We start from the raw sequence: 57,671 nt of genomic DNA on the forward strand, positions 1-57,671 counted from the left end.
GGACGGAAACGCCATTGCGGACCTGTGCCAGCACCGTGGACCGCTCCGAATCCGCTGCGGCGGAGGAGATTTCCAGGCCGCGGTTCATCGGCCCCGGGTGCATAATCACCGTGGCGGCGCCAGGCTGTTCGCCGAGAGCCCGCAGCCTCCCGTCGTCGAATCCCCATTTGCGCGAATACTCCCGGGTGGAGGGGAAGAAAGCGTCGTTCATCCGTTCGGCCTGCAGGCGCAGCATCATGACCGCGTCGACTCCCTGTCCGAGCGTCTCGTCCAGGTCGTAGCTGATATCGCACGGCCAGCTGGCCGCGCCAACTGGCAGCAGGGTGGGCGGGGCCACCAGAGTGACCTTGGCGCCAAGAGTCTGCAGCAGCCAAAGATTGGAACGGGCAACCCGCGAATGCAGGACGTCCCCGACGATAGCCACCCGCATGCCGGACAGATCCGTACCAGGCGACCGGTGGCCTGCCTGGCGGGACCAGTGATGGCGCAGGGTAAAGGCGTCAAGCAGGGCCTGTGTGGGGTGTTCATGCGTGCCATCGCCGGCATTGATGACGGCGGCGTCGATCCATCCGGAAGTGGCCAGCCGCTGCGGTGCTCCCGATGCCCAGTGCCGGATGACGACTGCGTCGGCGCTCATCGCCTCCAGCGTCTGCGCGGTGTCCTTGAGCGACTCGCCCTTCGAGACCGACGAGCCCTTGGCGGCGAAGTTGATTACGTCCGCGGAGAGCCGTTTCGCCGCGGCCTCAAAGGAGATGCGGGTCCTGGTCGAATCCTCGAAAAAGAGATTGACGACGGTGCGGCCGCGCAGGGCCGGAAGCTTCTTGACTTCGCGTTCCCCAACGGCGGCCATCTCTTCGGCCACATCGAGGATTCCGACGGCGTCCGTGTAGCTGAGATCCTGGGTGGACAGCAGGTGCCTCATAGCCCACCCTCAATCACTACTTCATCCACGCCGGCTCCGTTGGCGGTATCGGTCTCCCGCAGGTGCACCCGCACCTTTTCGGCCGTGGAGGTGGGTAGATTCTTGCCGACATGGTCCGCGCGGATCGGAAGTTCCCGGTGGCCGCGGTCGACGAGCACGGCCAGCCGGACGATGCGCGGGCGTCCCAGATCCACCAGTGCGTCCAGGGCCGAGCGGATAGTCCTGCCGGAGTAGAGCACATCGTCGACCAGAACGACGACCTTGTCGTCGATTCCGCTGGCGGGGAGCTGTGTCGGCATGGGCGAACGCGTCGGATGGCGCTGCAGATCGTCGCGGAACATCGTGACATCGAGCTGGCCGGTGATGGCTGCGGCATCGACACCGGGGTCTGTGACGGCGATCTTAGCGGCCAGACGTTGGGCCAATGGGAAGCCCCTGCGGGGGATGCCGAGTAGAACGAGATCCTTGGATCCCTTGTTGGCTTCGAGGATTTCATGGGCTATACGGGTCAGTGCGCGGTCGATATCCGCGTCAGCAAGAACCACCCGTGCAGACCCGGACCCGGTCCTGGGCATGCTCATTATCCTGCTGCCTCCTTTCCCGCCTCACTGGACGGCCATTAAAGGTTGCTTGCGTTCTAAAAACTACCACAGCGCGCCGATGCTCGGTCACCACCGGCCTCAGGCCAGCAGGCCGGGCTTCAGCTGCTGCAGGCGTCCCAGAAGTCCATTGATGAACGACGGCGACTCATCAGTCGAGAGCATCTTCGACAGCGCGACGGCCTCGCTGACGGCGACACCGTCGGGGATTTCGTCGTTGTACAGCAACTCCCACGTGCCGACGCGGAGGATAACCCGGTCCACAGATGGCATCCGCTGCAGCGACCACCCCTGCGAGTAGGTCTGCAGGAACTCGTCGATCGTTTCCTGCAGCGAGATGACGCCTTCAACCAGGTCGACGGTGTACGGGTTGATTGTCTGGTCGGTCTTCTCCCGCCGGTACCGCAGCACCTCCACCGGTGAAGTCCCGCGCTGCTCAGCCTCAAACAGAATGTCTACGGCCCGGCGCCGGGCCTTGGAACGGGCGCTCACTCGTTGACGCGCCCGAGGTATTCGCCGGTGCGGGTGTCGACCTTGACCTTGGTGCCATTGTCGACGAACAACGGAACACCGATCTGGTAGCCGGTTTCCAGCGTGGCGGGCTTGGTGCCGCCACTGGAGCGGTCCCCCTGCAGGCCGGGCTCGGTGTAGGTGATTTCCAAGGTGACCGACGGTGGCAACTCAATGTAGAGCGGGGCGCCTTCGTGCATGGCAATGTTCACGTTCTGGTTTTCCAGCATGAAGTTGGTGGCATCTCCGACCACGGCCCCGGGCACGAGAACCTGGTCGTAGTCCTGGTTGTCCATGAAGATGAAGTCTTCACCGTCCTGGTACAGGTACTGGTAGTCACGGCGGTCCACGGTGGCCATGTCGATCTTGGTTCCCGCATTGAAGGTCTTGTCCACGACCTTGCCTGAAAGCACGTTCCGCAGCTTCGTCCGAACGAAAGCGCCACCCTTCCCGGGCTTGACGTGCTGGAATTCAATGACGTTCCAGAGCTGACCGTCAAGGTTCAGTACGCTGCCGTTTTTGATGTCGTTGGTTGAAGCCACAGGATCTCTTTCGTCGGGTTCTTTGGATAAAGCGTCAATGGTGGTGAAAAGTCCGCCAGACCATTCTACCGGTACGGCGTGCTCAGCTGGCGATCTCCTGGTACGCGGCAAAAAGCAGCGACGTATCAGGCACCTCAAGCATCCCCGGTTTCGCCAGTCCATCGAGCACCACGAAGCGGAGCAGGTCACCGCGGGCCTTCTTATCCCGCCGCATGCCATCCAGCAGAGTTGCCCAACGGTCACGCCGGTAGGTGACGGGCAATCCGAGCGACTCAAGAATGCTCTTGTGCCGGTCGGCGGTCGCGTCATCGAGCCGCCCCACCATCCGGGACAGCTCGGCGGCGAAGACCAACCCAACTGAGACTGCCGCCCCGTGCCGCCACTGATAGCGTTCGGCCAGTTCGATGGCGTGCGCCAGCGTGTGGCCGTAGTTCAGCATCTCCCTCAGGCCCGATTCCTTCAGGTCCTCGGAGACGACGCCGGCCTTGACGGCGATGGCCCGCTCCACGAGTTCCCGCACCACCGTCGACTCCGGATCAGCCACGGCCTCAGGATCGGCCTCAATGAGGTCCAGGATGGCCGGATCGGCGATAAACCCGCACTTGACGACCTCAGCCATACCGGTCAGCAGTTCGTTCTTCGGCAGGGTCTGCAGCGCGTCGAGATCAGCGAACACCGCAGCCGGTGGATGGAAGGAGCCCACAAGGTTCTTACCTTCGGAGGTATTGATGCCGGTCTTGCCGCCCACCGCCGCATCCACCATGCCGAGCAGAGTGGTAGGCAAATGGATCACTTTGATGCCCCGCAGCCAGGTCGCGGCGACAAACCCGGCAAGGTCCGTCACGGCACCTCCACCGACTGCGACGATGGCATCCGAGCGGGTGAAATCGTTCTGCCCGAGTACCTGCCAGCAGAACGAAGCCACCTGGATGTGCTTGCCCTCCTCGGCGTCGGGGATTTCCGCGGTAACGGCGGTCAGACCGGCAGCGGCAAGGTCTTCACGTACGGCGTCACCGGTGCTCCTGAGCGCCCGGGGATGGATCACCAGGACCCGGCGGACCCGCTCCCCCAGCGCCGGCGGCAGCCGCGGCAACAGGCCATGGCCGATGACGACGTCGTAATTATTCTCAGCGCTGGCACCTGAAACCTTGATGGTGGTTGCGTTCAAGCTCAATGTAGATAATCTCCTTCCAGCAGCTGGCCTTTCAGCCTTTCCGCCAATTCGCGGATGTTCCCGCGTCGTGTATCCAGTGTCACGTCGGCCAACCGTTCATAAACCGGCCGGCGCAGGTCGAAGAGCCGCACCCAGGCCGCCACCGGGTCGTGCGCCAACAATGGCCGGTGGCCCTTGCCGGAAAGCCGCGGCAGCACAGTTGCCAGATCAGTCAACAAATAAACTACGACGGCGGAGGTCTCCAGCAGCTGCGCGGTTCCAGCGTCGAAGACGGCCCCGCCACCGACGGATATCACCGGTCCCGGCCCGTCCGACGGTTCCAGGAGGGTGGCAACGGCAGCAGCTTCCTTTTCCCGGAAGAACCGTTCGCCGTAACGCGAGAACATTTCGGGGATCGGCCCGTAGGCTTTTGTGACTATCCTGTCCGTGTCGGCGAATTCGACCCCCAGCAACGCCGCCAGCTCATGGCCGACGGCGGACTTTCCCGATGCCATGGGGCCGATCAGTACAATCGGCGGATTGTTCATTTACTGCCCGACGAGCCCAGCGCATCGGGGATGTTGTCCAGATAGCTGCGCATATTCCGCTTGGTTTCGGCAATGGAGTCACCGCCGAATTTTTCCACGACTGCCTCCGCCAGCACCAGGGCAACCATGGCTTCAGCGACGACGCCGGCAGCGGGCACGGCGCAAACATCGGAGCGCTGGTGGTGGGCCTTGGCTTCCTCGCCGGTGCTTACATCGATGGTCTTCAACGCCCGGGGCACAGTGGCGATTGGCTTCATCGCGGCACGCACGCGCAAGACCTCGCCGATGCTCATGCCGCCCTCAATGCCACCGGCGCGGTTGCTGGAACGGGCAATCTTGCCCTCGTCGTCCCGGACTATTTCGTCGTGCGCGGCGGACCCGCGACGTGAAGCGGTCAGGAAGCCGTCGCCGACCTCGACGCCCTTTATCGCCTGAATGCCCATGAGGGCTCCGGCGAGCCTCGAGTCAAGCCTGCGGTCCCAGTGAACATAACTTCCCAGTCCGGGAGGGAGGCCATAGGCGAGGACCTCGACGATGCCGCCCAGGGTCTCGCCCTCTTTGTGCGCGGCGTCGACTTCATCGACCATCGCGTTGGAAGTATCCCGGTCGAAACACCGCAGCGGGTCCTCGTCCAGTGCGAGCACATCCGAGGGGTGCGGCAACCGGCTGTTCTCCGGCACTTCGACGGAGGCAAGCGCCACGGTGTGGCTCACCAGTTCTATGTCGAGATATTTCAGCAGTTGTGCGGCAACCGTACCCATGGCCACCCTGGCGGCCGTTTCGCGGGCACTCGCACGTTCCAGCACCGGCCGGGCCTCATCGAAACCGTACTTCTGCATCCCCGTGAAGTCGGCATGGCCGGGCCGGGGGCGGGTCAGCGGCGCATTGCGGGCCATTGATGCCAGTTCTTCCGGATCCACTGGATCGGAGGCCATGATTTTTTCCCACTTGGGCCATTCGGTGTTGCCCACCTCAATGGCCACCGGTCCGCCCTGGGTCAGCCCATGCCGTACGCCGCCAATAATGCGGACCTGGTCCTGCTCGAATTTCATCCTGGCGCCGCGTCCGTAGCCGAGGCGACGCCGCGCCAGAGCGTCCTGGATCCGGGCGGTGGTCAGTTCCACCCCGGCGGGTACACCTTCAAGAATTCCTACCAGCGCAGGACCATGGGATTCGCCTGCCGTCAACCATCGCAACATAGAAACTATCCTGCCATGTCCGGTAACTGTCGACCGCGTCGGGGCAATCCCACTGCGTCACACATGGCGTTTATGACACCGGGTTCGTCGCGGAATTGTGCGCCGGTGAACAGGCGGACCTGCTCGAGACCCTGGTACAGCAGCATTTCGAGTCCGGGAACGATCTTCCCCCCGCGGCGCTCCCACGCCGCTGCAAGGGCACTCGGCCACGGATCGTAAGCGACATCCAACAGCACGCCGGCGTCCCCGTCTCCGTCTTTATCCGTCGCTCCGGCCATGGCGGGATCGGCCAAGGCGGGATCGGCCATGGCGGGACCGGCCAGCGCAGGATCGGCCAAGGCGGGACCGGCCAGCACCGGATCGGCTGCGAGTTCATCGCCGGCCCGCGGAGGAAGTGTGGATACCACCAAGCGGCTTTGCCGCACTACTGCGGCGCTGTCCCGCAGCGGCACGACGGTGACGGACAGACCGAACCGTTCAGCCAGCGCAACGGTCTCCGTGGCCCGCGACGGCGTACGGACACACAGGGTCAGGTCGGTGACCCCGATGTCGGCAAGAGCGGCCGCCGCTGCCAGCGACGTTCCTCCGGCGCCTAGGATGACCGCACTCGTCTCGCCTGTTCCACCGGCATGGGCAATAGCCCGGACTATTCCGACGACATCGGTGTTATGACCGGTCAGATGCGTTGTTCCCGGCATTGATCCCACGTTCGCCTGCGTACGCCCGTCTGACCCGTCGTCGGGCCCGTCGGCATCCGCGGTGAGTCGACCGCCGTCGAACGTGACGGTATTGAGCACCTGCAGCACCGCTGCGGCGCCGGCAAGTTCGTCCACCTGTGCCACCATCGCCGCCTTGAGCGGCATCGTGACGGACAATCCAGCCCAGCCGGTTTCCGACCGGACACCGGCCATGAATGCAGGCAGCCGGTCCTCGGTGACATCGATGGCGTCATAGCGGATGTCGAGCCCAAGGTGCTGGTACGCGGCATTGTGCAGTGCGGGTGACTTGGAATGGCCAATCGGTGATCCAAGTACAGCCGCCCGTGCCGGCAGACCCACCGGTTACTGACACCTGCCCGGGTTGTCGCTGCACCACTGCTGGTACTGGTTCACATTTGCCACATGTTCGGCATGGCGCTCTGCATAGAGCGTCTCCCCCGTATCGAGGTTCACCGTGACCCAGTAGTAGTAGGGGTTGTCCTGGGGATCGGCAGCGGCCTTGATGGCGGGCAGCAGCGGTGATCCGATTGGCCCGATCGGGAGGCCGGGATTCGCATACGTGTTGTACGGATTCGAGGTGTCGTTCTTCTCCTCGGCTGTCAGTTCGTAACTCTTCCGGCCGAGTCCGTACGTGACGGTGGCATCGGACTGGATGAACCGGCCGATTTCACTGATTGGCTCGTTCAGCCGATTGGCGATGGCACCGGCAATTTCGGGATAGTCTTCCGGACTGCCCTCGGCCTCGATAATGCTGGCGATGGTGAGGATGCGGTACTGTTTGTCGGCACCTTCGACGCCTGCCTTTTCCAGATTGGAGAAGGTCTTATCCACCAGCATTTGGACAATCTCGGTGGCATTGGCATCCAGCGGGAAACGGTACTGTCCTGGAGAGAGGTATCCCTCAAGGTTGGGTGCCTGCTTCGGGATACCGAACTGTGTCGGATCCTCCGCGAGCTCCTCGAAGTCCTCCAGCGGAACTCCGGAGGACTTGGAGAGAATCTCGAACACTTCAGACTGCCGGAGTCCTTGATTCACCGCGGCGTAATGGACGGCAGTCTCGTCGGTATTCAACAAGGCCGCGACGGCGTCCTCGGAGGTCATCTTCTCTTTCATTTCATACGTGCCGGGCTGGATCAGGTTTCCGCTGTCGTCGGCCTGCAATGCGGACATGAACGCTCCAGTGCTTGCAACGACGCCGCTATTGACAAGGTTCTGCGCGATGGTGATCGTTGCCGCGCCCTGCTCGACGTCGACAGTCACGGAACCAGTCCCCGGACCCGGGTAATCCGCAAGTGGATCCTCACCGCCTGCGAAGAACGGGCTGACAAAAGAGACGGCAAAGACGACGACGGCGGCGAACAGCGCCAGTGCCAGCGCCATGACGATAGTCTTCCGGCGTCGTCGATTACGCCGCTGTTGACGTTGGGGACGCTGTGCCCGGCGGGAGCTCAGCGGAACGTGTTCCTCGTTGTACTCATAGTGGTACTCGTAGGGCTCCGGAAAATCATTCCGATGCTCAGTCGAGGAACGATCCGGATATACAGAACTCACTGATCGTCTCCTTCCCGCCTCACAGGGTGCATAGGACTCTTTGGCTGCTCTGCCATCGGGTCAGTTGGACCGGCGGAATCGCTTGCCTCACCGGTGCTCACCACGACCCCCACGTCCATGCTGAGTGACCGCTGCATATCGATGGCATGTTGAAGTATGCCAACCGCAGCTGCCTGATCTACTACTTTACGGTGTTTTCGCCCCGATACACCAGCCTCATACAGTGACCTGTGTGCACTGACGGTACTCAACCGTTCATCAATCAGTCGTACTTCAATCTGCGCTGACGCCCGTTCCAAGTGTTGGACCAGGAGCAGCGCATAGTCCCGGGCCATCCGGGCGGATGCGGTCTCGCCGCCCTTCAACGTCTGCGGAAGACCAACGAAAATCTGCACCGCCCCACGTTCCTCGGCTTCGCGCACGATCACCCGTACGTCCGAGTTTTTCTTCGCGTCGCGTTTGAGGGTCTTCACCGGGGTGGCAAGCACCCCGTGCGCATCGCAACTGGCAAGGCCCACGCGCACGAGGCCAACATCGACCCCGAGCTTGACGCCCTGACGGTAACCGCTCCCGCTGTTCACGGGACGCCTAACTTCGCTTTGCGACAGCATCGTTGATTGCGGACAGTGCCTCGTCAATGCGCTGCACATCAGAACCACCGCCCTGGGCAATATCGTCCTTGCCGCCGCCGCCGCCGCCAAGAACCCCGGCGGAGAGTTTAACCAGCGCACCGGCTTTGACACCCGTCTCCCGGGCCGCTTCGTTGGTGGCGACCAGAATCAACGGACGGGAGTTGGCCACACCTGCCACGGCCACCATGGAGGCGTCCGATCCCAACCTGTTGCGCAGGTCCAGTGCCAACGACCTCAGATCGTCGGCACCGCCCACCTCGCCGGCGTTATGTGACAGCACGCGCACGCCGCCAATGTCCTTCGCCGCCGAGAGCAGCGACGCGGCGGAAGCAGCGAGCTGTTCCTTGCGCAGCCGTTCCAGTTCCTTTTCCGCCGTCTTGAGCTTGGTCAAAGTCGCGGAAATCCGTTCGGGCAGCTGCACCGAAGGGACTTTGAGCATGTCCGACAACTCTGTCACCAGAGCACGTTCAGCGGCCAGATGACGGAAGGCCTCCATGCCGACGAATGCCTCGACCCGGCGGTTGCCCGATCCGACAGACTGCTCACCCAGCAAGGTAAGACTACCGATCTGTGAGGTGGATCCAACGTGGGTTCCACCACATAGTTCGCGTGACCAGGCACCGTCGATTTCGACGACGCGCACCTTGTCGCCGTACGCTTCGCCAAACAGCGCGGTGGCACCGAGCTCCTTGGCCTTGTCCAGCGGCATGACTTTTGTCTCGACTTGGAAGTCGTTCCGGATGGCGAGGTTGGACACTTCTTCGATCTCGCTGCGCGCCGCCGGGCTCAATCCCTCGCCCCAGGCGAAGTCGAAGCGGAGATAACCGGCCTTGTTGAAGGAGCCGCGCTGCAGCGCTTCAGGCCCGAGGATCTGGTGCAGCGCAGCGTGCACAATATGCGTTCCGGAATGGGCCTGTTCGGCAGATTGCCGGCGCTGGGCGTCGACCGTGGCAAGCGCACGCGCTCCGACGGCCACTTCCCCTTCACGTACGACGCCCTTGTGCACGATCAAGCCCTTGACGGGGCTCTGGACGTCAAGAACCTCGACGGCGAAGCCGTTGCCGGTGATCATGCCGACGTCGGCAGCCTGACCGCCCGCCTCGGCGTAGAACGGCGTGGCATCCAGGACCAGTTCGACTTCCTGGCCCTCCTTGGCCGCCGGGATATTGGCACCAGCGGTGATAATGCCGCGCACTGTGGATTCCGTGACCAGTTCGTCATAGCCGGTGAAGGCCGTGTCCCCGGCAGCAAGCAGTTCGCTGAAAACAGATAGATCCGCATGCCCGAGCTTTTTCTGGCGCGAGTCAGCCTGGGCACGTTCGCGCTGTTCGGTCATCAGCGCCCGGAAGCCGGCCTCGTCCACCTGGACGCCTGCTTCCGCAGCCATTTCCAGTGTCAGGTCGATCGGGAAGCCATAGGTGTCATGCAGAGCGAAAGCGTCGGCGCCGGACAGCGGAGTTCCGTCGGACTTCGAACCGGTGACCGCCTCTTCAAGCCGTGCAGTTCCCGAAGCAATAGTGCGCAGGAATGCCTTTTCTTCGGCGTAGGCGATCCGGCTGATCCGTTCGAAGTCGGCTTCCACCTCCGGGTAGGTCTTCTTCATGGCGTCGCGTGAAACCGGCAACAGGTCCGGCAGGCAGGCTTTTTCGACGCCGAGCAACCGCATGGCGCGGACGGCCCGCCGGATCAGACGGCGCAGCACATAGCCGCGGCCTTCGTTCGAGGGCGTCACGCCGTCGGATATCAGCATCAGGGAGGACCGGATGTGGTCGGCGACTACACGCATCCGCACATCGTCGACATGGTGCGGATCGTCGTCGGACTCGGCGCTGGTGTATTCCTTGCCTGAGAGTGCGGCAGCCGCATCGAGAACCGGCCGGACCTGGTCAGTCTCGTACATGTTCTCGACGCCCTGCAGAATCATCGCCAGGCGTTCCATGCCGAGTCCGGTGTCAATGTTCTTGCTCGGCAGTTCGCCGAGAATTTCGAAGTTGTCCTTGCCTGTGCCCTCGCCGCGCTTGTACTGCATGAAGACGAGGTTCCAAATCTCAATGTAACGGTCGTCATCGGCAGCAGGACCGCCTTCGATCCCGTATGCGGGACCCCGGTCATAGAAAATCTCTGAACAGGGCCCTGCCGGCCCGGGCTGGCCGGTGGACCAGTAATTGTCAGCCTGTCCCATTTTCTGAATGCGTTCGGCCGGAACACCGACCTCGTCGCGCCAGATCCGCAGTGCCTCGTCGTCGTCCTGATACACGGTGATCCACAACCGCTCGGCAGGAAGGCCGAAGCCGCCGTCGTCGATGTTTTTGGTCAACAGCTCCCAGGCCATTGCGACGGCTTCTTCCTTGAAATAGTCGCCGAAGGAGAAATTCCCGCACATCTGGAAGAAAGTACCGTGCCTGGCAGTCTTGCCGACTTCTTCGATGTCGCCGGTGCGGATGCACTTTTGCACGCTCACTGCCCGGTCATACGGAGGTGTTTCCCTCGCTGTCAGGTAGGGAATGAACGGCACCATGCCCGCCACGGTGAACAACAACGACGGGTCATTGGAAACGAGCGAGGCTGAGGGCACCACGGTGTGTCCCCGCTCGCTGAAGTAGTTATTCCAGCGCCGTGCAATCTCGTGGGACTTCATGAATCAATAAACCTTCCGGTTATACCGAGGCGCCCGCGATCGGGGCACCGAAAATCTACTGGCGGACGCCGGCCCTTGTGTCCGTATCGATGCCGAGGGCGATGCGCAGGTCCGCTTCGCGCTGGGTCATGCCTTCGCGGAGAGCCTCGGCGAAACCGGCAATGCTGTCGGACAGTGAACCGACCTTGCGGTTAAGTCCTTCCGGCCCGAAATTCTCTTTGGCCTCGGAAACCTTACGCACGGCGAGAACGCCAATGGTGACGCCGATACCAACCCAGATCAACCGCTTGGTCATGATGACCCTCCTATACTCGAGCTTCCAGCCACTAGGGGCCCTGGCGACGTGCTGCGCCGGTTATTTGCTGCGCCGGGGCGCGTGCTTACCGCGTCCGCCGAACGCCGAACGAACGCCGTAGGAAAATGCTGCAACCTTGATCAGCGGCGCCCCGAGAGTCGCGGCCACTAATGAGGACAGGGCGGAGATGTTGGCGGAGGCGTCGGAGACGTTGTTGGTGATTCCGTCCACTTTCCGCAGTTGCGAATTCGTGGTGGAAACGGTGGTGGTGACTTCGTCGATAAGCGGAGTGGTCCCCTCGCTGACCGAGCGGATAGTCACCCGCAATTCGTCAAAGACCTTGCCGAGTTTTAGTACCGGAATTGCCAGCAGGGCAACGAGGATGGCAAAAACTCCGGCAGCGATGAGGCCGGCAATATCTCCACCAGACATAGTGGGCTGCTCCTTGAATTGTGTGACGGTTCGCCAGCCAGGAAGGGGTCAGTATTACTGACCCAAGCTGGTCCGCTTTGTACCTTACCTACTCAACAGCCCGCGGCGCTTGCCGCGGGCTGTTGAACAGTGGTCCCGGTGCGGCGGGCAACCGTCCCGAAAGGGTCGCTGCCTCCGCCGCACCGTTCACTGAGCGCTGAACTGCTTAGCGTGCGTAGTACTCCACCACGAGCTGCTCTTCACAGGTGACGGGAACCTCGCTGCGCTTGGGGCGGCGGACCAAACGGGCCTGCAGCTTCTCAAGCTGAACGTCGAGGTAACCCGGTACAGCCGGCAGAACGTCGCGGTGTGCACCGGCGGCGGCAACCTGCAGCGGAGTCATCTTCTCGCTGCGTGGATGTACGTGGATGAGCTGGCCTTCGGTGACGCGGTAGGACGGGCGGTCCACGCGTGCACCGTCAACCATGATGTGGCGGTGTACCACGAGCTGGCGTGCCTGGGCGCTGGTGCGGGCAAAGCCAGCACGCAGTACCAGGGCATCGAGACGCATCTCGAGCAGCTCAACCAGATTTTCACCGGTCAATCCATGTGTCCGGCGGGCTTCCTCGAAGACACGAGTCATCTGTGCTTCGCGGATACCGTACTGGGCACGCAGGCGCTGCTTTTCACGCAGACGAACTGCGTAGTCGCTGTCCTGCTTGCGGCGCGCGCGGCCATGCTCACCCGGCGGGTAAGGACGGCGCTCGAAGTACTTGGCGGCCTTAGGAGTCAGAGCCAGGCCGAGGGCCCGGGAGGCCCGCGCTTGGCGGCGGGCACGTGCTTGTGCAGTCACGTTGTCCTTCCATATATACTGTTAGTAGAGGTTAGGCTAGCCTCACCAACTAAACCTGTTTGGAAAGCCACGGCGCGGACGCCGCGGTTTACCTTTCAGGCCAGTCAGTTCCCTTTATGGCTCTACACCGCAGGGGAACGGTTCGAGGAGCAGATGCCCGTCGGAAGCCCCGCAAAGGAGGACAGCCAAATGGAACACCGGCAACCGAGTGCCGCTGAGGTAGCGCGTACATTATTGACCGGAGTTGGCACCGCCACGCTCAAGTCAGCCGCTACCCGAGGTGCCGTGCCAGTGCTTCATGCCGAAACCGCGGCAGGAGCGTTCATCTTGGTTGGGGATGGACACACCCTCGCCGCACTTGGTCTGGACTCACCAGTCAACGACCTATTGTATCGTGAAATCGCTCAGCCCTGCGACACGGCTGCCGAGTTCGGCCCCCATTCCGTTGTCCGTTACCCCGTCTCCTTGACCGTTTCCTCGATGGCGCCCGTAGCCGACTTGAACGTCGAACGTGGTTCGGCCGCTCTCGAGGGAACATTGACACCGTTGCCTGCCAACGCCGTTCCAGCTGCCCTGCAGGCGATGTGCTCCGGAATCCCGCTCGCTGAAGTGCTGGGATACCGTCCTGATGTACGGCTGTTCAGCTTCGCTCCGGAAAATGCAGTCGTCTCGAACGGCACGGGACGTCATGACGTGGCGCTGGCCGATCTGCAGAACTGCACTTCGGATCCCCTTGCTGGTTGCGAAGGACCTCTGTTGTCTGCGGTGGAACATGAAACCGCACCATATTTGCTGGGGCTGGTGCGCGGGTTCGATTCTGTCATCGACTCTGAGTCTCTGGGCTTTGGATCACTGAGCACTGTGGAATCCGTGCGCGTGATCGGTATTGACCAATACGGTCTCGACTTGCACTGCACCTGGGATGCCACGAACTGCATCTGGCGCGCATTACAGCCCGATAGCGGCACTTCGGGAGGTTGCCCGGGCCGCAGGACCGGTCACAACGACGGCGCCGCCGCCTGCCACAGTGCTTCGGCCAGAATACGCATTTCGTTTGCGCAGACAGCACGTACACCGGAAGCGGCAATGCAGGAGATCCGCGCATTGGCCGGTGCTGAGGCAGCAGTTTTATAGCGGCGTGAAGCTCCGGTAATGAGCCTCAACCGCCGCGGATAATCCGGCGCAGCTTCTCCAGCCGAGCCGCAACTTCGCGTTCGGCACCGAATTCGGTCGGCTGGTAATAGTCCCGGCCGACCAAGTCGTCCGGCGCATATTGCTGATTGGCAACACCGTGCGGCTCGTCATGGGCATATTTGTACCCTTTTCCATGTCCGAGTTGCTTCGAACCGGGATAGTGCGCGTCACGAAGATGCGCGGGAATCATCGTCCCCTTTCCAGCCCGGATGTCAGCAATGGCGGCATTGAGCCCCATGTATGCGGCATTGGATTTTGGCGCCGTCGCCAGATGGACCACAGCCTCCGCCAGCACGATCCTTGCCTCGGGCATCCCGATCAACTGCACGGCCTGTGCTGCCGCAACCGCGGTCTGCAGCGCCGTCGGATCTGCCATGCCAATGTCTTCCGAGGCCGAAATCACGACCCTTCTGGCGATGAACCGCGGGTCCTCCCCCGCTTCCAGCATGCGGGCCAAGTAGTGCAGCGAAGCGTCTACATCCGAGCCTCGAATGGATTTGATGAAAGCACTGGCCACGTCGTAATGCTGATCGCCTGCCCGATCGTAGCGGACGGCCGCGGCATCCAGAGCCTGTTCCGCATGTACCAGTTCGACTGGAACCGGCTCCGGTGCAGCATCGTCGCCCACAGGCTCGCTCAGTGCGATCCCGGCAGCTGCTTCCAATGCCGTCAGCCCGCGCCGCGCATCGCCGGCTGCAAGCCGCACCAGATGATCCATGGCGGTCGCGGTAACACTGACCCGCCCGGCAAGACCACGCTCGTCCTCGACAGCCTTGATGAGCAGCGCCTCGATATCCGTGGAGGTCAATGGCTGCAAGGTCAGCATCAGGGAACGCGACAACAGCGGAGCCACCACAGAAAAGGAAGGATTCTCCGTAGTGGCCGCGACGAGAACCACCCAGCCGTTCTCCACTCCGGGCAGCAACGCGTCTTGCTGGGCCTTGTTGAACCGGTGAATTTCATCAAGGAACAGGACCGTAGTCATCCGGTGCAGATCACGCGCAGTCAACGCATCGTCCATGACCCGCCTGACGTCTTTGACGCCGGAGGTGATTGCCGACAATTCCACGAACTTGCGCCCGGGGCCGCGGGCGATCACGTGGGCAAGAGTCGTCTTGCCGGTACCAGGCGGCCCCCAGAGAATTACCGACGTCGGACCCGCCGGACCACTTTGCCCGGCGCCGGCTGCCAGCGCACGCAGCGGTGAACCCGAGCCGAGGAGATGTTGCTGGCCAACGACGTCGTCGAGGTTCCTGGGCCGCATCCGTACCGCTAGTGGACTGCGCGGCCTGTCGGAACCACCAGTGCCACTATGGGCATTCCCGGCGTCATCTGATAGTTCATCCGGATCATCACTCCGCTGGTCAAAAAGATCGCTCACGTTCACAGGCTACTGCCTGAAAGTCGGTCAGGAAGACCGTTGAGAAATGACCGCTGGCAGGATTCGGGCGGGACTACAGTGAGGACGTGGACGGCCGTCAGTAAAACCAGGAGGAAAGTCAGTGGGCAGCAGAAGCACTTCAGTTCCACCGGAACGTTTGGTGGGTTGGCTGCAGCGCTTTGAAGCAAGTCACGGCAAGGTGGCGGCGAGACGCATTGACGAAGGGGTGGCGCTGATGGCGGGAGATGGAGCATCAGCGTGGGTCGATCTCTCGGAAGTCCAGCCAGCGGAGTTCATCCATAATCTGCTTCCGCAGGACGGTGACGAACCCATCAATGCCGCTGACGCCATAGCGGAATTGGCCCGTGCAGCGGCAGTGGATGGCAAGACTGGAGTAATACTGCTGCGCCGGGGTGGTTATGCAGAAGGTGTGGTGGAGGCCGGCCGGTTGATCGCATCGAAGACTGGCACCAGGTACGTCCAGTCGCGCACCGCTGCCGGTGGCTGGTCCCAGCAACGCTTCGCCCGACGGAGGGCCAACCAAGCCAGCGGCCTCGTGGAGGTCGCGGCGGAGCAGGCAGCGAGAGTGATTTCCAGAGCGGAGGTGCGTCAATTGGCTTACGGCGGCGATAGGGCGCTTTGCGCCGAGCTGATGCAGCACCGGCTGATGGCGCCGCTTGCTTCGCTGCCGCGTCTGCCGTTCCTGGATGTTCCCGATCCCCGTCTCCAGATCCTGCAGCGTGTTGCGTTGAATCTGAATTCCTTTCCGATCACCGTTACGGATGCTTAGTCCGGGCATGCAGGTTCCGCCCGCCGGGTCTTTCCACGTTGCGGACTCGCGTGTGTGGCAGGAATGACTGCGGCTGAGTCTGGTTTCGTTTGTTCTGTTGTGGTGCCTGGTGGCGGTGGGGCGGTTGATTGATAGGCGTGCCCGGTTGGTGTGGTGAGCCGGACGGTGTGCCTTGGTCCGGGAATCGTCTCGGTCCTGAAACCGGGTGTTTCCTTCGCAAGATTGCACCGTTCGCACAAGCCCTGCGCGTTGTCTGCACTGGTTGGTCCGCCATGGCGATAGGCGGTGATGTGGTCGATGTGCCGAATCGGTGCGTCGCACCAAGGGGTGCGGCAGGTCTGGTCCCTGTTGATCAGCAGCCGCCTCAGCCCGGCGGGGAAGAGCCTGGCAGCCGAATCCATTCCGACGATCCGGCCGGTGCCGGGGGCGGTATAGAGCCGGCGGACCCATACCCTGCCGCCGTCTGCCGGATCGGGCTCAGGGTCAGGCTCAAATTCCTGGGCGGGGCCGGCGCATCGATTATGTCTGTTGGCGTGATCGCCGTTCAGTTCATTGCCGCCATTGCCGCCATTGCCGCCATTGCCGCCGCGGTCGCCGCGGGTGTTGGTGTCCGGACCGCGAATGAGGTTCCTGGCCCAGCCGGCCGGTACGGTTCCGTAGCCGTGCAGGTACGCCGGCTCGTTGTCGCCGGCGAACAGGGTCCGGTCGGTGATGATCAGCTGCACCTCAATATCCGGCTCCCGCACCGCCTTCCCTGCGCTGTCAGAGCCTCCTCCCGGCGGTCCGGGCTGTTCCTGCTTTCGGTGCGAGTGGGGCCCGTCCTGGCCATGCCGGCACTGTCCATCCGGGCTGGTGGCGGTGGTGGGGCTGGGGTTGAGGATGCGGTCCACGAGGGTGTCGGCCATGATCTGGCCCTTTCCCCGCGGGTCGCCGCCGGCGCGGGCCGTATCCGCGGCGCGGGTCAGCGCGGCCTGGACTGCAACGCCGTGAGCGACCGGCAGGAGGCCGGTCACGTAGGTCATCGTGTCCGGGGCCGGCCGGCAGGTCACGGTCCGTTCCGTATGGGCCTTCGCGGCACGGCGCACCACCGACGCCGGATCCAGCGCACAGGCATGTTTCTTCGCCTCGGCGGTCAGTCTTTTATCTCCGAGCCCCTCGAGCTTCTCCGGATCCGCGGCCATGATCTCATCGACCCGGGCACGGTCGGCCACCTCGAGGCAAGCGGTTTCCTTCACCAGGATCGTCGCCCGCCACTCACTGAGGACACCGGCGGTCAGGGCCTTGAGGGTATGGGGCATCTCCGCCACCAGGGCCTTCGCCAGGCCCAGGTGCCGGTTCCCGCTGGCCGGACTGTCCCGCCGGGCCAACCCAATCTGCGCGGCGACCCCCTCACCGGGCCTATCGGCCTTGGCGCGCGTCTGCTGCTGCGTCTTCCGGGAGGCATCGAAGGCGGCCGTAGCGCGGGCCTGCGCCGCTGCCGCCGCGGCCTTCACATCCTCCAACGCCCGGATCCGGTCAATCAACTCCCCGTCAGCAACATCCAGGTCCAGGCCCTCCAGCGAGGAAAGGAAATCCGCCGTAAACGGCCCCGCCGCCGACGACAACGAGGCAGAGACCAGTGCCACGGAACCGGACACAGTGCGCTTCCCGACAGCCTCATCCGTGGGCTGCTTCCGCTCCTGCTGAACTAATGAATCGAACATGTATTCGACAATATCGGCAGCACGCCCGCCACTCCACCGGCACAACCACCAATGTGGACAACCAACCCCATACCAGCCCCTGTGGAGGACAAGACACCACCTAGAGGAAGACAGGTTCCGGGATAAGAAGGACGGGACAGCGAGCCCGGAATAGAAAGGATCAGAGCCATCGCATGGAGTACGCGCGGGCAAGAACTCCACGAACGGGAGGAGTCAGCAGGGCTTGAAGCAGCAGGTCACGGGCTCGAAGGCCAAAACCGCTCACGGGACGCCCCATTGCCATGTTGATCCTGGCCATATTGGCCGCAACCGTGGCGGAACGCATCCGTCGCTGTTCAAAACGCGCCAATGCTAACTCATCGGGATTTCCCGTCCGGGCAGCCTCGATCAGGATGGGCGCCAGAGCGGCCGCATCGAGCCAGCCAAGGTTCATCCCCTGCCCGCCGATGGGACTGACTTGGTGCGCTGCGTCTCCCACGAGGATTGTTCGTGCTGCAACCATCCGGTCCGCTGGCTGGGTCCGTACACCGAAACCACTGATCATAGTATTGCCGGCCGGATCCACTGCAATTCCAGTCCGCTCCTCGATCAGGTCCGAAAGTTCCTTCGCCGTGGGTGTCTCGTACGGACGGTCCGAGTGGACAACCCAGCGGCGCAGGCCGCCTGGCAGAGGAAAAGATTCGACGACTCCGCCTGGCTCCAGCCAAATTACCGCAGCGGTGCCATCTTCGGTCGTATCGGTGAAATCCCCCATCAAATAGGTGTCCCGGTGCAGGCGCCTGCGCACTCCAATACCCGCCGCGCCACGGACGAAACTGCTGCCGCCGTCTGCCCCAACAACCACCCGGGCCCTGACCTCGTCAGTTCCGGAAGCGGTCCGCGCGCGAAGACGAACGAAGTCGCCTTCATCTTTGAGTCCTTCTACGTCGACTCCCCTGCGCAGGGCGCCGGGACGTATTTCGTCCAACCGCCCGGCCAACAAGGCTTCGGTACGGTGTTGCGGCAGTGAAACGATATAGGGATGCCGGTCAGAAACGGCGTTGAAGGCCAAGCCGCCGAAGGTACGGCCCTCGCTTCTAAGGAACCCGCGATCGATCCTGACACCTTCGGCGAGGATGGATGGGGTGACACCGATGCGGTCGAACGACTCCAGTGCCGGCGGATGGATGCCGATCGCCCGGGAATGCTCCACCAGAGCCGCCCGCCGTTCCAGGATCTGGACATCAAGCCCGCCGTGGGCCAACAAGGCCCCCAAATAGACGCCGACCGGTCCACCGCCGACCACCACCGCATCAAGAAGCTTCGATGCCACCTCCCCCTCACCCCTCTCGGGATGGACTGACGGTGCGCTGCCCGACGTCGAAAATCAGCAGATTCCGGTACGGGACTTGATGCTCGACACGCCAACCTTGTGGTGCCTCCGCAATCAGTTCAGCCTGCGTGTAGCTGCGGCGAATCGACGTCAGGCCATCTTCCCGGATGAATGAGTTGTGGAAGAACGGCCGCGTTCCGGCCGAGAATAAGGCGTAGGCCAAACGGCTCCGCTCGATGTCGGCATGGATGGACCTTGCCCGGCAAAGTTGTTCGCTATCGGCCAGCAGGCCTTGCAGTTCGGCGCTGGTCAGGTGGTGCAGCATAAAGTTGGAAACCACGACGTCGAACGCCGCACCTTCACGCACCAAGTCATGGCTATAAGCGGTGCGGAAGGAAACGCCGTCGACGGCGGGTTGTGCCATGGCGTAGGCGTGCGCCCGCTCGTCCGGATCGGCACCGAGTACGGTGATCTGGAAGCCGTCCCGCTGTGCCCAGCGGGCCAGTGCACGGGTGATGTCTCCGCCGCCGGATCCGATGTCGGCGATGGAGTTAGTCCGGTCCCTGTGCAGCAACGGGCGGATCCGGGAACGGTAAATCCGGTACCATCCGGCGATCGCGGCATTGACGTATTTGAACTGGTGATACGTCCGGGTGAGCATTACGGGGTCTGCAGCAGGGTCGTCCATGCGCTCCTGCCCGTTGGTCAGCCGCTGGTCCAGCCGCGGAGGCCACGGAGCAGGCGCGATCAATGGACGTCCGGGGAGAGTTTGGTCATCAGTGATGTTTCCACCGTCAGACCTGGACCAAAAGCCATGGCGCAGACCCGTTCTTCCGATTCGGTGGAAGGATTTTCGAGGACGTGCTTAAGCACGAACAGGATGGTCGCGCTGCTCATGTTCCCGTATTGGCGCAATGTTTCCCGCGATGGCGTCAGCTGGTCAGGTCGAAGCTCGAGTTTGGATTCCACCTTGTCCAGAATGCTGCGGCCGCCAGGATGAATGGCCCACCGTTGGATTTCTTTGTACGGGCGTTCTGCGAGTTCAGGCTCACGGGCCAACAGCGGCTCCAGCGCCCCGCGGATGTGCTCGTCAATGATCTTGGGAACGTAGCTGCTCAGCACCATTTCGAAGCCCTCGTCGCCGATCTTCCAGGCCATGTCATCTTCGCCGACGGGTGTCAGGGACGTGTCGAAATGGTCAAGCCGCAAGGCCGTCGCCTCCGGACCTGGTTCCTGTGCCGTGACGATGGCCGCCGCCGCGCCGTCACCGAATACGGAGGAGGCAATAATCTGGTCCGGGTCGTTCGACGAGCGGACATGCAGCGAACAGAGCTCGGCGCTGACCACGAGGACGACGGCATCGGGTTCGGCCTCGCAGAATGCCTTCGCTGCCCGCAAGGCGGGGAAAGATGCGTAGCATCCCATAAAGCCCAGATGATAACGCTGCACGTGCGGATTCAGGTCGAGTGCCCGGACAATCTTGTAATCCGGACCGGGTTGGTAGAAACCGGTGCAGGAGACGGTGACAACGTGCGTAATGTCTTTCGGTCCGATTCCCTCTGACGCCGACAGCACCTTGGCAGCGGCATCGACATAGAGTTTGGTCGCCGCTTCGATATAAAGCTCGTTGCGCACCCGCGTGCCGGGCATCAGGAGCCGCCCCTCAGCCCGCTCGTAGAAGTCCGAGGTGCCGCCGTCGTCGACAGTGTCCAATCCCTCTATTACCGTGTAGCGGCGGTCGATCCCTGACTGGTCGAAGGCCGCGTGCAGCAACCGCCCTCCCAACCGGGTTATACCCGGCTGGGAGGCGAAGCGGTCCCGTGTTACCCACTGCTCCAACACCGTGGGCGGCAAGGAAGTTTCTATGGCTCGCAGGAAAACCGACATGTGTTCATCTAAGCATGCTGACTATACCGCGCGGAACAAATTGACCATTCCGCACGGCCTTTGGCGCGCGTATGCTGATGCCATGAACGACACCCGGATACGGCTTGCCCCGGCCACTTCCGTACCACTGGATGATCTGACCCGTCTCTACGCGGCTGTGGGCTGGACTGCGTACACCAAAGCACCTGAGTCGCTGGCTGCCGCCATCGGAGGATCCTCATTCGTCATCACGGCACGCCTGGATGGACAGTTGATCGGGTTGGCACGCGCCGTCTCGGACAACGCCACGATCTGCTACATCCAGGACATCCTCGTTGACCCGGAGCACCAGCGGTCGGGCCTGGGGCGGCAAATGCTGGAAATGATCCTGGGCCACTATGGAGATGTCCGGCAGAAGGTGTTGATTACTGACTCCGACGACGGCCAGCGTGCCTTTTACGAGTCCCTGGGATTCAGCGAAGGCAGCGACATGGATCCGCCGATCAGGGCTTTTACCAAGTTCGATGGGTAACTAGTCCCGCTCCGGCTTAGCATCGACGCCGGCTTCCTTGCGCTGCTGCACGGTAATCGGGGCAGGTGCGCCCGTGAGCGGATCGTAGCCACCGCCGGACTTAGGGAAGGCAATCACGTCGCGGATCGAATCCACTCCGGCGAGCAGCGCAACCACGCGGTCCCAGCCGAAGGCAATGCCGCCATGTGGCGGTGCTCCGTACTTGAACCCCTCAAGCAGGAAGCCGAACTTCTCCTCGGCTTCCTCCTCGCCGAGGCCCATCACCTTGAAGACGCGCTCCTGCACGTCCCGCTGGTGGATACGGATGGATCCACCGCCAATCTCGTTGCCGTTGCAGACAATGTCGTAGGCGTAGGCCAGGGCCGATTCCGGGTCCTTATCGAAGGTGTCCAGGAATTCCGGCTTGGGTGAGGTGAAGGCATGGTGCACGGCGGTCCACTGCCCACCGGCAATGGCGACGTCGCCGGAAGCTTCCGCTGTTTCCGCGGACTCGAACATGGGGGCGTCAACGATCCAGACGAAGGCCCAGTCCTCCGGGTCAATCAGCCCGGTGCGGTGGCCGATTTCCACCCGGGCCGCACCCAGCAGTGCACGTGAAGAGGCGATGTCTCCGGCGGCAAAGAAGATGCAGTCGCCACCCTTGGCGCCGACGGCATCAGCCAGTCCTGCGCGCTCGGTGTCCGTGAGGTTCTTGGCCACTGGACCGGAGAGAGTACCGTCTTCGCCGACCAGGACGTATGCCAGTCCCTTTGCCCCGCGCTGCTTCGCCCACTCCTGCCAGGCGTCAAGCTGGCGGCGCGGCTGCGAACCGCCGCCGGGCATGACGACGGCTCCCACATACGGAGCTTGGAAGACCCGGAAAGTGGTGTCCTTGAAGAATTCCGTGAGCTCGGTCAGTTCGAGGCCGAAGCGCAGATCGGGCTTGTCCGACCCAAACCGTGCCATGGCATCCCAGTACGTCATCCGCCGGATCGGAGTCTTAATTTCGACGCCGATAAGCGCCCAGAGTGCCTTGATCAGTTGTTCGCCTAGTCCGATGATGTCGTCCTGTTCGACGAAGCTGGCCTCGATGTCCAGCTGGGTGAACTCAGGCTGGCGGTCCGCCCGGAAGTCTTCATCCCGGTAGCAGCGGGCAATCTGGTAATACTTCTCGAACCCACCGACCTGCAGCAACTGTTTAAAGAGCTGGGGCGACTGTGGAAGCGCGTACCACGAGCCGGGTGCGAGCCGTGCGGGAACGACGAAGTCCCTGGCGCCCTCCGGCGTCGAACGGGTCAGTGTCGGAGTTTCGATCTCGACATAGTCCTCTCCGTGGAGGAGCTCGCGGGCCACGCGGTTGGCTTCGCTGCGCAGCCGGATATTCGCTGCGGGGCCGGGCCGGCGCAGATCCAGATAGCGGTGCTTCAGTCTGGCTTCTTCGCCCACCTCGACATGTTCATCGATCTGGAACGGGAGCGGCTCGGAGGTGCTGAGGACCTTCACGGTTTCAGCAATTACTTCGATATCACCCGTGCCGAGCGCGGGGTTTTCATTGCCTGCGGGACGCTTTTCCACGCTGCCGGTCACCTGCAGGACATACTCGTTGCGCAGCGAGTGGAAGACTTCCTCCTCGCGGACCACGACCTGCGCCACGCCGGACGCATCGCGGAGGTCCAGGAACGCAACCCCGCCGTGATCGCGGCGCCGTGCGACCCAGCCGGTCAGCGTCACGGTCTGTCCAATGTGTTCGGACCGTAATGATCCAAGCTCGTGTGTGCGCAGCACAAGAATCCCTTCGCGTAAGGTTAATCAGGCAATCGTGTTCGAGTTTACCGTTGATGGCAGCCGGCCGGATGCCACCGACGGTATAGGTCGGAGGTTCCCATGAGCGGCTCTGCAGGACTGCAACGGCAATTGGGCGGATTCGACGCCACAACCGTCGGGATTGGCTCGATGATCGGTGCTGGTGTCTTCGTCGTCTTCGCACCGGCCGCTGCGTCCGCCGGCGCCTGGTTGCCGCTCGCCGTGGCCATTGCCGGTTTCGTCGCCTACTGTAACGCCTCCGCTTCGGCCCAGCTGGCGAGAATCTATCCCACCAGTGGCGGAACCTATGTCTACGGACGGAAACGCCTGGGTCCCTGGGCCGGTTTCATCGCCGGCTGGTCCTTCGTCACGGGCAAGACCGCATCCTGCGCCGCGATGGCGTTCACGTTCGGCCTCTACGCCTTTCCGGGCTACGAAACCGCTGCCGGCATTGCCGCCGTCGTGCTGCTGACGACCGTGAACCTGCTCGGGGTCACACGTACTGCGATGGCCAGCCGGATCATAGTATCGCTGGTCGTGGCCATCCTCGCCTTCCTCGTGGTGGTCGCCTTCAGCACTACCCCCGCCCCCGCACCTGTGGGCCCGGACCTGGCCTCGCCGCTGGGGGTACTGCAGGCAGCCGCACTGCTGTTTTTCGCCTTCGCCGGCTACGCCCGGATCGCCACCATGGGCGAAGAGGTCCGTGAGCCGGAGCGGAACATTCCGCGGGCGATTCTGGCCTCGCTCGCCGTCGTGCTGGTCCTGTATATGCTGTTGGCGCTGGGTCTGCTGGAGGCCCTGGGGGTGGAAACTCTTGCAGCTACGGAAGCACCGCTCCTGACTCTCGCACAGGACATCGGTGATTCCGTGGGCACAGTGGCAGTCACAGCGGCCGCCGCGCTGGCGAGTCTGGGTGCATTGCTGGCGTTGATCGCGGGCGTTGGCCGCACCAGCCTGGCGATGGCACGCGGCGGAGACCTTCCCCGTCCGTTGGCCCGCATCGGTTCACGGTTTCAGGTTCCCTTCATCGCCGATCTCACCGTTGCCGCCGTCGTCATCCTGCTGTTGCTGACAACGGACGTGCTCACCGTCGTCGGGTTTTCCAGCTTCGGTGTGCTGATCTATTACGCCATCGCCAACATATCTGCTTTCACGCTGGAGAAGCGGCCCTGGTACTGGCCTAAAGTGCTGAACGCGGTCGGCTTCATCGGTTGCCTGCTGCTCGCCTTTACTCTGCCGCTGCTGTCGGTACTGATCATGCTTGCGGTCCTGTTGGCCGGTCTGGCGGGCAGGGCCGCGGTGCAATACTCCGGTGACCGCGACAGTCCCTGACTACGGCGCCGCGGTGACTGTCGGGGTCAAATCAGCAGCCGGTGGCGTCCATAGTTCCGGGTCAGCCTCGACTTGTTCGCCGCTGCGGATGTCCTTGACCGCGTGCGTGCCGTCGCCGCTGGTGAACCAGACAAAGGGAATGCCGCGCCGGTCCGCGTACTTGATTTGCTTGCCAAATTTGCTGGCAGCTGCGGCGACCTCGGCTGCAATCCCCCGCTGGCGGAGCTGATTGGCCACGTCCTGCGCGGCGGACCAGCTCTCCTCGTCGACCAATGTCACCAGGACCACCGTCGGAACCGGCCGGGATGCGGTGGCCAGCTGCTGGCTCAGAATGCGGGCCACCATCCGGGTAACACCAATGGACAGCCCGACGCCGGGATACTTCTTATTGCCCTTGCTCGCCAGCGAATCGTACCGCCCGCCTGAGCAGATGGACCCGAGGCCCTCGTGCCCGAGCAGAACTGTCTCGTAAACGGTGCCGGTGTAGTAGTCCAGGCCGCGGGCGATACTCAGGTCCGCGAGCACCCGCCCTGGCGCACGGCGGGTCGCCTCGGCAATGACCTGCTCCAGTTCGGCCAGGCCCTCCTCCAGCAACGGGTGGGTCACACCCAGTGCCCGCACCTGTTCGACGAACGAGGTGTCTTCGGTACGGATCGAGGCCAGTTTCAATGCGGCCGCCGCCTGTTTCTGGTCCGCGCCGAGCTCCGTCTGCAGCAGCTCCGAAACCCTTTCCGGTCCAATCTTGTCCAGCTTGTCGATACTGCGCAGTACGCCGGCGGTGTCCTCGAGGCCTATCCCCCGGTAAAATCCTTCGGCCAGCTTGCGGTTATTGATCCGCAGTTGAAAGTCGGGGATCGGCAATGCGCTGAGGGCATCGACGACGACGAGGGCCAGTTCGACGTCGTACCGGAACGGAAGCTCTCCCTCACCCACGACGTCGATATCCGCCTGTGTGAATTCACGCGCCCGGCCCTCCTGCGGCCGCTCTCCGCGCCAAGCCTTCTGGATCTGGTAGCGCCGGAACGGAAAGGCAAGGTGGCCGGCGTTTTCCACCACGTAGCGGGCGAACGGAACTGTCAGGTCGAAGTGCAGTGCCAGCTGGTCTGGGTCGGATGCCGCCGTGCCCTCGCCGTCGTCGTCGCCCTGGAGCCTGGAGACCGCGTAGACCTCTTTGTCGATTTCGCCCTTGCGCAGCAACTGACCCATGGTTTCCACCGCGCGGGTTTCGATCGATGAGAACCCATGCAGTTCGAAGATACGGCGCAGCGTGTCGAGCACATGCAGCTCCACCATCCGTTCCTGCGGAAGCAACTCCGGGAAACCTGACAGGGAAGCGGTACGTGCCATTGAAGACTGACTCCTTTTACTGCGGTGAATGAACTCCCGGCCAAAACCAACGGGAGAATTACTAGACTGGGTCCGGCGGGTTCATTTTATGTGCTCGACACTCCCGAACGTTAAATGCAACAGGCCGAAGGTGTGCATCCAGACATGGAAGCCATGTAACGGCCGTCGCACCAGCAGGCCAAAGGAGCGGATTTGTCCCCGAAGTCGCGCCAGCAGCAAATGCGGCTGCGTCTGGAACGGATGGAAGCCAAGCAGAGCCTGCGCAGCGAACAGATCCGGCGGCGACGGAGGGACAACCTGGTTGCCGCGATCGCCGTCGCACTGGTTGGTGCTCTTGCCCTGGTGCTGCAGTTGACCACTTTCCGGACCAATCCGACAGCCGCCCAGATGGCAGCAATTGAACAATCGATGCAGGTGCCCTCCGATGGGTCAAGCGAAGATCCGTCAGACACTCCCGCAGGTTCACCATCCGCGGCCTCAGCGCCGCCGTCGGATAATGCGTCTTCTCCCCCGTCGACAGCCGGGAGCAACGGGACTAATATTCCGGATCCATCACTGGCCGCGGGCAAAACCTTCACCGGGACCATCGAAACCAATTTTGGTCCCATTGAGGTATGGCTCGACGGCGGAAAGGCACCGCAGGCGGTATCAGTCTTCAAATCCCTCACTGAGCAGGGCTACTTCGAAGGCAGCACCTGTCATCGGTTGACCGACAGTCCATCGCTGAACGTGCTGCAATGCGGTTCCGAAAATGGCGACGGTGCCTCAGACCCCGACTTTGCCTGGGGGCCTGTCGAAAACGCCCCTGAGGACGGGAAATATCCGGCCGGAACCATCGCAGTCGCCCGCGGATCAGGGGAATACTCGCATGGGAAGCAGTTCTTTATTGTCTATGAAGACAGCACCATTCCGCCCAGCTCCGGAGGCTACACCATCATGGGGCTGGTTACGGATGGCCTTGACGTGGTAAAGGAAATCGCCGCCAATGGGTTAAAGTCATCCGGAACCAGTCCCACCGACGGAGCGCCGAAAGATCCTGTGACGATAGACTCGTTCACGTTGAATTAAATGCCCTGCGCGGCAAGCGCCGGGCGACCCCCAAGCGAAAGACTTTTAGCGGTGACAGATAGTCAGAAACCCGACGAAACAGGCCAGGTCCAACAGCATGACGAACCGGTCGAAACCGGAAGCGGCGACCGTGCGGCGAAGGACCCTTCGACGACCGAACTGCAGCAGACGAACGGAACGGGCGACGCAGGTTCGGAACAGGGCAACGAAACGGGCTCTAACGAATCTGAGCAGGCTCAGAATGCGCCGTCAGACGGGCCTGAATCGGCGGGTGATGAAGCTGCATCCGGGACCACGGTCTCTGACGAGGCTGCTGCCGCCGCGCCGAAAACGCCGGCCGGCCCAAAACCGCCGGCCGGCCCGAAACCGTCCCCGCGTCCCGGGCCGCGGCCCACCCCGGCCGCCATAGCTCCCAAAGTGCGCCAAGGAAAGCCGCAATCCGCGGTGGCCGCTCCCCCAGTGCACAGCACCTCCATCGCCGAGGCGTCCAAATGGGCACGCGTTGACGATGAGGGGCATGTCTTCCTGATGGTTGACGGCAATGAGCACAGCGTCGGCCAATACCCTGACGCATCCTCGGAGGATGCTCTGGCCTATTTCGCACGCAAATATGACGACGTCGCCGGCCAGGTCGGGCTGCTGGAGCAGCGGGTGGCCGTAAAGGCACCGACCACCGACATGATCAAAACCGTCGAGCACCTTGAGGCTCAGGTTTCCGAGCGTTCCATGGTGGGAGACGTTCTCGCCCTCGAGTCCCGGCTTGGGAAGCTCCGCACGGATATTGCGGCTTTGAAGGAGACTGAGCGGGCAGAGCACGAGGCGGCCAAGTCCGCGGAAACCGCCGCGCGCGAGGCCATCGTGGCTGAAGCTGAACAAATTGCCGGCGCGGATCCTGCCACCATTCAGTGGAAGCACAGCAGCGCCCGCATGAATGAACTGTTTGAGTCGTGGAAATCGGCGCAGAAGAACGGAATGCGGCTTGGCCGCGGAACCGAGGATGCACTGTGGAAGCGCTTCCGGTCGGCCCGCACGCTCTTCGACCGTCACCGCCGTGCTTATTTCTCGCGGTTGGACAGCGAGAATGCTGCCGCGAAGGCGGCCAAAGAAGAGCTGATCAAACAGGCGGAAGAGCTTTCCGATTCAACGGAATGGGGCCGGACTGCCGGCGAATACCGGAAGCTGATGGACCAGTGGAAGGCCTCCAAACGTGCCAGCAGGAAGGACGACGACGCCCTTTGGGCCCGCTTTCGTGCCGCGCAGGACAAATTCTTCTCCGCCCGCCAGGCAGCGAATGAAGAGATCGACCAGGAGTTTTCGGCCAATCTGGTCGTCAAGGAGGAACTCCTCGTCGAGGCGCGGGCGCTGCTCCCGGTCAAGAACCTGTCCAGCGCAAAGAAGTCCCTGCAGTCCATCCGTGAACGTTGGGAACAGGCCGGTAAGGTTCCCCGTTCCGACATGGCCCGTGTTGAAGCACGTCTCCGCGAAGTCGAGGAAGCAGTTCGCAAGGCCGATGAGGAACACTGGCGCAAGAGTGACCCGGAAACGAAGGCGCGGACCAACAGCGCCTTGAGCCAACTGGAATCCACCATTGCCGGGCTCCAGGACGACTTGGAGACTGCCCGGAAAGCCGGCGACCAGAAGAAGATTGCTGCCGCCGAGGAGGCTTTGGCCGCCCGTCAGCAGTGGCTGGACCAAATCCAGAAGTCGGCCAAGGACCTTCACTAGGATATGCATCTTGAGACCCGCGGCATCTTGGCTTATCCACAGCCGGGACCGTGGGTCTTTTGCAGATGGGCTGACACACGGCAGGCTTGGACCATGCCCTCCGCCCCGCAAACAGCACCGACCGCGCGCAGTGCCACTGTTCCGGGGATGGTTCCGACCTCATCAGCGAGGGTGTTCCGGGCAGGCAATCCGTTTACGGCGGCCGAGCTGCAATCAATGGCGTTGGATGGTCTCCTGACCCATGTCTTCGGATCGACGTACGTCCGGCCAGGAACACGGGCTGTTCCGGCCCTGCGGGCTGGCGCCATGGCCGATGCGGTGTCGGCAGGACTGCTCAAAAAGGGCGTAATCGGCCGCCAAAGTGCAGCCTGGATTTACGGCTGCGCTCCCGCTCCGGCCAGGATAAATCTGCTGATCGACCGTAACCGGCGCACGACTTCCGTCGGTCCATTCAGCGGCAACTTGATCCATGAAGTTCATTTGCCGGCTTCCGATACGCTGACATTGTCCAATACCATCGTGACCACGCCGATACGAACTGCCAGAGATCTCGCATTGTATTCTCCGGAAGCCCAAGCCGCTCCTTGGATCAAGGCGTTGACCGCGAACTCCGCGCTGGTCTGCACGCTGGACGATGTGAAACAGGCGCTGGAAGTCTTGGTCCGGGTTCCCCGGAAACGGGCTGCACTCACCCTGGTGCATGAATTGATGGAGGAGGCAGGGAAGGCTAGCTGCGGCGTTGGGAATCCGTAGTCCGGTAGACATCGAAAACGCCATCGATGCGCCGGACCGCGCTCAGCACGTGACTGAGATATTTCGGGTCCGCCATCTCGAATGCGAACTTCGATAGAGCGACCCGGTTCCTGGAAATGCTGACACTCGCCGCGAGGATGTTGACGTGGCTTTCCGACAGGACACGCGTGACGTCGGAGAGCAGGCTCTTCCGGTCCAGTGCCTCGACCTGGATCTCCACCAAAAAGACGCTGGACTGGGTAGGCGCCCATTCGACTTCCACGATCCGGTCCGGTTGGTCCAGCAATTGCTGGGCATTCCGGCAATCGCTGCGGTGGACCGAAATACCGGAACCGCGGGTGACGAAACCAAGGATGGCGTCCGGGGGCACAGGGGTGCAACAGCGGGCCAGCTTCACCCAAACGTCTTCGACACCCCTGACCATCACGCCCGAATCAGTGGATTTCGAGCGGCCGTGGCCGGGAGGTACTGCGACTTCGGGGAATTCCTCTTCAGCCGGTTCGTGGCCGCCGAGGGACTCCACCAGCTTATCTATCACACTGGCAGCCGAAACGTGGCTGTCCCCGACCGCGGCATAAAGCCCTGAAATGTCGACGTATCGCATCTCCTGAGCCACGGCAGTCAGCGCGTCGTGTGTCATCATTCGCTGCAGCGGCAGGTTCTGCTTCCGCATGGCCCGTGTGAGCTGGTCCTTGCCCTTCTCGATCGCTTCTTCGCGGCGCTCTTTGGTGAACCACTGGCGGATCTTGTTGCGGGCCCGTGGGCTCTTGACGAAGCCCTGCCAATCCTGGCTCGGCCCGGCGCCCTCCGCCTTGGAAGTGAAGACCTCCACCCAGTCACCATGGTTAAGGACACTGTTCAGGGGCACGAGTTTGCCGTTGACTCTGGCGCCAATCGTGCGGTGCCCCACTTCGGTGTGGACGGCGTAGGCGAAGTCCACTGGAGTGGATCCGGAGGGCAGGGCCATCACTTCGCCCTTAGGCGTGAAGACGAAGACTTCCTGGGCATTAATTTCGAACCGCAGCGAGTCGAGGAATTCGTCCGGGTCAGCGGTCTCCTGCTGCCAGTCGGCCAGCGACCGAAGCCAGTCCATGTCGCCGTCTTTGTGTTCCGTGCCGGTATGGCCCTGGTTTTTGTACTTCCAGTGCGCTGCCACACCGTATTCTGCGCGGCGGTGCATGTCATGAGTGCGGATTTGGATCTCCACGGGCTTGCCGCCGGGACCAATAACCGTCGTGTGCAGCGACTGGTACATGTTGAACTTCGGCATCGCGATGTAGTCTTTGAAACGCCCCGGCAGCGGGTTCCACCGGGAATGCAGTGACCCCAAAGTCGCGTAGCAGTCACGTACCGAATCCACGAGGACACGAACACCCATCAGGTCATGGATGTCATCGAAGTCCTTACCACGCACAATCATCTTCTGGTAGATGGAATAGTAGTGCTTGGGGCGGCCGGTGATGGTGGCTTTGATCTTGACTGCCTTCAGATCCTCCGAGATCTGGTTGCGGACGGTCGAGAGGTACTTCTCGCGTTCGGGCGTCCTCTCCCCCACCATTCGTACGATCTCTTCGTACACCTTCGCGTGCAGGGCGGCAAACGATAAGTCCTCCAGCTCCCACTTGATCGCATTCATACCCAATCGGTGTGCCAGCGGGGCGAAAATCTCCAGCGTCTCGTGGGCTTTGCGCGCCGAGGACTCTGCCGAAACGAAGCGCCATGTCCGGGCGTTGTGCAGTCTATCTGCGAGCTTGATAACCAGCACACGAATGTCCTTGGCCATCGCAACGACCATTTTGCGCACCGTCTCGGCTTGGGCCGCTTCGCCGAAGGTCACCTTGTCCAGCTTCGTGACGCCGTCGACCAGCATGGCTACCTCAGCCCCAAACTCCTCACGGAGCTGGCCCAATGTGTAGTCCGTGTCTTCGACGGTGTCGTGCAGCAGAGCCGCAGCCAACGTTGTGCCGGTCATGCCCAGTTCGGCAAGAATGGTCGCTACTGCAACCGGGTGCGTGATGTAGGGATCGCCGCTCTTCCGCTTTTGCCCTTCATGGCTGCGTTCGGCAACAACGAATGCCCGCTGAATAAGGTCGAAGTCCTCTTTGGGATTGTTCGCCCGGACAGTGCGAAGCAGCGGCTCGAGAATGGGCGAGTATCCACTGGGCCCCCGGCCGGTCAGGCGGGCAATCCTGGCGCGCGTACGTTCCCGCCTCCCGGGGAACGTAGGACGGGATTCCGGGGCGGCTCCGGCCGCGCCGTCGGTACGCTCTACCGCTCCGGTTTCCGCAGTGTCGCTCGGGGCAGGCCGGGCAGGAGTCGTTGGGGCGCGCGACTCAATACGCACGTCTTGAAGTGCGCCGGTGCCGACGTCGGCCTGTTGGCTTGAGTGGCCGCTGGCCGGACTGCGATCCTCCACTCTTCTCCCTCCGCCGACGGGCGGAAGCCGTCGTGCATTGCCCCGTTTACAACCTCTTGGCTCACGGTCCTTTCCTAGTCTAAGCCCGCAATGGCATGGACTTAAACAGGGCCGGCCGGCGTACCCGCTCAGGGTAGCCGACCGGTCCTGATGTCAACTGGCTAGGCCGTAGCAGTTTCCCGCGATGCTTCGGCTTCCTCCTGGGCACGCCGTTGACGGACGCGTTTTGCCTGCCGCTGGAGTTCGGGTTCCCCTTCCCGGAGCATGGAATACATCGGAGCCGCGACGAAAATAGTCGTTGCCGCACCGATGATAATGCCGACAAAGAGGGCGAGGGCCAGATCGCGGAGCGTACCGGCGCCAAGCAGGTAGACGCCAATAAACAGGATTGAGGCGACCGGCAATACAGCCACCACCGACGTGTTAATTGAGCGCACCAGTGTCTGGTTGGTGGCCAGATTCACCTGTTCGGCGAAGGTCCTCTTAGTCGACTTGTCGATATCCAGCGTGTTCTCCCGGATCTTGTCGAAAACGACCACGGTGTCATAAAGCGAGTAACCGAGGATCGTCAGGAACCCAATCACAGCCGAAGGCGTGATTTCGAAATCACTCAGCGAATACAATCCGGCTGACGTGACCAGCACGGTGACCATACCGCTGACCGCAGCCAGCGACATTTTCCAAGTGCGGAAGTAGATCGCCATCATCACGGCGGCCAGGGCCACGAAGATGATCAGTCCCTGTATCGCCTGCCGGGTGACATCCTGTCCCCACGCCGGTCCGATATAGGTGGACGTTACTTCCTGCTGCGAGACGCCGTAAGCATCCCGCAGCGCATCCCGCACGTCGAGCGTCTGTTCGTCGCTCAACTGGTCAGTCTGCACCCGCATGGTGTTGTTGGAAATATTCGTTACCCGGGGTTCGGCTTCCGGAACTACGGAGGTTACTGCTTCCTCGCCGGGGGTAATTTCCTCGTCGACTACGTTGGACACCGTAAATTGGGAGCCACCGCGGAAATCGATTCCGAGGTTGAACCCGCCTTTGACTATAGGAATGATGATCGAAACAACGATCAGCACCAGTGTGATGGAGAACCAAAGCTTGCGCTTGCCCACAAAATCGTAGGATCGCTTGCCGGTATAGAGCTCATTGCCGAACGTTGCAAAACTAGGCATTACTTGGTCTCCTCGTCCTGGCTCTTGGAAGAGCCGGCCATGGACTCCTGTTTCTCCGCCAGCCGTCGCTCGGCGATGGTCTGCCGTCGACCCGCTTCGCCTGCAGCGACCGCGTTTTTCCCGGTCTTGGGCGGAGTGCGGTCGATGGTCTGACGCAGGCGGCCGCCACCACGGTATAGCGGAAGCACCCCCAGTCCGGCCGGGTCAAGGCCCGAGAGTTTGTGGCCCCCGCCGAAGAATTTGGTGCGTGCGAGCAACTGCAGCGTGGGATGGGTGAACATGAATACCACGATCAGGTCCGCAATGGCCGTCAATCCCAAAGTGAAAGCGAATCCCCGAACGTTCCCCACCGCGACAAAGTAGAGCACGACGGCGGCCAGGAGGTTAACGGCCTTCGAAGCGAGAACCGTACGTTTGGCCCGGCGCCAGCCGTTCTCCACAGCTGAAACGAGACCGCGCCCATCGCGGAGCTCATCCCTGATGCGTTCAAAGTAGACAATGAACGAGTCCGCAGTCTGGCCAATAGCCACAATCAGGCCCGCGACGCCGGCCAGGGACAGGCGGTAGTTCTCGGTCCAGCCCAAAATACAGATTGCCAAATACGTTAGAACGCCCGCCACCACCAATGATGCGACGGTAACGAATCCCAGAGCGCGGTACTGGAACAACGAGTAAACGACGACCAGGAGCAGCCCTATAACACCGGCCAGTACTCCCGAACGCAGCTGATCCTCTCCGAGTGTGGCGGAAATCTGGTTCTCGCTCTGGATTTCAAAACTAATAGGCAGGGCACCGTATTTAAGCTGCTCGGAGAGGGCCCGGGCAGACTCCTCCGTGAAGTTGCCGGTGATCTGTGGCCGTCCGTCGGAGATCACGGCATTGGTGGTGGGAGCGGAAATGACTTTGCCGTCGAGGACAATAGCAAACTGATTCCGCGCTCCGTCAAGGCTGAAGAGACGCGTTGTCACGTCTTCAAACTCTTGTGTTCCCTCGTCGTTGAACTCGATATTGACGGCCCATTGGTTCAGCGTGGAACCAGTGGAGCTCTGCACCTGCCCAAAACTGGCGTCGGTGATCTGGTCGCCCTGTACTTCAACCGGACCCAGAATGTACTTCGCGCCGGTATCCGGGTCACAGGCAACTACGGCCTGGTCCAATGGCTTGTCCTCAACAGGGGCGTTCGCAGCCTTGCCCGTGCAGTTCAGGGCCTCGAATTCCTTCTGGAGATCGGCGTCGATCCAGTTTGGATCACTGGCGCCGGTCGGCTCAGCCGAAGGTGTCGGCAGCTGGTCCTCGGGAGTCCGCTGATCCTTGGGAACAGCTGCGCCATTTGCCACCTCCAGGACCGGACGGAACTGGAGTTCGGCGGAGGTCTGAATCAGCTGACGGGTCTCTGCCGAGGGGATGCCGGGGAGGCTGACAACGACGTTGTCGCCCGACTGGGTGGTGATCTCAGCTTCGGAGACTCCGGACCCGTCAACACGCTGCCGGATAATTTGGACAGCCTGCTGCAACTGCTCGTCAGTTATTTCAGCATCACCGGTAACCTCCGGAGTCAGAATCATCTGCGTGCCGCCCTCAAGGTCGAGAGCAAGTTTGGGGACCCAACTGGCATTACCCCAGTTGGTGCCCCCTGCCAGCAAAGCGGTGAGCAGCGCAGTTAGTACACCGAGCCAGACGAGGACCCGTCTGGCTACGGCGGTTGTACCGGTACGTGGCATAGCGACTAGCGGTCCTTGTCGTTTTCATCCTTGCCGGGGCGGTTTACAGTTTCCTCCGGGGAATCAACGGTGCCATCGGCATGTGACCCCGCAGCACCGGTGGGTCCGGAGGTCTCAGTGCCGGTCAGCGACGAGGCATCATCGGGAACGACGGCGTCGTCGTCCTCTTCGACGGGGGTCACAATTTTGGTGACCGACTGACGGTGAACCGTGGCCTGGTTTCCCGGAGACAGTTCGAGGACTACCTTGTTCTCAGCCTCATCAAGGGCGACGACGGTGCCAAAGAGACCGTAGCTGGTCATCACCTCCACGCCGGGCGCCATCTGTGACTGCTGCTGCTGCATCTGCTTCTGGGCCTTCTTGTTCTTGCGGAACATCATGAAGATGAAGACGCCGAAGATGGCAAGCATGATCAGCAGGAAAGGGTCAAACGCTGGTGCGTCTCCTGAGCCTTGGGTGTTTTCGGCCAAAACATTTACGAACAAAGTTATGTTCCGTTCCTCTTCATCTGCGGTCTATGGGATGCGCCAACGTGCCGTTGGACACACAAATCCGGCAGTTTGCACAACAGTGGTTGGGCACGATCGTGCCGGATGTCATACCAGTCTAGTCGGAGAAGCCGCTAAATGCTGTTTTATCGAGAGTTCTGTAGCCATTCCGGAACATTTTCGGTTCCGGTTCCGAACAATTCGTCCTGTCCGGCCGCCGACATGTGGGCGGGCAATGGCAGATCGAGGTGTTCCCATGCCGACGGCATGGCAATCCGTCCGCGCGGAGTACGACCGAGCAGTCCCTCGCGGACCAGATAGGGCTCAGCAACTGTCTCCACAGTCTCCGGCTCCTCCCCCACAGCGATGGCCAGGGTGGAGAGACCAACCGGTCCGCCGCGGAATTTGTTGATCAACGCCAGCAGGACAGCCCTGTCCAAACGATCCAGGCCCTTTTCATCAACTTCATACATGTCCAGCGCAGCCGAGGCGGCCCGCGAGTCGATTTGTTCGATCCCATGGACCAGTGCCCAGTCGCGGACACGGCGAAGAAGGCGGTTGGCAATACGTGGTGTACCCCGGGAACGGCCCGCTACCTCACTGAAGCCAGCGGAGTTGACCTTGAGATCCATCAGCATCGCCGAACGCCTGAGCACGAGTTCGAGCTCTTCCACCGAGTAAAATTCCAGGTGTCCGGTGAATCCGAATCTGTCGCGCAACGGACCCGGCAGCAGCCCGGCGCGGGTAGTGGCGCCCACCAGCGTGAACGGCGGGAGATCCAACGGAATGGCTGTTGCCCCGGGGCCTTTTCCGACAACGATGTCGACGCGGAAGTCTTCCATCGCCATGTAGAGCATTTCCTCAGCGGGACGGGACATCCTGTGGATTTCGTCGAGGAACAGTACTTCTCCCTCAGCCAGCGACGACAGTATGGCCGCAAGATCACCGGCATGCTGAATGGCCGGACCGGAGCTGATCCGCAGTGGCGCGTTCATCTCTGAAGCAATGATCATTGCCAACGTGGTCTTACCCAGACCGGGTGGACCGGAAAGCAGCACATGGTCGGCGCTCCGGTCCCGCAGCCGGGAGGCTTCCAACAACAGCGAGAGTTGTTGCCGGACCCGTTGCTGGCCCACAAAGTCGTCAAGGTTCCTGGGACGGAGCGCAGCCTCCATGGCCCGCTCCTCCGGTTCGCTGTTGGAGGAGATCAGCGAATTTGCCTGTTCTGATTCCGGCTCCATCAGGAACCTGCAGTCACTTTGTCCGAAGATGCCCGGGAACTCCGTGCACCATCCTGGCCGAGGCGCCGGAGGGTCAGGCGCAGGATTTCGGCGACATTGGCCCGTGCCTTGAGTTCAGGAGCGTCCTCCACGGCTGCGTCTATGGCGGCAGAAGCATCCTTTTCCGACCAGCCGAGTCCGGTCATGGCCTCGAGTACCTGTGGCTTCCAGGCCGAGCCCGCGGCGGGGGCTGCCTTTTCTTCGAGCGGAACGAGCTTACCTGCCAGTTCAAGCACGATCCGGCGTGCACCCTTGGGACCAATACCGGATACCTTGCTGAAGGCTTTGTCATCACCGGCTGACGCAGCCACCCGGATTGCTTCCGGATCATGAACCGCGAGTACCGCCAGGGCCAGCCTCGGACCTACACCACTGACACCGATCAGGGTCTCGAAAACCTCCCTCTGCTGAGCGTCTTCAAAGCCGTAGAGAGTCATTGAATCTTCGCGGACGACCATCGCGGTGCAGACACTTGCCTCCCGGCCGGCCTGCAGGCTGCTCAATGTCTGTGGCGTTGCCTGAACCAGCATGCCGAAGCCGTTGACGTCGATGATTGCCGAGTTCAAGCCGACGTGGGCAACTGTTCCGCGCAGTGAACTGATCATGGCAGTGGCCTCCTCATTAGCGTCCAGCCTGTATACCGAACATATTTACTAACCCTAACGTGGGGCTCCGACATTTCCGTGCCGCCACACCGCCTCTCCTTAACGGTTGCGTCCGGTTCCTGACTTTGCCTTCGATTCGGCATCGGCCCACGCTTTCTGCGCAGCCGTCATCGAAGCTCCCCGCTCAGCGCCGGCAGCATTCGGTCCGGAACGCCACGCATGGGTGATGGCCAACGCAAGCGCGTCGGCGGCGTCGGCAGGTTTGGGTGGGTCGGTGAGCCGGAGAATTTTGGTCACCATCTTCGTCACCGAAGCTTTATCAGCAGAACCGTGGCCTGTAACTGCGGCTTTCACTTCGGTTGGAGTGTGCAAAGCAACGGGGATCCCCCGGCGCGCCGCGGCCGCGATAACGACACCTGACGCTTGGGCCGTTCCCATGACGGTGCTGACATTGAGCTGGCTAAAGACCCGTTCGACGGCGACAATCTGCGGTTTGTGCGTATCCAGCCACTCATCCGCCGCCCGGGCAATTGCCAACAGCCGCAGGTCTAAACGTTCGGCAGGCTCAGTCCCGGCTACCCCCACGGCTACGAGTGTGGCCCGCCGGTTGGCCTCAACATCGACCACTCCAAATCCGCATCGGGTCAGGCCGGGATCGACGCCGAGAACACGGAGCGTCACAGGAGGCAGCCTGATCGCAAACACCGATTGTCAGGCAGCCGCGCCCTTGAGGGCGCCGCCGGCGCGCCCGGTCCGCGCTGCAGCACGGAAATCTAGTCTTCTTCGTTCAGCTGGTCACGTACGTCATCGCTGATGTCCGCATTGGAGTACACGTTCTGTACGTCGTCCAGCTCCTCCAAGGCGTCCACGAGCCGCATGAACTTGCGTGCATCGGCCAGTTCGAGTTCAACCTTAACCGAGGGGACGAAGGCGGCTTCATCTGTCTCGTACTCGATTCCGGCTTCCTCCAGCGCGGTGCGTACCTCCAGCAGGTCCGTAGCCTCGGAGATCACCTCAAAGGAATCACCCTCGTCGTTGACCTGTTCTGCGCCGGCCTCCAGAACGGCCAGCAGGACATCGTCTTCTGAGAGGTCATTCTTGGGCAGGGAGATGACGCCCTTGCGGGTGAACATGTAGGAGACGGAACCCGGATCGCCCATGTTTCCGGCATTGCGGGTAACCGCCAACCGCACTTCGGATGCGGCGCGGTTCTTGTTGTCGGTAAGACATTCAATCAGCAACGCTGCGCCGCTGGGGCCATAGCCTTCATAGATGATCGTCTGATACTCGACTGCCTCGCCCAACAGGCCTGCGCCACGCTTGACGGCGCGGTCAATGTTGTCGTTGGGCACGGACGTCTTTTTCGCTTTTGCGATTGCTTCCACCAAAGCGGGGTTTCCGGCCGTGTCGGCTCCTCCGGCCCTGGCCGCGACTTCGATGTTTTTGATCAGTTTGGCGAACGACTTTGCGCGGCGGGCATCAATGACCGCCTTCTTGTGCTTGGTGGTTGCCCATTTGGAGTGGCCCGACATACTTTTACGCTTCTCCTCTGATCATGCGAATGAAAAGTTCGTGAATGCGGCGCTCCCCCGTAACCTCAGGATGGAACGAGGTCGCCAACTTACTGCCTGAACGTACTGCCACAATTCTAGCCGTCCCTTCCAACGGCTCCGTATGACCTGGACCTGTTGCCTCCACGCGGGCCAACACGTCGACGCCGGGACCGGCCCATTCGACCGATGGTGCCCGGATGAAGACGGCGTGGACAGGGGCGGGTTCGCCGCCGTCGGACGGAAGCTGCGCGAACTGAAGATCTGCCTCGAAGGATTCCCGCTGCCTGCCGAAGACGTTGCGGCGCACTGTAATGTCCAGGCCCCCGAAGGTCTGCTGCGGACTTCCCGCACTGTCGTAGGCCGGATTGGCAATACCGTCGGCCAGCAGTATCATTCCGGCGCAGGAACCATAGACGGGCAATCCAGCGGAGATACGCTCTTTCAGCGGCCCGGCCAGTCCAAAAATCCGGCTGAGCTTATCGATAGTTGTCGATTCCCCGCCGGGGATTATCAGCCCGTCGATGGACTCGAGATCGGCGGGCCGGCGTACCAAACCGGCCGTAGCACCGCTGGCTTCGAGAGCGTAAAGGTGTTCCCGGACGTCTCCCTGCAGTGCGAGCACGCCAACGTGCAGCCCCCGCCCGTCCGCGGTTCCGGTTGAATTAGTCACCCAGACATCATAGGGGGCTGTTCCGGCGTCGTGTCTGTCGGGTCAGTTTCTGTCGGCGGGAGCCATTAGCATTGACGGGAGACCGATCAGCAATAGATGAGGTAGGCACTATGTGCGGAATCGCCGGATACTGTGGCTTCACGGAGGACAGCTCCCTTCTTGAAGCAATGAACGAGTGCATTCAGCACCGTGGCCCCGACGGCGAGGGCTATTTCAGCGAAGGTACCGTGGGACTGTCCCATCGGCGGCTGTCGATTATCGACGTCGCACATGGGCAGGAGCCGATGTACAGCGCCGACGGCGACGTCGTGCTGATCTACAACGGTGAAATCTACAACTACCTGGAGCTGAAGGCGGAGCTCGAAGCTCTGGGCCGCACGTTCCGTACCGTCTCCGACACGGAAGTGCTGCTGCAGTCCTACGAAGAGTGGGGCGATGAGGCTTTTGACCGCTTCAACGGCATGTTCGGCTTTGCCATCTACGACAAGAAGCGTTCCCGCGTCGTTTTGGCCCGTGACCACTTCGGCATCAAGCCCCTGTATTACGCCAATGCCGGCACTGACGATAAGCCGCAGATCCTCTTCGGCTCCGAGATTAAATCGATCCTTGCGGCCGACAAGATTGAGCGCCGTCCCAATGAGCGCATCCTCTACCGCTACCTCCAGTTCCGGATCCACGACGACGAACCTGAAACCTTCTTTGCCGGCATCCGGAAATTGATGCCCGGCGAAAAGATGGTCATCGATACGTCCACGGGTGAATTCGAGGTCAGTTCCTACACGCGGCTCAAGGAGGAACTGGCGGAGCTCGCCTCGGTGGAAACGCCGTACAGCCGCGAGGTTATCAACGAATACCGCCGCCGCTTCACCGAAGGGGTGCGGCTGCGTCTGCAGTCCGAGGTTCCGGTCGGAACCGCATTGTCCGGTGGGCTGGATTCCTCCGCCGTCGTCGTCACTATTAATAAGCTGATGCAGGAACATGCCGCTGCCACCGACTCACTCGGTGCCACCCAGCAGACATTCTCCGCGGTCTTCCCGAACTCAATCAACGACGAGGAAAATTACGCCGACGCGGTCCTGGACACCTGCCAGGGAAATGTCACCGCGCACAAGATCCTTCCCAAGGCTGACGAGTTCTCCACCGATCTGGAGGATTTCGTCCGCACCCAGGAAGAACCCATCATTTCCTCCGGACCATACGCCCAGTACCGGGTGATGCAGGAGGCGTCCAAGCATGTGACTGTTCTCCTGGACGGTCAGGGCGCCGACGAGATGATGGCCGGCTATGTTCCGTACTACTTTGCCTATCTGCGCCAGCTCAAGACCCGCGGCGAGTACCGGAAGCTGGCCAAGGAGGTCACTTCCGCACTCGATATCTTCTACCGGCTGGGCCGCTTCCGCCTGCGGGGCATGGTCACTAACCGGAAGGGTCTGGCCATCTCCTCGCTCCTGCGCAAGGAGTTTACGGGCAAGTATGCCAACGAGAAGTTCTCCAACATCCCGGACAACCTCAAGCTTCGGCTGATCGACGACTTGTTCTACAAGTCCTTGCCTGCCGTGCTGCGTTACGAGGACAAGAACACCATGCGGTTCTCGCTCGAGGGACGCGTTCCGTTTCTGGACAAGGAAGTGGTCAAGTACCTCTTCAGCCTCGACGACGAGTCGATCATCAAGGGCGGGTGGAACAAGCGCATTCTGCGGGATGCCACCCGTGGCCTGCTGCCGGAGTTGATCAGCAACCGCCGTAACAAGATCGGCTTCACCACGCCTGAGGCCGAATGGTTCAAACTCATGAAGGAGAAGATTTACGAGATTTTCCTCTCCTCCTCCTTCGAGTACCGGCCCTACTGGGACCAGGACGCCGTGCTGTACGCGTTCGAGGAATACCTGCAGGACAAGAACAGCGCCTCGACCATGGTGTTCTGGCGGCTGCTCAATACCGAGTTGTGGCTGCGCGAGTACTTCGACGAGACGGAAACCAAGGTCGGCAGCGAGCCGAAAACCGATTATGAGCCCAACCCCACCAAGCAGTTGGACATCACGGTGAAGCACGACGACGGCACGCCGGCCGGCGGAGGCACAACACCTGTCGTCGCGGGAACCGGCGGCAACGTGGACGGTGCGGTTGAGTCAACCTTCCGGCGCTACCCGATGCGGACTGAGGTGTTCTACCGTGAGACCGATTTCGAACCAGCGGTCCTGAGCTACGTGCAGCGGTTCTTTGGCGGACTGCCGGACGCCGGCGGCGACCATGCCAACATCGTGAAAGACGTTCCCTGGTACCTGTTCGTCAGCGAGAAGATCGTAGCGATGACGCAGGGCCGGTCCATTCCGGTTTGGGACATCAAGGTTTCCAGTGCCGCACGGCTGCTCAGCCGGTTCGTCAGCCGGAATCCCGGCGGCATCGGACTGGCCAGCCCGTGGTCCATGCAGTTGGCAATCGATGAAGTTGGTCTATCCCGGATCCTGTATGCGTCGGGCCGCAGTGTGCTCGGAAAGCTGCAGGGCAAGAAGGGTGTCTTCTACGAGGTTGTCGGCCACAACATCAACGCGATTGATGGCGCCGCCGGGTACCAGGTGGGAACCTCGACGCACTCCGTGAAGCTTGCTCCCGAGGATCCCGAAGGTGTTGCCGCGCGGCTCAGCCGCCTGGTCCGTGAACAGCTTCCTGCTGAGCATGTGAAGAATTTCGCTGGAACCGCCATCATGGATGCCAACGACCTCGGCTGCGTTGCCCTCGGCGACGATACTGACCTGTCGAAGGCAACTCTCGAGTCGGTCTTCCGCGACAACCCCCAGGGGCAAACGACGGAAACCACGCCGATGTCCATCGTGTTCAGACGGTGAACATCCCATAAATCGGCTGGGTGAGAACATCCGGAACTGCCTGTTGCCAGGGGAATCTGCCCTCGTCGTCGACCCATACGGCTTGTACAGCCGACAGGCTGGGACCGTACAGGTCTCTGGCCGTGAGCAGGACTTTGGCCGGTTCCATCATTGGTGCCAGGAAAACCGGCCGGCTGTGCAAATCAAGCTCCATGCCGGGGTCCAGGACATGTCCATGATCCAGGACCATTAGAGCCAGTTCCCGGAGAATAATATAGGTCTCCTCCATAGTGCGGCCGGTTACGACGATTTCGGGATGGTTTAGTTCGGTCAGCCCCACGGTATAGCCGAGGGCCGTATCGTCCACGTCCCCCTCAACGAACTGCACTGCCCATTCGTATCGCCGGATATCGAACTGAAAACTGTCCAGGACCTGGCGTCGCGACATCCCATCGCATTGAAGACACATAATTTCCTCCCGATCGATTTGTTGTGTTCGTGTGTGTCTTCAGCATGCCTGTCGGCACCGACAATAACTGTCGTCGACTGCTGATCCGTGCGGGATACGCTCCGGACTTGCCGACTGGTATGAAATTGTTGACCCATGACGAATCCATTTCTCGCTGAGAGTCCGCTCCCGTACCAGCTTCCGCCTTTCGACCAGATCCATGGTGAGCACTTCCTGCCCGCATTCGAGGCAGGAATCGATGAACATCAGGCAGAGGTCGAAGCGATCGTCTCCAACACAGAACCGGCCGGCTTCGCCAATACCGTCGCCGCGTTGGAGAAGTCCGGGAGAACACTGCAACGGGTATCGGCAGTGTTCTTCAATCTCGCCAGTTCCCATGCAACCGAAAACATCCAACAGATCCAAAGTGAAATTTCTCCCCGTCTGGCGGAGCACCAGGACAGCATCTACCTCAATAAGAACCTCTACCTGCGGCTCACCCAGGTTGATCCGGGCTCGGAGAATCTTGATTCCGAGTCGCGCCGGCTTCTTGAGGAGTACCTGAGGGCCTTCACGCGTTCGGGAGCACAGCTGGAGGATCGTGCGCAGCAGCGGTTGCGGGAGCTGAACAGCCAGCTGTCGACGCTCGGCACGCAGTTCTCGCAGCTGGTGATGAACGGTGCCAACGCCTCAGCGCTGCTGGTGGAAGCCGAAGCAGAGCTTGAGGGCCTCTCCGGGGAGGACATATCCTCCGCCGCCGAAGCAGCCAGAACGGCCGGACACGAGGGCAAATACCTACTAAGCCTTGTGCTGCCCACCAACCAGCCCGCCATGGCCTCACTGGCGAACCGGGAGACCCGCCGTCGTCTCTTCAATGCTTCAGTCAACCGGGGAACACGCGACGACGAGTTCAATTCGCTGGACATCGCTAAGACGATGGCTCAACTACGTGCCGAGCGGGCCGAACTGCTCGGGTTCGAAAACCATGCTTCCTATGCCACCGACGACCAGACAGCACCGTCGTTGGCGGCGATCCACACGATGATGGACCGGTTGGCGCCGGCCGCAGTCGATAACGCCAAGGCTGAAGCGGACATTCTCGCCGACGTCGCGGGCCACGATCTTGAGCCATGGGATTGGGCCTTCTATTCGGAGCAGGTCCGCAGGGATAAGTACGACGTCGACCTTGCCGCCTTGCGTCCGTATTTCGAGCTGGAACGCGTCCTGCAGGATGGTGTCTTCTTTGCGGCGAACAGGCTTTATGGCCTGACCTTCGAGGAACGGAAGGAGTTGCCCGGATACCATCCTGACGTACGCGTCTGGGAAGTTAAGGAGGAAGACGGAACCGGGCTCGGTCTCTTCCTCGGCGACTACTACACCCGGGACACGAAAAATGGCGGTGCCTGGATGAACCCGCTCGTCGAACAGTCCGGACTCTTTGGCACCAGGGCCGTCGTCGTCAACAACCTGAATATCCCTAAGCCGCCCGCCGGCGAACCGACACTTATGACCTATGACCAGGTCACAACCATGTTCCACGAATTTGGGCACGCCCTGCACGGTCTGTTCTCTGACGTAAGGTATCCGATGTTCTCAGGCACGAGCGTTCCGAGGGACTTCGTCGAGTATCCCTCCCAGGTGAACGAAATGTGGATCCTGTGGCCGGAAATCCTGGACAACTATGCCAAGCATTATAAGACGGGTGAAGCACTCCCCCAGGAGTCGATCGACAAGCTGGTCGCTGCGCAACAATGGGGCGAAGGTTTTGCGACCACCGAGTATCTCGGCGCTGCCCTATTGGACCTTGCATGGCATGAACTGGCCCCGTGCACGGATGTCCCAGACCCATTGGCGTTTGAAGCCGAAGCATTGGAGCAGGCGGGCGTGGCCTTGAACCTGGTGCCGCCGCGCTACCGCACCGGATATTTCAAACACATTTTCGCCGGGGGTTATGCTGCCGGTTACTACTCCTATATCTGGAGCGAAGTCATGGATGCCGACACGGTGGAGTGGTTCAAGGCCAATGGCGGACTAACCAGGGAGAACGGAGACCATTTCCGCAAGGAATTGCTGTCAAGGGGCTTCAGTATTGATCCGCTGGATGCCTTCCGTAATTTCCGCGGACGAGACGCCGGGATCGCACCTTTGCTGAAGCGGCGCGGGCTGGAGTAAGAAGCCGGGGAAGCCAGAGCGAACTCCCCAGAATGAAAAAGCTGAGGGTGAGCGGTCAATCGACCGCCCACCCTCAGCTTTGACTACTACTTCAGCTGTTACAGATTAAGCCGCGTGGATTACCAGCCGCGTTCGGCGAGCCGGTGCGGCTCGGGAATCTGGTCCACATTGAGGCCAACCATCGCCTCGCCGAGACCACGCGAGACGTCGGCCAGAACGTCCGGGTCGTCGTAAAACGTCGTTGCCTTGACGACGGCGGCGGCCCGGGCGGCCGGATTGCCGGACTTGAAGATTCCGGATCCAACAAAGACACCATCGGCACCGAGCTGCATCATCATGGCTGCATCAGCCGGCGTCGCGATTCCACCGGCTGTGAAGAGGACAACGGGAAGTTTGCCTGCAGTGGCTATTTCCTTGACCAATTCATATGGCGCCTGCAGTTCCTTTGCCGCCACGTACAACTCGTCCTCAGGCATCGAGGAGAGTCGCTTGATCTGTGCACGGATCTGACGCATGTGCGTCGTGGCGTTCGAGACGTCGCCCGTTCCTGCTTCGCCCTTGGAGCGAATCATGGCTGCACCCTCATTGATCCGGCGCAAAGCTTCACCCAGGTTCGTGGCACCACACACGAAGGGGACCTTGAAGTTCCACTTGTCGATGTGGTTAGTGTAGTCCGCCGGTGTAAGTACTTCGGACTCGTCAATGTAGTCGACCCCGAGTGACTGCAGGATCTGGGCTTCAACGAAGTGGCCGATCCGGGCTTTGGCCATCACGGGGATGGAAACCGAATTGACGATGCTGTCGATCATGTCCGGATCGCTCATGCGGGAGACGCCGCCCTGGGCGCGGATATCTGCTGGAACGCGCTCAAGCGCCATTACGGCAACAGCACCCGAATCTTCGGCGATTCGTGCCTGTTCCGCGGTGACGACGTCCATGATGACGCCGCCCTTGAGCATTTCCGCCATACCGCGCTTGACGCGGCTGCTGCCGGTGACCGGAGCCGGCTTCGATGTTTCAGTGATGGACACAGAGAGCCCCTAAGAATCGAGAAAAGATGTCCCCTAATTCTATGCCGCCCGGCAACGTTCGCCGAACAACGGTTACTCGGGTGAACGAAACGCGCCTCCACACGGGCTTCAATCCACGGCGGAGCGTGGTTCCAAGGCCTGTCGCCGCACGGTGAAGATACGCTGCAGCACGGTGATGAAACTGGCTATGGCAAGCAGGACGAGCACCACCAGCAGGAATGGTTCAGGCAGTCCAAGACCGGTGAACCCAGTGGTAACCAGGACGGCGACCAAGCGTTCCGAGCGTTCCGCGATGCCGACATTAGCCGTCATGCCCAGTCCCTCGGCGCGGGCTCTGGCATAGGAGACGAGGCTGCCGAGGACGAGGCAGGCCAACGCCAGCACGGCAATGGTGGGATTGTTCCCGCCGGTGAAGAACCAAATGATCAGTCCGCTGAACACTGCCGCGTCGCCGAAACGGTCCAAGGTTGAATCGAGGAAGGCTCCCCATGTACCGGTCCGTCCGAGCATCCGGGCCATCAGCCCGTCAACAATGTCCGAGAATACAAACACCGTAATAAATACCGTTCCCCAGAACAGCTCCCCCATCGGGTAGAAAACCATTGCCCCGGCCGATACCCCCAAAGTTCCGGTGACGGTGACGGCATCCGGGGAAACCTTCAACCGGATCAACAGCCGTGCCAGGGGGGTGAAGATTCCGGCGAAGAACGCGCGGGCATATTTGTTGAGCATGCGCTGCGCCTTTAGTCCGCGTCGCCGTTTGAACCGGAGTCGGTCGGCCATGCCTCGGAAACAAGTTCCCGCACTTCGTCAAGGGTCTGCGTGATGGCCTTTGTCTGCGCGATAATCGGCAGGAAGTTCCCGTCTCCGCCCCACCGCGGGACGATGTGCTGGTGCAGGTGTGCGGCGATTCCGGCCCCACCGGTATTGCCCTGGTTCATACCCAGGTTGAAGCCGCTGGGCTTGGCCACCTCCCGCAGTACTCGCATGGCGGTCTGGGATAGCTCGGCTATTTCGGCCGTTTCCGCCACGGTGATGTCGGTGTAGTCAGGTACATGACGGTAAGGGCAAATGAGCAGATGACCGGGGTTGTAAGGAAACAGGTTCAGCACGACAAAGGCGTGGACTCCCCGGTGTACGATCAGTGACTCTGCATCGGAGCGGGTCGGCGCCGCGCAGAACGGGCAGTCATCCTGATGCTTGAATTGATCCTGCCCACCCTTGATGTAGGCCATACGGTGTGGGGTCCACAGGCGCTGGAAGCTATCGGGCACACCTGGAATCGTGAAGTCGTCGGTGATTCCGCCGTCGTCGTCCATCTCCCCGGCTGCCTGCTTTCCTGTGGCCACCCGTCCTACCTTTCCCGGTTTCGTACCGCTTCAATAATGCGGTTGACGGCTTCGTCGACCGGGACGCCGTTATCCTGGCTGCCGTCACGGAAGCGGAATGAGACCGCACCTGCGTCGACATCCTCGCCGCCGGCGATCAGCACGAAGGGGATTTTTTCCTTGCTGGCGGTGCGGATCTTCTTCGGGAAGCGGTCAGAGCTGATATCCACTTCGGCCCGGATGCCTTCGTCTTTGAGCCTGTCTACGACGTCGAACATGTAGTCGTTGAAAGCATCCGCAACCGGAATGCCGACTACCTGCACGGGGGCCAGCCAAGCTGGGAAAGCACCGGCATAGTGTTCGGTCAGCACGCCCATGAACCGTTCGATGGAGCCGAACAAGGCGCGGTGGATCATCACCGGGCGCTGACGTGAGCCGTCGGCGGCCTGGTACTCGAGTTCAAACCTTTCGGGCGTGTTGAAGTCCAGCTGAATGGTGGACATCTGCCACGTCCGCCCGATCGCGTCACGGGCCTGCACGGAGATTTTCGGGCCGTAGAACGCAGCTCCGCCGGGATCCGGAACCAGTTCCAGCCCGGAAGCCTCCCCCACTTCGGCAAGCGTCTTCGTGGACTCATCCCAGATCTCATCGGAACCGACGAATTTTTCCTCATTCTTAGTGGAAAGCTCCAGGTAGAAGTCCTCCAGTCCGTAGTCCTTCAGGAGGCCGAGAACGAATTCCAGCGTCTTGGTCAGCTCGTCCTTCATCTGCTCACGGGCACAAAAGAGGTGGGCATCATCCTGTGTCATGCCACGGACGCGTGTCAGTCCATGCACCACCCCGGACTTCTCGTAGCGGTAGACCGATCCGAACTCGAACATTCTCAACGGCAGTTCACGGTAGGAACGCCCGCGCGAACGGAAGATCAGGCAGTGCATGGGGCAGTTCATCGGTTTGAGGTAGTAGTCCTGCCCGGGTTTGCGCACTGTGCCGTCGTCGTTCAGTTCCTCGTCTACATGCATCGGCGGGAACATTCCGTCCCGGTACCAGTCCAAATGACCGGAAACTTCGTAAAGCTTTCCCTTGGTGATATGCGGCGTATAGACGAAGTCGTAGCCGGCCTCGACGTGGCGCTGGCGGGAATAGTCCTCCATCACCTTGCGGATAATGCCGCCCTTGGGGTGAAACACCGGCAGGCCGGAACCAAGCTCGTCGGGAAAGGAAAAAAGGTCCAGTTCGCTGCCCAGTTTGCGGTGGTCTCGTCGTTCGGCTTCAGCGATGCGTTCCTGGTAGGCCTTCAGATCCTCTTTGGTCGGCCAGGCCGTGCCGTAAATCCGCTGCAGCTGCTTGTTCTTCTCGCTGCCGCGCCAATAGGCCGCGGCCGAACGGGTCAACGCGTAGGCATTGGAGATTATTTTGGTATTGGGCAGGTGCGGGCCCCGGCACAGATCTTTCCAGACCGTCTCGCCGCTCTTGCGGTCGACGTTGTCATAAATGGTGAGCTCGCCGGCACCGACCTCAACGGAAGCGCCTTCGGCACCGTCCAGTTCGGCGTCGAGTTCAGCCTCCGCCGATTCGCCCTTCAGGCCGATCAACTCGAGTTTGTAGGGCTCGTCGGCCATTTCCTGTCTGGCTTCTTCCTCCGATACCGCCCGGCGCCGAAAGAGTTGATTGCTGTTGACGATCTTGAGCATCATCTTTTCGAGCTTCTTCAGGTCCTCGGGGGTGAAGGGCTCGTCGACGTCGAAATCAAAGTAGAAACCATCGGTGATATAGGGGCCAATCCCCAATTCCGCGTCGTCCCGCAATTGCTGAACAGCCTGTGCCATGACATGGGCAGTGGAATGCCGCAGTACGTTGAGCCCGTCTTCGGAACCAATCTCGACACCATCAACCTGCGCACCGTCGTCGTGGATTGGTGCATCCAGGTCCTTCAACTCACCATTGACACGTACGACGACGATGTCCCGCTGTCCTGCGAACAGTTCAGCACCGGTAGTGCCCGGGGTCACCTTATTCTCTTCGCCGTTGACGATGAGGGTGATGTTGTTGGGCACGTCGGTCTCCTGAAATCGGGTCGTGGGCTATTGGAACAGCAGCATACCGGGGCCACTGTCAGCCTTCACCGATGTTATCGCCCATAGCGTCGGCGCCACCAATCTTGAAGGTCCACCGAGTCGCAGCCCGCGCGAGGCCTCGGGGGACAATGTCTCCCCCGGTGGAAGGGTTATCGTCCAAGGGCAAGAGGTTTGCGGTTTCGCGCCAAGGGCAAGGTTTCGGTATTGGATAGATCCCAAGCGTTCGTAGCCTGCAGACTCATTCCTCTTGGTCCTGTGCGGCGCGTCAGTCCCTTGATCAACAGCAGCCGGGTGCCGAAGAGCAGCGGCCCGGCCTGCTCCTGCGCTTCATGGAAGAATGTGCAGTCCACACAGCCGGTGCCATCGTCGATGCTGATAAAGACCACCCGGCGACCTCCACGCATCGGTGGAGTCTGGGTTGCGACACGGATTCCGGCCACCATTACTTCAGTGCCGTTACGCAGGCCCAGCAGATTCGCTGATTCCGTCACTCCCAGCTCCTCCAGGATCGGGCGGTAGCTGTCCATTAGATGGGCGCTGACATCCAGGGCCAGCAGATCCAGCTCCGTCCGGACTTTCTCCTCCATCGGCGGCTCCGGCAGGGCAGGTTTCAAATTGGTCAGTTCAAGATCGCCGAGGGGCAGTGATAACTGCCCCTCGATGGGTTCATGCTTGCGTTGTGCCGGGCGGGAAGGGGAACTGTTGAGGTGGTGGATTAAGTCCGCACGGCTGCCGGTGCCATGTACGTGTTGATTCAAGGAATCAAATGCGCCCAACTGCGCCAGCCGCTTCATGCTGGCCCTTCCGACTCTGGCACGGGTGCGCAGATCTGCGAGCGAATCGTAGGGTTGGCCGGCCACAATACGTTTGAGTTCAGTATGGGAAAGTCCGTAGATTCCGGCCAGACTCAACCGGATGCCCAGTTTCCCGTCAGCAATACGTTCCACCCGGTATTCGCCGGTGCTGCGGTTAATGTCCAGAGGCAGGATCGGTATACCCATCCGCCGGGCCTCCGCCACCAGCAATCGGCGCGGATACATACCCGGATCGTGTTCCCAGATCCCGGCCAGGAAAGCTTCGGGATGATGTGCTTTGAGCCAGGCTGACTGGTAGGTGGGTACGGCAAATGCCGCCCCATGGGCCTTGCAAAAGCCAAAACTACCGAAGGCTTTGAGCGTATTCCAAACCTTGTCCACCACTGCGGGGGGATAACCTCTTGCTGCCGATTCCTTCCGGAAAAAGTCCTCCACCCCTGGTTCGGCCTCTCCGCTGCCAAGCAGCCGCCGGAGCTCGTCCGCCTTGGCCATGCCGCAGCCGGTGAAGACGTCAAAGGTCCGCAGCACTTGTTCATGGAAGACCGTCACCCCGTGGGTTTCGGCGAGCGCCGGTTTGAGGTCCGGATGCGGGTAGCTCTCGGGAGCCCATCCATGCCGGTGCTCCAGGAACGGGCGGACCATATCGGACTTCATCGGCCCTGGACGGAACAATGAAATATCGATAATCAGGTCGTTGAATTCGCGCGGGGCAAGTTTGCCTATCAGCTCCCGTTGTCCCGGCGACTCAATCTGGAAACAGCCCAAAGTATGTGTGCTGCGGATCAGCTCGTACGTCGGCTCATCATCGAATGGCACAGCCTCGAGATTAATCCGGCCGTCCGCGGCGACGTAATCAGGAACGCAGCCGGACTCGTCCTGGTGCCTGCCTGCTTGAGCAACCTCCTGGCGTGATGGGTGGATACGGATAATCTCCTTCAGCGCATAGGCCATCGCACTTTGCATCCGCACTCCCAGCACGTCCAGCTTCAGCATTCCCATCGGATCCATGTCGTGCTTATCGAACTGCGACATCGGCAGCCCCAGTCCGCTGGGTTGGACCGGGGTGCGGTCCAGCAGGTTCTTGTCCCCCAGAATCACGCCGCACGGGTGCATTGAAATATGCCGTGGCAGCCGGTCCAGCCGTTCTGTCAGATCCACCAGCAGATCCAGTTGCTGATTCTGTTCCACCCTGGAGGAAAAGTCCCGCAGCTCCGGTTTTTCGGCCATGGCTTCACGGAACTTTGCAGCCGAAAACCGCCACAGTTGTTTGGCGATGGCGCCGACATCGTCCTCATTCATTCCCAGCGCAAGCCCGGCGTCACGGACGGCGCCCCGGGCACGGTAGCCGTTCTGCATACTCATCAGCGTGACTCGTTCAGCCCCGAACCGTTCGAAAATCCGGTGGTAGACATTGTGCCGCTCGGCGCTTTCAACATCGATGTCGATATCCGGCAGCGTTGAGCGGTCCTGCGAAAGGAAACGCTCAAAGATCAGATCGTGGTTGAGCGGGTTCACCTGGCTGACATTAATCAGATAGTTCACCAGGGACGAGGCCCCCGATCCCCTGGCCGCAGCCCGGACACCCATTTCAATGATCATCTTCGAAACCTCGGCCACGGTCAGGAAATAGGAGGAGAACCCCAGCCGGTCAATGATCTGCATTTCATGATTTAACCGTTCCCGGAGCTTCCGCTCCTCCGCCCCGGAAATGCCGCCGAACCTGCGGCCGATGCCCGCCTCGCACCGCTGCCAGAGCTCGGCTACCGGGTCCTGGTCGATCCCGATCACCGATGCTTCGGGAACGACAGGCTGTTTCCACCCCATATCAGCCGCCGGATCCATCCTGCAGCGGTCGGCCAACTTCTCTGTAGCCGACAGCAGGTCGGCGGCGCCGGATGTACCAAGATCCGCAGCTTTGGCGATCTCCTTGGCCAGCGATTCCATCTGTGCCGGCGTTTTCAGCCATCCCTGCCCGTTCGGCTGCAGGTCGGTCAACTTCTCCAGAGCAGTCAGTGCCCGGGCGGAATCCAGCACATCAGCGGTGGCTGCACCATCAATTCCGCAGTACCGCACCGCATTGGTCAGTACGGCGGGAACATTGCGTTCCCTGGCCAGTTTGAACAACCGCACTCCATGGGCGGTACTCAATGCCTCGCCTGGCGGACTCAAGTGTGTCACCACTTCGGCCGTCACCGAACCGGCTGGAAGCACTGCCAGCCACCGGGTAAACAACGAACGGGCGGTGGAATAACTGCGGGTCCGCAATGCTTGGCCGACATCGGAATGCGGGCCAATCAGTACTGTCAGCACAGGGTTGAGAGTGACTGGATCCAGGCACCGTGAGGCCAGCTCCTCCAAGGTGACGCCGACATGCTTACGTGATTGCGCGCCGGTATTCGCATGGGCATCGGAAATCAGCCGGCACAGTGCCCGGTAGCCTGCTCCCTGCAATTCGCCATGGGCAAGTACGACGACGCGGCCGCTCACCTGAGCGTCGCGCAGCACGGCCAGATCCACACCCACGATTGGATCAATGCCTGCCGCCATGCAGGCTTTCAGATGCTTGACTGTGCCATAAAGACCGTCACGGTCCGTGCAGGCTAAAGCGTCCGCCCCGTCGCCGGCAGCCGTCCCGGCCATGTCTTCGGGCCAGGAGACGCCATAGTGTGCACTGAAGGCGGTTGAAACGTGCAGATGGGTGAAGCTCATATATATCCGGGGAAGAGTTTCCGCACAGTCCTATGCACTCAAGTCCTGTACGGCATCGTGAATTTTCAATAACCGCCAGCGTCCTGAATCCACCTGGTGCACTATGTCCAGGGTCCGCAGCTCCGACCTGTCACTGACTCTTGCCTGCACACGCCAGATCTCATGATCCACCAGTCCAGCGCCGCGGCCCCGCTCGGCCCGTAACTCCTCTTCCCACCATTTGCGCCGTTGATACCAGCGCAACGGTTCCGCTTCGATCTCGTATGTCCGGTTCTGCCAGACCAGACTTAGAGGCTGCCCCGCAGACGAACACACCACTTCCACCGACTCGCTGAAGACACCCAACTCCAGTCACCTCCCAACGCAATCCCACACCATTCTCGAATATCTGTTCGAGTAAGTTCAAGTTTACTCCTGTGCACCGACAAAACACAGATGTCCTTAAACCTGCAGGTGAGAGGGCACGCGACGCCTGGGAACGACGGGAAATGAGACAACCGTCCAGTGTGAAACGGTCAGGGGATCCTTCAGAAACTGCTGCGCTGAACCTTCAGCTCAAGCTCGATGAAAGCTTCAATCATGGAACGGTAAGTTGCTTCAACCACTTCCGGGCTGACCTTCGATTCGGCGGCGAGGGATCGAACGGTGGAGATCACCTGCTCGACGCGCTGGGGTGAACGGACCGCGGCTGCATCTTCCTTCAACGTGCCGGCGATCCGCACCAGCCGTTCACGCCGGGCAATCAATGCCACCATCTCTTCATCTATTTCGTCGATGGCAGTACGGACGTCGTCCAGTTGCTGTTTATGGGCATTATCGTCATCGGTGACCATTTAGTGAGAATATCGATGTATGCAACCTCATGTCGACGTTCTGACCCTTGGTGTCCGTGACCTGGAAGCGTCCCGGCGGTTCTACCTGGATGGCCTGAAATGGGCGCCGACGATGGATGTCGCTGCCGAAGTGGTCTTCATCCAGGTGGGACATGGCTTGCTGCTGGCACTGTACGACATTGAAAAACTTGCTGCCGAAGCCGGTGCCGACCTTCAGTCCGGAGCCGTACCCCCGATCTCGCTGGGACACAACGTACACAGCGAGGAAGAAGTCGACGCTGTCCTGGCCCAGGCCGGGAATGCGGGCGGAAGCATCATCGCAGCCGGACGGAAGATGAGCTGGGGCGGATACTCCGGCTACTTCGCCGATCCGGACGGTTTTCGCTGGGAAGTCGTCTGCAATCCCGGGCTAAGCGTGGAAGCGGATGGCACTGTGCGCATCGGATCTGCCGAGTAACCGCATCGGCAGATGCGCTCAAAACGTTCGAAGCGGAATCACTGTGACTAAACCATAATGGAAACATGTGTGGCAGATACGTGATGGCACGAAGCACCGGCGACCTTGTCGCGTCGTTCAATGTCGACGAATCTTTTGAAGGGGAGATCGTTCCTTCCTACAACGTTGCACCGACCGACGAAGTCCCGCTTGTCATCGAGCGCCATGCCGGAAGCACGGAACAAAGCCGGCAGTTGGCAACAGCACGGTGGGGTCTCGTCCCGTCCTGGTCAAAGGACCGGAAGTCGGCAGCCCGTCTTATCAACGCCCGGATGGAAACCATCACTGAGAAACCCTCGTTCCGGCAGGCCGCTTCACGACGGCGGGCGCTGGTGGCGGCCGACGGATATTTCGAATGGCAAAAAACCGTAGAGGGCAAAATACCGACGTACCTCCACGGCGGCGACGGCGGAATTCTCGCCTTCGCTGGTCTCTACGAGTACTGGCCCGATCCGGCCCTGCCGGAGGGCCATCCGGAGAAATGGCTGCGGACGTGCACAATTATCACCACCAGCGCAACAGATGCGCTCGGTCACATTCATGACAGAACGCCCCTGATTGTCCCGCCCAGCCTCTATTCCGACTGGTTGGATACGGCCGTCAGGAACCCTGCCGACGTGCAACAGCTTTTGGACGCGATGCCGGAACCCAAGCTCACCCCGCGGGTTGTCAGCTCGAAGGTCAACAGCGTCCGCAACAATGGTCCGGAATTGATTGAGGCAGCAAGCTGAAGCACATCCGCCACCGCCACGAGCGGGAATGACTGGCGATGAGGAAGCGTTGAGACCAGTGATAACGACATTGCCGCGGATAATGCGGCCCTGAATCTGAACCAAGGAGCTAAACCGTGGAGTACACCCCGGACGCCGGCAGCATCACCATGTTCTCGACCACCTGGTGCGGATATTGCCGCCGGCTGAAGTCACAGCTGGATGCAAAGGGTATTGGCTACCAGGAAATCAATATTGAAGAGGTCGAGGGAACTGCCGCTCTGGTGGAGACCCTCAACGGCGGCAACCAAACCGTGCCGACCGTTCTCTTCCCCGATGGTTCAAGTGCTACGAACCCGTCGCTGGCAGAGGTTCAGAGCCGCCTCGCGGCCTAATACTCCTTCTCCCCCGCCTCCACCGCAAAGGGCAGCCGGTTTTCCGACGGCGGGAGCGGGCAGGTGGCATGCCCGGTGAACGAGCATGGCATATTCACGGCACGGTTGAAATCCAACATCACGTTGCCGTCCTCGTCCGGGGCCGGAATATACAGCGCCCGGCACAGGCTCGACGTGCTGGCCCCGGACGTTCCGTCGGTAAACAGCACCTGGAATGAATCCGGCTCCGTGCCGGGGAATGCCGTCAGCCGCTGCGTCTGCCCATAGGCGGTGAATTCAATCGTCCCCGGGGATAGGTACTCGTGGTGCACCGACCGCACCACCGAGCCCACAGTGACGGTATGCCGGTCGGCCCGGAACCGGCCGGCAAACTGCCAGCGCGGATCCGGTTCAAATGTCGCCACACCCTTGAACGCATCCAGAGCCGGGGCGTCCGGGTGGCGTGGCCGCAGGAAGCAGTAACCGCCGCGTCGGGCGATTTCCACCGCGAAGGCCTCAGTGCGAACCGTTACGGACTCCCGTTCGTGAAGCGTTCCAAACGCGTAGCGGCCGGAAACAGGCTCGCCTTCGACGAAGAGTTCCTCTCCTTCGTCCAACTCCACCACGATTCCGCTGCGGTCGCTCGACCAGGTTCCCGGGACGCCGTCGTACTTCTGCGGGTCGCTGCTCAGCCAGTGCATCGCCGTGACGGATAGCCAGCCAAATGGCTCCGCCAGCTTCGCCTCACGGGTCAAATGCCACGCTTTCCATTCCTTCATAAAGGTCCGCTGATCGATTGTTGGAACGGAAGCGGCGGGTTCACTCATGACTTCATCATAGGAACCGCCGAGGGGTTTTTCCTATGATGGGGGGACGACGCTTTACCAAACATGCGGCCAATCAGGTTTTTCGGCCGCCGGAGAGGATAATCAACGTGGTTCATAAAGTACGCGGAGTCATTGCCCGCGCGAAAGATGCAGACGTGACCGTGGAGACCATCCTCGTTCCTGATCCGGGCCCGGGCGAGGCCTTGGTGGATATCATCACCTGCGGCGTCTGCCACACGGACCTGCATTACAAGCAGGGCGGAATCAACGATGACTTCCCCTTCCTGCTGGGACACGAGGCCACCGGCGTCGTCAACGCCGTTGGTGAGGATGTCACCGAGGTTGCCCCGGGCGACAAAGTAATCCTGAACTGGAGGGCCGTCTGCGGCCAGTGCCGGGCATGCAGCCGCGGCGAACCCCAGTACTGCTTCGACACCGCCAACGCGACGCAGAAGATGACGCTCGAAGACGGCACGGAGCTCTCCCCAGCCCTCGGCATCGGCGCCTTTGCGGACAAGACACTCGTGGCGGCCGGTCAGTGCACCAAGGTGGACCCGGATGCGGACGCTGCGGCAGTCGGATTGCTCGGATGCGGCGTCATGGCAGGCATCGGCGCCGCGATGAACACCGGCAATGTCGGCCGTGGCGACTCGGTGGCGGTCATCGGCTGCGGCGGCGTCGGTACGGCGTCTATCGCGGGTTCACAGCTGGCGGGTGCGACGACGATCATCGCCGTCGACATTGATCCCAGCAAGTTGGAGAAGGCCAAGTCAATGGGCGCAACGCACACCATTAACTCGAAGGAAACCGATCCGGTGGAGGCCATCCGGGAACTCACCGGAGGCAACGGAGCCGACGTCGTGATTGATGCCGTGGGCCGTCCCGAAACCTACACTCAAGCGTTCTATGCCCGCGATCTGGCCGGCACGGTGGTACTGGTCGGAGTTCCCACGCCCGATATGAAGATTGAGCTGCCGTTGCTGGACGTGTTCGGCCGCGGCGGGGCGCTCAAGTCGTCCTGGTATGGCGACTGCCTGCCCTCACGCGATTTCCCCATGCTGGTCGACCAGTACCGGCTGGGCAGGCTGGATCTGGGGGCCTTCGTAACTGAACGAATAAAGCTGGATCAGATCGAGGAGGCGTTCACCAAAATGGGAGAAGGCAAGGTTCTCCGATCGGTGGTGGAACTCTAATGACTGAGACTGCAAACAGCTCCGCCCTCCGGATCGACCACCTCGAGACCGCCGGAACGTTTTCCCTCGACGGCGGTACTTGGGAAGTTGAGAACAACGTCTGGCTCGTGGGAAACGATGAGGAATGCATCATCATTGACGCCCCGCACGACGCCAGCGCGATCATCGATGCCGTCGGTGGCCGACAAGTTGTCGCGATTCTGCTGACGCATGGCCACGACGACCATATCAAGGCAGTGCTGGAGCTCGCCGATACTGTTGGCGGTCCGATTTACCTGCATTCCTCGGACTGGATGCTGTGGGAGCGCGTCTTCCCCAGCGTGGATCCGAGCCATGAGATTCAGGACCGGGACATTTTCGAGATTGCGGGGCAACGGATCAAGGCGCTCCATACCCCTGGCCACTCGCCCGGTTCCACATGCTTCTATTTGGCCAGTGAAGGTGTGGTTTTCACCGGCGACACGCTCTTCCAAGGCGGGCCCGGTGCCACCGGACGTTCGTTCAGCGATTTCGAAGTGATTATGGAGTCGATCCGCGACCGGCTCTTCACCCTGCCGCCTGAGACCG

53 protein-coding genes (2 of these 53 running past the window's edge) are annotated in these 57,671 nt (G+C 61.4%); 14 read left to right on the top strand and 39 right to left on the bottom strand.

Going from position 1 to position 57,671, the window contains the following annotated elements:
* The 14 genes from ACX80B_RS14760 to rpsD all read right to left on the bottom strand — a co-directional run.
* A protein-coding gene (locus ACX80B_RS14760) for an aspartate carbamoyltransferase catalytic subunit (RefSeq protein ID WP_459297474.1) crosses the window boundary here: on the bottom strand, window positions 1–922 show its 5' portion. The gene continues 83 nt to the left of window position 1, outside the view; 922 of the gene's 1,005 nt are visible here — the first part of the coding sequence; the start codon lies at window positions 920–922; its stop codon lies beyond the left edge, outside the window.
* Window positions 919–1,503 (bottom strand): bifunctional pyr operon transcriptional regulator/uracil phosphoribosyltransferase PyrR, encoded by a 585-nt coding sequence (pyrR, locus tag ACX80B_RS14765; RefSeq protein WP_459297476.1) that lies wholly within the window; start codon window positions 1,501–1,503, stop codon window positions 919–921. Before pyrR ends, ACX80B_RS14760 begins: the two co-directional genes overlap by 4 nt.
* Before the next feature lie 99 nt (window positions 1,504–1,602).
* Complete coding sequence (gene nusB, locus ACX80B_RS14770; RefSeq protein ID WP_459297478.1) at window positions 1,603–2,013, bottom strand: transcription antitermination factor NusB; 411 nt, start codon at window positions 2,011–2,013, stop codon at window positions 1,603–1,605.
* Complete coding sequence (gene efp / locus ACX80B_RS14775) at window positions 2,010–2,573, bottom strand: elongation factor P (protein ID WP_026535613.1); 564 nt, start codon at window positions 2,571–2,573, stop codon at window positions 2,010–2,012. The genes nusB and efp overlap by 4 nt, the downstream gene beginning before the upstream one ends.
* An 82-nt stretch (window positions 2,574–2,655) precedes the next feature.
* Window positions 2,656–3,747: a 3-dehydroquinate synthase gene (gene aroB, locus ACX80B_RS14780; RefSeq protein WP_459297480.1), complete on the bottom strand. Its 1,092-nt coding sequence runs from the start codon at window positions 3,745–3,747 to the stop codon at window positions 2,656–2,658.
* Window positions 3,744–4,241, bottom strand: coding sequence for a shikimate kinase (locus ACX80B_RS14785; protein ID WP_459297482.1), 498 nt, complete (start codon window positions 4,239–4,241; stop codon window positions 3,744–3,746). Before ACX80B_RS14785 ends, aroB begins: the two co-directional genes overlap by 4 nt.
* 29 nt (window positions 4,242–4,270) lie before the next feature.
* A complete protein-coding gene (gene aroC, locus ACX80B_RS14790) occupies window positions 4,271–5,473 on the bottom strand; it encodes a chorismate synthase (protein ID WP_459297484.1) in 1,203 nt (400 codons plus the stop codon).
* Window positions 5,474–5,478: 5 nt separating this feature from the next.
* Complete coding sequence (locus ACX80B_RS14795) at window positions 5,479–6,525, bottom strand: shikimate dehydrogenase family protein (RefSeq protein ID WP_459297604.1); 1,047 nt, start codon at window positions 6,523–6,525, stop codon at window positions 5,479–5,481.
* Between the two features lie 9 nt (window positions 6,526–6,534).
* The gene (mltG, locus tag ACX80B_RS14800; RefSeq protein WP_459297486.1) at window positions 6,535–7,743 is read right to left on the bottom strand and encodes an endolytic transglycosylase MltG; all 1,209 of its coding nucleotides are present in this window, start codon (window positions 7,741–7,743) and stop codon (window positions 6,535–6,537) included.
* Window positions 7,740–8,354 carry a Holliday junction resolvase RuvX gene (gene ruvX / locus ACX80B_RS14805; protein WP_459297488.1) on the bottom strand — a complete coding sequence of 205 codons (615 nt, stop codon included), beginning with the start codon at window positions 8,352–8,354 and terminating at the stop codon, window positions 7,740–7,742. Before ruvX ends, mltG begins: the two co-directional genes overlap by 4 nt.
* Complete coding sequence (gene alaS / locus ACX80B_RS14810) at window positions 8,332–11,013, bottom strand: alanine--tRNA ligase (protein WP_459297490.1); 2,682 nt, start codon at window positions 11,011–11,013, stop codon at window positions 8,332–8,334. The genes ruvX and alaS overlap by 23 nt, the downstream gene beginning before the upstream one ends.
* Before the next feature lie 55 nt (window positions 11,014–11,068).
* Window positions 11,069–11,308 carry a hypothetical protein gene (locus ACX80B_RS14815; RefSeq protein ID WP_459297492.1) on the bottom strand — a complete coding sequence of 80 codons (240 nt, stop codon included), beginning with the start codon at window positions 11,306–11,308 and terminating at the stop codon, window positions 11,069–11,071.
* A gap of 60 nt (window positions 11,309–11,368) precedes the next feature.
* On the bottom strand, window positions 11,369–11,740 hold the full coding sequence (locus ACX80B_RS14820) for a DUF948 domain-containing protein (RefSeq protein ID WP_459297494.1): 372 nt from the start codon (window positions 11,738–11,740) through the stop codon (window positions 11,369–11,371).
* Window positions 11,741–11,945: 205 nt separating this feature from the next.
* The gene (gene rpsD / locus ACX80B_RS14825) at window positions 11,946–12,572 is read right to left on the bottom strand and encodes a 30S ribosomal protein S4 (protein WP_459297496.1); all 627 of its coding nucleotides are present in this window, start codon (window positions 12,570–12,572) and stop codon (window positions 11,946–11,948) included.
* Between the two features lie 285 nt (window positions 12,573–12,857).
* On the opposite strand from rpsD, the gene ACX80B_RS14830 reads away from it, so the two are divergent.
* A complete protein-coding gene (locus tag ACX80B_RS14830) occupies window positions 12,858–13,706 on the top strand; it encodes a hypothetical protein (protein WP_459297498.1) in 849 nt (282 codons plus the stop codon).
* Window positions 13,707–13,731: 25 nt separating this feature from the next.
* Here the strand turns inward: ACX80B_RS14830 and ACX80B_RS14835 are convergent, their stop codons facing one another.
* The gene (locus tag ACX80B_RS14835; protein WP_459297500.1) at window positions 13,732–15,147 is read right to left on the bottom strand and encodes a replication-associated recombination protein A; all 1,416 of its coding nucleotides are present in this window, start codon (window positions 15,145–15,147) and stop codon (window positions 13,732–13,734) included.
* 121 nt (window positions 15,148–15,268) lie between these two features.
* On the opposite strand from ACX80B_RS14835, the gene ACX80B_RS14840 reads away from it, so the two are divergent.
* Window positions 15,269–15,937, top strand: coding sequence for an acVLRF1 family peptidyl-tRNA hydrolase (locus tag ACX80B_RS14840; protein WP_459297502.1), 669 nt, complete (start codon window positions 15,269–15,271; stop codon window positions 15,935–15,937).
* Here ACX80B_RS14840 and ACX80B_RS14845 read toward each other — a convergent pair.
* From ACX80B_RS14845 to ACX80B_RS14860, 4 genes are all read right to left on the bottom strand, one after another.
* Entirely contained in the window at window positions 15,934–17,640 is a 1,707-nt protein-coding gene (locus ACX80B_RS14845) for an HNH endonuclease (protein WP_459297504.1), read from the bottom strand. The genes ACX80B_RS14840 and ACX80B_RS14845 overlap by 4 nt on opposite strands.
* 160 nt (window positions 17,641–17,800) lie before the next feature.
* A complete protein-coding gene (locus tag ACX80B_RS14850; RefSeq protein WP_459297506.1) occupies window positions 17,801–18,952 on the bottom strand; it encodes an FAD-dependent oxidoreductase in 1,152 nt (383 codons plus the stop codon).
* Between the two features lie 7 nt (window positions 18,953–18,959).
* Window positions 18,960–19,703 carry a class I SAM-dependent methyltransferase gene (locus ACX80B_RS14855; RefSeq protein ID WP_459297508.1) on the bottom strand — a complete coding sequence of 248 codons (744 nt, stop codon included), beginning with the start codon at window positions 19,701–19,703 and terminating at the stop codon, window positions 18,960–18,962.
* Window positions 19,700–20,839, bottom strand: coding sequence for a type III polyketide synthase (locus ACX80B_RS14860; RefSeq protein ID WP_459297510.1), 1,140 nt, complete (start codon window positions 20,837–20,839; stop codon window positions 19,700–19,702). The genes ACX80B_RS14855 and ACX80B_RS14860 overlap by 4 nt, the downstream gene beginning before the upstream one ends.
* Before the next feature lie 82 nt (window positions 20,840–20,921).
* Here ACX80B_RS14860 and ACX80B_RS14865 point away from each other — a divergent pair, with 82 nt between their 5' ends.
* On the top strand, window positions 20,922–21,350 hold the full coding sequence (locus tag ACX80B_RS14865; RefSeq protein WP_459297512.1) for a GNAT family N-acetyltransferase: 429 nt from the start codon (window positions 20,922–20,924) through the stop codon (window positions 21,348–21,350).
* On the opposite strand, the gene aspS is transcribed toward ACX80B_RS14865, so the two are convergent.
* A complete protein-coding gene (aspS, locus tag ACX80B_RS14870) occupies window positions 21,351–23,114 on the bottom strand; it encodes an aspartate--tRNA ligase (RefSeq protein ID WP_459297514.1) in 1,764 nt (587 codons plus the stop codon). It lies immediately after the preceding gene.
* Between the two features lie 99 nt (window positions 23,115–23,213).
* On the opposite strand from aspS, the gene ACX80B_RS14875 reads away from it, so the two are divergent.
* Window positions 23,214–24,464 carry an APC family permease gene (locus ACX80B_RS14875; protein ID WP_459297516.1) on the top strand — a complete coding sequence of 417 codons (1,251 nt, stop codon included), beginning with the start codon at window positions 23,214–23,216 and terminating at the stop codon, window positions 24,462–24,464.
* On the opposite strand, the gene hisS is transcribed toward ACX80B_RS14875, so the two are convergent.
* Complete coding sequence (gene hisS, locus ACX80B_RS14880) at window positions 24,465–25,811, bottom strand: histidine--tRNA ligase (protein ID WP_459297518.1); 1,347 nt, start codon at window positions 25,809–25,811, stop codon at window positions 24,465–24,467.
* Window positions 25,812–26,003: 192 nt separating this feature from the next.
* Between hisS and ACX80B_RS14885 the strand changes: the two genes are divergently transcribed.
* The 3 genes from ACX80B_RS14885 to ACX80B_RS14895 all read left to right on the top strand — a co-directional run bounded on the left by ACX80B_RS14885 (window position 26,004) and on the right by ACX80B_RS14895 (window position 29,357).
* Window positions 26,004–26,879 (top strand): peptidylprolyl isomerase, encoded by an 876-nt coding sequence (locus tag ACX80B_RS14885; RefSeq protein ID WP_459297520.1) that lies wholly within the window; start codon window positions 26,004–26,006, stop codon window positions 26,877–26,879.
* A 51-nt stretch (window positions 26,880–26,930) separates the two neighbouring features.
* The gene (locus tag ACX80B_RS14890; RefSeq protein ID WP_459297522.1) at window positions 26,931–28,604 is read left to right on the top strand and encodes a DUF349 domain-containing protein; all 1,674 of its coding nucleotides are present in this window, start codon (window positions 26,931–26,933) and stop codon (window positions 28,602–28,604) included.
* Window positions 28,605–28,697: 93 nt separating this feature from the next.
* The gene (locus ACX80B_RS14895) at window positions 28,698–29,357 is read left to right on the top strand and encodes a type IV toxin-antitoxin system AbiEi family antitoxin (protein WP_459297524.1); all 660 of its coding nucleotides are present in this window, start codon (window positions 28,698–28,700) and stop codon (window positions 29,355–29,357) included.
* On the opposite strand, the gene ACX80B_RS14900 is transcribed toward ACX80B_RS14895, so the two are convergent.
* The 9 genes from ACX80B_RS14900 to pdxT all read right to left on the bottom strand — a co-directional run bounded on the left by ACX80B_RS14900 (window position 29,332) and on the right by pdxT (window position 39,265).
* Window positions 29,332–31,545, bottom strand: coding sequence for a RelA/SpoT family protein (locus tag ACX80B_RS14900; protein ID WP_459297606.1), 2,214 nt, complete (start codon window positions 31,543–31,545; stop codon window positions 29,332–29,334). The two genes, ACX80B_RS14895 and ACX80B_RS14900, sit on opposite strands and share 26 nt — an antisense overlap.
* Window positions 31,546–31,934: 389 nt before the next feature.
* The gene (gene secF / locus ACX80B_RS14905; RefSeq protein WP_459297526.1) at window positions 31,935–32,948 is read right to left on the bottom strand and encodes a protein translocase subunit SecF; all 1,014 of its coding nucleotides are present in this window, start codon (window positions 32,946–32,948) and stop codon (window positions 31,935–31,937) included.
* Window positions 32,948–34,669: a protein translocase subunit SecD gene (secD, locus tag ACX80B_RS14910; protein ID WP_459297528.1), complete on the bottom strand. Its 1,722-nt coding sequence runs from the start codon at window positions 34,667–34,669 to the stop codon at window positions 32,948–32,950. Before secD ends, secF begins: the two co-directional genes overlap by 1 nt.
* Before the next feature lie 5 nt (window positions 34,670–34,674).
* A complete protein-coding gene (gene yajC, locus ACX80B_RS14915; RefSeq protein ID WP_459297529.1) occupies window positions 34,675–35,154 on the bottom strand; it encodes a preprotein translocase subunit YajC in 480 nt (159 codons plus the stop codon).
* Window positions 35,155–35,303: 149 nt separating this feature from the next.
* Window positions 35,304–36,398 carry a Holliday junction branch migration DNA helicase RuvB gene (gene ruvB, locus ACX80B_RS14920; RefSeq protein ID WP_459297531.1) on the bottom strand — a complete coding sequence of 365 codons (1,095 nt, stop codon included), beginning with the start codon at window positions 36,396–36,398 and terminating at the stop codon, window positions 35,304–35,306.
* Window positions 36,398–37,042, bottom strand: a complete 645-nt coding sequence (ruvA, locus tag ACX80B_RS14925; protein WP_459297533.1) for a Holliday junction branch migration protein RuvA — start codon at window positions 37,040–37,042, stop codon at window positions 36,398–36,400. Before ruvA ends, ruvB begins: the two co-directional genes overlap by 1 nt.
* Before the next feature lie 99 nt (window positions 37,043–37,141).
* A complete protein-coding gene (gene ruvC / locus ACX80B_RS14930; RefSeq protein WP_459297535.1) occupies window positions 37,142–37,723 on the bottom strand; it encodes a crossover junction endodeoxyribonuclease RuvC in 582 nt (193 codons plus the stop codon).
* Between the two features lie 92 nt (window positions 37,724–37,815).
* Window positions 37,816–38,574 carry a YebC/PmpR family DNA-binding transcriptional regulator gene (locus ACX80B_RS14935; RefSeq protein WP_459297537.1) on the bottom strand — a complete coding sequence of 253 codons (759 nt, stop codon included), beginning with the start codon at window positions 38,572–38,574 and terminating at the stop codon, window positions 37,816–37,818.
* Window positions 38,575–38,578: 4 nt separating this feature from the next.
* Window positions 38,579–39,265 (bottom strand): pyridoxal 5'-phosphate synthase glutaminase subunit PdxT, encoded by a 687-nt coding sequence (pdxT, locus tag ACX80B_RS14940; RefSeq protein WP_459297539.1) that lies wholly within the window; start codon window positions 39,263–39,265, stop codon window positions 38,579–38,581.
* 110 nt (window positions 39,266–39,375) lie between these two features.
* Between pdxT and asnB the strand changes: the two genes are divergently transcribed.
* The gene (gene asnB, locus ACX80B_RS14945) at window positions 39,376–42,111 is read left to right on the top strand and encodes an asparagine synthase (glutamine-hydrolyzing) (RefSeq protein WP_459297541.1); all 2,736 of its coding nucleotides are present in this window, start codon (window positions 39,376–39,378) and stop codon (window positions 42,109–42,111) included.
* Here the strand turns inward: asnB and ACX80B_RS14950 are convergent.
* The gene (locus ACX80B_RS14950) at window positions 42,101–42,559 is read right to left on the bottom strand and encodes a DUF4262 domain-containing protein (protein ID WP_459297543.1); all 459 of its coding nucleotides are present in this window, start codon (window positions 42,557–42,559) and stop codon (window positions 42,101–42,103) included. The genes asnB and ACX80B_RS14950 overlap by 11 nt on opposite strands.
* A 135-nt stretch (window positions 42,560–42,694) precedes the next feature.
* Between ACX80B_RS14950 and ACX80B_RS14955 the strand changes: the two genes are divergently transcribed.
* Window positions 42,695–44,710: a M3 family metallopeptidase gene (locus ACX80B_RS14955; RefSeq protein ID WP_459297544.1), complete on the top strand. Its 2,016-nt coding sequence runs from the start codon at window positions 42,695–42,697 to the stop codon at window positions 44,708–44,710.
* Window positions 44,711–44,829: 119 nt separating this feature from the next.
* Here the strand turns inward: ACX80B_RS14955 and pdxS are convergent, their stop codons facing one another.
* The 7 genes from pdxS to ACX80B_RS14990 form a co-directional block, all read right to left on the bottom strand.
* Window positions 44,830–45,741, bottom strand: coding sequence for a pyridoxal 5'-phosphate synthase lyase subunit PdxS (pdxS, locus tag ACX80B_RS14960; protein ID WP_459297546.1), 912 nt, complete (start codon window positions 45,739–45,741; stop codon window positions 44,830–44,832).
* Window positions 45,742–45,849: 108 nt separating this feature from the next.
* Window positions 45,850–46,473, bottom strand: coding sequence for a phosphatidylinositol phosphate synthase (gene pgsA, locus ACX80B_RS14965; RefSeq protein ID WP_459297548.1), 624 nt, complete (start codon window positions 46,471–46,473; stop codon window positions 45,850–45,852).
* Window positions 46,474–46,484: 11 nt separating this feature from the next.
* Window positions 46,485–47,060 carry an HIT family protein gene (locus tag ACX80B_RS14970; RefSeq protein ID WP_459297608.1) on the bottom strand — a complete coding sequence of 192 codons (576 nt, stop codon included), beginning with the start codon at window positions 47,058–47,060 and terminating at the stop codon, window positions 46,485–46,487.
* A 35-nt stretch (window positions 47,061–47,095) separates the two neighbouring features.
* A complete protein-coding gene (gene thrS / locus ACX80B_RS14975) occupies window positions 47,096–49,126 on the bottom strand; it encodes a threonine--tRNA ligase (RefSeq protein WP_459297550.1) in 2,031 nt (676 codons plus the stop codon).
* Window positions 49,127–49,296: 170 nt separating this feature from the next.
* A complete protein-coding gene (locus tag ACX80B_RS14980) occupies window positions 49,297–52,671 on the bottom strand; it encodes a DNA polymerase III subunit alpha (protein ID WP_459297552.1) in 3,375 nt (1,124 codons plus the stop codon).
* A 30-nt stretch (window positions 52,672–52,701) separates the two neighbouring features.
* Window positions 52,702–53,016, bottom strand: a complete 315-nt coding sequence (locus tag ACX80B_RS14985; RefSeq protein ID WP_459297554.1) for a DUF6504 family protein — start codon at window positions 53,014–53,016, stop codon at window positions 52,702–52,704.
* Window positions 53,017–53,198: 182 nt separating this feature from the next.
* Window positions 53,199–53,504, bottom strand: a complete 306-nt coding sequence (locus tag ACX80B_RS14990; protein ID WP_459297556.1) for a chorismate mutase — start codon at window positions 53,502–53,504, stop codon at window positions 53,199–53,201.
* A 19-nt stretch (window positions 53,505–53,523) separates the two neighbouring features.
* Between ACX80B_RS14990 and ACX80B_RS14995 the strand changes: the two genes are divergently transcribed.
* The 3 genes from ACX80B_RS14995 (at window position 53,524) to ACX80B_RS15005 (ending at window position 55,105) form a co-directional block, all read left to right on the top strand.
* Complete coding sequence (locus tag ACX80B_RS14995) at window positions 53,524–53,961, top strand: VOC family protein (RefSeq protein WP_459297558.1); 438 nt, start codon at window positions 53,524–53,526, stop codon at window positions 53,959–53,961.
* Window positions 53,962–54,026: 65 nt separating this feature from the next.
* Window positions 54,027–54,731 carry an SOS response-associated peptidase gene (locus ACX80B_RS15000; protein ID WP_459297560.1) on the top strand — a complete coding sequence of 235 codons (705 nt, stop codon included), beginning with the start codon at window positions 54,027–54,029 and terminating at the stop codon, window positions 54,729–54,731.
* A 149-nt stretch (window positions 54,732–54,880) separates the two neighbouring features.
* Window positions 54,881–55,105 carry a mycoredoxin gene (locus ACX80B_RS15005; protein ID WP_459297610.1) on the top strand — a complete coding sequence of 75 codons (225 nt, stop codon included), beginning with the start codon at window positions 54,881–54,883 and terminating at the stop codon, window positions 55,103–55,105.
* On the opposite strand, the gene ACX80B_RS15010 is transcribed toward ACX80B_RS15005, so the two are convergent.
* Entirely contained in the window at window positions 55,102–55,911 is an 810-nt protein-coding gene (locus tag ACX80B_RS15010; RefSeq protein WP_459297562.1) for a DUF1684 domain-containing protein, read from the bottom strand. The genes ACX80B_RS15005 and ACX80B_RS15010 overlap by 4 nt on opposite strands.
* Window positions 55,912–56,018: 107 nt before the next feature.
* On the opposite strand from ACX80B_RS15010, the gene ACX80B_RS15015 reads away from it, so the two are divergent.
* Both ACX80B_RS15015 and ACX80B_RS15020 read left to right on the top strand, forming a co-directional pair.
* On the top strand, window positions 56,019–57,104 hold the full coding sequence (locus ACX80B_RS15015) for an S-(hydroxymethyl)mycothiol dehydrogenase (RefSeq protein ID WP_459297564.1): 1,086 nt from the start codon (window positions 56,019–56,021) through the stop codon (window positions 57,102–57,104).
* Window positions 57,104–57,671, top strand: partial view of an MBL fold metallo-hydrolase gene (locus tag ACX80B_RS15020; RefSeq protein WP_459297566.1) — the 5' portion only. It continues 83 nt past the right edge of the window; only the first 568 of its 651 coding nucleotides appear in the window; its start codon is at window positions 57,104–57,106; its stop codon lies beyond the right edge, outside the window. Before ACX80B_RS15015 ends, ACX80B_RS15020 begins: the two co-directional genes overlap by 1 nt.

Source organism: Arthrobacter monumenti (assembly GCF_054511255.1).

What these genes read in the sequence shown, in the direction of transcription:
- pyrR (WP_459297476.1), bottom strand. Translation starts at nt 1,503, where the DNA reads ATGAGCATGCCCAGGACCGGGTCCGGGTCTGCACGGGTGGTTCTTGCT.
- ACX80B_RS14785 (WP_459297482.1), bottom strand. Translation starts at nt 4,241, where the DNA reads ATGGCATCGGGAAAGTCCGCCGTCGGCCATGAGCTGGCGGCGTTGCTG.
- aroC (WP_459297484.1), bottom strand. Translation starts at nt 5,473, where the DNA reads ATGTTGCGATGGTTGACGGCAGGCGAATCCCATGGTCCTGCGCTGGTA.
- ruvX (WP_459297488.1), bottom strand. Translation starts at nt 8,354, where the DNA reads ATGCTGTCGCAAAGCGAAGTTAGGCGTCCCGTGAACAGCGGGAGCGGT.
- alaS (WP_459297490.1), bottom strand. Translation starts at nt 11,013, where the DNA reads ATGAAGTCCCACGAGATTGCACGGCGCTGGAATAACTACTTCAGCGAG.
- ACX80B_RS14815 (WP_459297492.1), bottom strand. Translation starts at nt 11,308, where the DNA reads ATGACCAAGCGGTTGATCTGGGTTGGTATCGGCGTCACCATTGGCGTT.
- ACX80B_RS14820 (WP_459297494.1), bottom strand. Translation starts at nt 11,740, where the DNA reads ATGTCTGGTGGAGATATTGCCGGCCTCATCGCTGCCGGAGTTTTTGCC.
- ACX80B_RS14845 (WP_459297504.1), bottom strand. Translation starts at nt 17,640, where the DNA reads ATGTTCGATTCATTAGTTCAGCAGGAGCGGAAGCAGCCCACGGATGAG.
- ACX80B_RS14860 (WP_459297510.1), bottom strand. Translation starts at nt 20,839, where the DNA reads ATGTCGGTTTTCCTGCGAGCCATAGAAACTTCCTTGCCGCCCACGGTG.
- ACX80B_RS14865 (WP_459297512.1), top strand. Translation starts at nt 20,922, where the DNA reads ATGAACGACACCCGGATACGGCTTGCCCCGGCCACTTCCGTACCACTG.
- ACX80B_RS14875 (WP_459297516.1), top strand. Translation starts at nt 23,214, where the DNA reads ATGAGCGGCTCTGCAGGACTGCAACGGCAATTGGGCGGATTCGACGCC.
- hisS (WP_459297518.1), bottom strand. Translation starts at nt 25,811, where the DNA reads ATGGCACGTACCGCTTCCCTGTCAGGTTTCCCGGAGTTGCTTCCGCAG.
- ACX80B_RS14895 (WP_459297524.1), top strand. Translation starts at nt 28,698, where the DNA reads ATGCCCTCCGCCCCGCAAACAGCACCGACCGCGCGCAGTGCCACTGTT.
- secF (WP_459297526.1), bottom strand. Translation starts at nt 32,948, where the DNA reads ATGCCTAGTTTTGCAACGTTCGGCAATGAGCTCTATACCGGCAAGCGA.
- secD (WP_459297528.1), bottom strand. Translation starts at nt 34,669, where the DNA reads ATGCCACGTACCGGTACAACCGCCGTAGCCAGACGGGTCCTCGTCTGG.
- ruvB (WP_459297531.1), bottom strand. Translation starts at nt 36,398, where the DNA reads ATGGAGCCGGAATCAGAACAGGCAAATTCGCTGATCTCCTCCAACAGC.
- ruvA (WP_459297533.1), bottom strand. Translation starts at nt 37,042, where the DNA reads ATGATCAGTTCACTGCGCGGAACAGTTGCCCACGTCGGCTTGAACTCG.
- ACX80B_RS14935 (WP_459297537.1), bottom strand. Translation starts at nt 38,574, where the DNA reads ATGTCGGGCCACTCCAAATGGGCAACCACCAAGCACAAGAAGGCGGTC.
- asnB (WP_459297541.1), top strand. Translation starts at nt 39,376, where the DNA reads ATGTGCGGAATCGCCGGATACTGTGGCTTCACGGAGGACAGCTCCCTT.
- ACX80B_RS14950 (WP_459297543.1), bottom strand. Translation starts at nt 42,559, where the DNA reads ATGTGTCTTCAATGCGATGGGATGTCGCGACGCCAGGTCCTGGACAGT.
- ACX80B_RS14955 (WP_459297544.1), top strand. Translation starts at nt 42,695, where the DNA reads ATGACGAATCCATTTCTCGCTGAGAGTCCGCTCCCGTACCAGCTTCCG.
- pgsA (WP_459297548.1), bottom strand. Translation starts at nt 46,473, where the DNA reads ATGCTCAACAAATATGCCCGCGCGTTCTTCGCCGGAATCTTCACCCCC.
- ACX80B_RS14970 (WP_459297608.1), bottom strand. Translation starts at nt 47,060, where the DNA reads ATGGACGACGACGGCGGAATCACCGACGACTTCACGATTCCAGGTGTG.
- ACX80B_RS14980 (WP_459297552.1), bottom strand. Translation starts at nt 52,671, where the DNA reads ATGAGCTTCACCCATCTGCACGTTTCAACCGCCTTCAGTGCACACTAT.
- ACX80B_RS14990 (WP_459297556.1), bottom strand. Translation starts at nt 53,504, where the DNA reads ATGGTCACCGATGACGATAATGCCCATAAACAGCAACTGGACGACGTC.
- ACX80B_RS14995 (WP_459297558.1), top strand. Translation starts at nt 53,524, where the DNA reads ATGCAACCTCATGTCGACGTTCTGACCCTTGGTGTCCGTGACCTGGAA.
- ACX80B_RS15000 (WP_459297560.1), top strand. Translation starts at nt 54,027, where the DNA reads ATGTGTGGCAGATACGTGATGGCACGAAGCACCGGCGACCTTGTCGCG.
- ACX80B_RS15005 (WP_459297610.1), top strand. Translation starts at nt 54,881, where the DNA reads ATGTTCTCGACCACCTGGTGCGGATATTGCCGCCGGCTGAAGTCACAG.
- ACX80B_RS15010 (WP_459297562.1), bottom strand. Translation starts at nt 55,911, where the DNA reads ATGAGTGAACCCGCCGCTTCCGTTCCAACAATCGATCAGCGGACCTTT.